This is a genomic window from Plantibacter sp. MMLR14_011 (genome assembly GCF_001865025.1).
GTDB lineage: Bacteria > Actinomycetota > Actinomycetes > Actinomycetales > Microbacteriaceae > Plantibacter > Plantibacter flavus_A.
In genome coordinates this window covers 111,487-169,157 of sequence record NZ_MJGW01000050.1, presented here as the reverse complement: position 1 = coordinate 169,157, position 57,671 = coordinate 111,487, and the positions used below count along the sequence as shown (strand labels likewise).

At 67.2% G+C, this 57,671-nt stretch carries 54 protein-coding genes and 3 tRNA genes (1 of these 57 running past the window's edge); 37 read left to right on the top strand and 20 right to left on the bottom strand.

Annotated elements, in window-relative coordinates; all coding sequences use genetic code 11:
* A protein-coding gene (locus tag BIU99_RS15170; protein ID WP_071262009.1) for an APC family permease crosses the window boundary here: on the bottom strand, positions 1–268 show its beginning. 1,211 nt of this gene lie to the left of the window's left edge; 268 of the gene's 1,479 nt are visible here — the first part of the coding sequence; it begins with the start codon at positions 266–268; the stop codon falls past the left edge of the window.
* A gap of 212 nt (positions 269–480) precedes the next feature.
* On the opposite strand from BIU99_RS15170, the gene BIU99_RS15165 reads away from it, so the two are divergent.
* From BIU99_RS15165 to trxA, 7 genes are all read left to right on the top strand, one after another.
* On the top strand, positions 481–1,971 hold the full coding sequence (locus tag BIU99_RS15165) for an APC family permease (RefSeq protein WP_071262007.1): 1,491 nt from the start codon (positions 481–483) through the stop codon (positions 1,969–1,971).
* Positions 1,968–2,693, top strand: a complete 726-nt coding sequence (locus BIU99_RS15160; protein WP_071262006.1) for an IclR family transcriptional regulator — start codon at positions 1,968–1,970, stop codon at positions 2,691–2,693. Before BIU99_RS15165 ends, BIU99_RS15160 begins: the two co-directional genes overlap by 4 nt.
* Before the next feature lie 76 nt (positions 2,694–2,769).
* Positions 2,770–4,449: a DHA2 family efflux MFS transporter permease subunit gene (locus BIU99_RS15155; protein WP_071262005.1), complete on the top strand. Its 1,680-nt coding sequence runs from the start codon at positions 2,770–2,772 to the stop codon at positions 4,447–4,449.
* Positions 4,450–4,583: 134 nt separating this feature from the next.
* Positions 4,584–6,923 (top strand): DUF6049 family protein, encoded by a 2,340-nt coding sequence (locus BIU99_RS15150; RefSeq protein WP_071262004.1) that lies wholly within the window; start codon positions 4,584–4,586, stop codon positions 6,921–6,923.
* Positions 6,916–8,532 (top strand): murein biosynthesis integral membrane protein MurJ, encoded by a 1,617-nt coding sequence (gene murJ / locus BIU99_RS15145; protein ID WP_071262003.1) that lies wholly within the window; start codon positions 6,916–6,918, stop codon positions 8,530–8,532. The genes BIU99_RS15150 and murJ overlap by 8 nt, the downstream gene beginning before the upstream one ends.
* Positions 8,533–8,682: 150 nt before the next feature.
* Complete coding sequence (gene trxB / locus BIU99_RS15140) at positions 8,683–9,693, top strand: thioredoxin-disulfide reductase (protein ID WP_064294046.1); 1,011 nt, start codon at positions 8,683–8,685, stop codon at positions 9,691–9,693.
* 45 nt (positions 9,694–9,738) lie between these two features.
* Positions 9,739–10,059: a thioredoxin gene (trxA, locus tag BIU99_RS15135; RefSeq protein WP_064294045.1), complete on the top strand. Its 321-nt coding sequence runs from the start codon at positions 9,739–9,741 to the stop codon at positions 10,057–10,059.
* 269 nt (positions 10,060–10,328) lie between these two features.
* Here trxA and BIU99_RS15130 read toward each other — a convergent pair whose 3' ends face one another.
* The 8 genes from BIU99_RS15130 to rpmH all read right to left on the bottom strand — a co-directional run bounded on the left by BIU99_RS15130 (position 10,329) and on the right by rpmH (position 17,480).
* The gene (locus tag BIU99_RS15130) at positions 10,329–11,387 is read right to left on the bottom strand and encodes a ParB/RepB/Spo0J family partition protein (RefSeq protein WP_071262002.1); all 1,059 of its coding nucleotides are present in this window, start codon (positions 11,385–11,387) and stop codon (positions 10,329–10,331) included.
* Complete coding sequence (locus tag BIU99_RS15125; protein ID WP_276207400.1) at positions 11,387–12,289, bottom strand: ParA family protein; 903 nt, start codon at positions 12,287–12,289, stop codon at positions 11,387–11,389. The genes BIU99_RS15130 and BIU99_RS15125 overlap by 1 nt, the downstream gene beginning before the upstream one ends.
* A gap of 2,198 nt (positions 12,290–14,487) precedes the next feature.
* Positions 14,488–15,129, bottom strand: a complete 642-nt coding sequence (gene rsmG, locus BIU99_RS15120) for a 16S rRNA (guanine(527)-N(7))-methyltransferase RsmG (RefSeq protein WP_071262001.1) — start codon at positions 15,127–15,129, stop codon at positions 14,488–14,490.
* A 30-nt stretch (positions 15,130–15,159) separates the two neighbouring features.
* Positions 15,160–15,663 (bottom strand): R3H domain-containing nucleic acid-binding protein, encoded by a 504-nt coding sequence (locus BIU99_RS15115; RefSeq protein WP_064294041.1) that lies wholly within the window; start codon positions 15,661–15,663, stop codon positions 15,160–15,162.
* An 8-nt stretch (positions 15,664–15,671) separates the two neighbouring features.
* Entirely contained in the window at positions 15,672–16,655 is a 984-nt protein-coding gene (yidC, locus tag BIU99_RS15110) for a membrane protein insertase YidC (RefSeq protein WP_064294040.1), read from the bottom strand.
* A gap of 9 nt (positions 16,656–16,664) precedes the next feature.
* Positions 16,665–16,976 (bottom strand): membrane protein insertion efficiency factor YidD, encoded by a 312-nt coding sequence (gene yidD, locus BIU99_RS19485; protein ID WP_079003764.1) that lies wholly within the window; start codon positions 16,974–16,976, stop codon positions 16,665–16,667.
* Complete coding sequence (gene rnpA / locus BIU99_RS15105; RefSeq protein WP_071262000.1) at positions 16,973–17,335, bottom strand: ribonuclease P protein component; 363 nt, start codon at positions 17,333–17,335, stop codon at positions 16,973–16,975. The genes yidD and rnpA overlap by 4 nt, the downstream gene beginning before the upstream one ends.
* A gap of 7 nt (positions 17,336–17,342) precedes the next feature.
* Entirely contained in the window at positions 17,343–17,480 is a 138-nt protein-coding gene (gene rpmH / locus BIU99_RS15100) for a 50S ribosomal protein L34 (protein WP_056010217.1), read from the bottom strand.
* A gap of 327 nt (positions 17,481–17,807) precedes the next feature.
* On the opposite strand from rpmH, the gene dnaA reads away from it, so the two are divergent.
* The 11 genes from dnaA to BIU99_RS15045 all read left to right on the top strand — a co-directional run bounded on the left by dnaA (position 17,808) and on the right by BIU99_RS15045 (position 29,712).
* The gene (gene dnaA / locus BIU99_RS15095) at positions 17,808–19,229 is read left to right on the top strand and encodes a chromosomal replication initiator protein DnaA (protein ID WP_064294038.1); all 1,422 of its coding nucleotides are present in this window, start codon (positions 17,808–17,810) and stop codon (positions 19,227–19,229) included.
* 468 nt (positions 19,230–19,697) lie between these two features.
* Positions 19,698–20,849, top strand: coding sequence for a DNA polymerase III subunit beta (gene dnaN / locus BIU99_RS15090; protein WP_064294037.1), 1,152 nt, complete (start codon positions 19,698–19,700; stop codon positions 20,847–20,849).
* A gap of 17 nt (positions 20,850–20,866) precedes the next feature.
* On the top strand, positions 20,867–21,757 hold the full coding sequence (gene gnd / locus BIU99_RS15085; RefSeq protein ID WP_064294036.1) for a phosphogluconate dehydrogenase (NAD(+)-dependent, decarboxylating): 891 nt from the start codon (positions 20,867–20,869) through the stop codon (positions 21,755–21,757).
* Between the two features lie 160 nt (positions 21,758–21,917).
* A complete protein-coding gene (recF, locus tag BIU99_RS15080) occupies positions 21,918–23,147 on the top strand; it encodes a DNA replication/repair protein RecF (protein ID WP_064294135.1) in 1,230 nt (409 codons plus the stop codon).
* Complete coding sequence (locus BIU99_RS15075) at positions 23,140–23,664, top strand: DUF721 domain-containing protein (RefSeq protein ID WP_064294035.1); 525 nt, start codon at positions 23,140–23,142, stop codon at positions 23,662–23,664. The genes recF and BIU99_RS15075 overlap by 8 nt, the downstream gene beginning before the upstream one ends.
* A 123-nt stretch (positions 23,665–23,787) precedes the next feature.
* Positions 23,788–25,797 (top strand): DNA topoisomerase (ATP-hydrolyzing) subunit B, encoded by a 2,010-nt coding sequence (gyrB, locus tag BIU99_RS15070; protein ID WP_064294034.1) that lies wholly within the window; start codon positions 23,788–23,790, stop codon positions 25,795–25,797.
* A 107-nt stretch (positions 25,798–25,904) separates the two neighbouring features.
* Positions 25,905–28,529: a DNA gyrase subunit A gene (gene gyrA, locus BIU99_RS15065; RefSeq protein ID WP_071261999.1), complete on the top strand. Its 2,625-nt coding sequence runs from the start codon at positions 25,905–25,907 to the stop codon at positions 28,527–28,529.
* Positions 28,519–28,926, top strand: coding sequence for a DUF3566 domain-containing protein (locus BIU99_RS15060; RefSeq protein ID WP_056010202.1), 408 nt, complete (start codon positions 28,519–28,521; stop codon positions 28,924–28,926). The genes gyrA and BIU99_RS15060 overlap by 11 nt, the downstream gene beginning before the upstream one ends.
* Before the next feature lie 87 nt (positions 28,927–29,013).
* Positions 29,014–29,087, top strand: a tRNA-Ile gene (locus BIU99_RS15055).
* 55 nt (positions 29,088–29,142) lie between these two features.
* A tRNA-Ala gene (locus BIU99_RS15050) sits at positions 29,143–29,215 on the top strand.
* 74 nt (positions 29,216–29,289) lie between these two features.
* Complete coding sequence (locus BIU99_RS15045; protein WP_071261998.1) at positions 29,290–29,712, top strand: NUDIX hydrolase; 423 nt, start codon at positions 29,290–29,292, stop codon at positions 29,710–29,712.
* 70 nt (positions 29,713–29,782) lie between these two features.
* On the opposite strand, the gene BIU99_RS15040 is transcribed toward BIU99_RS15045, so the two are convergent.
* A complete protein-coding gene (locus tag BIU99_RS15040) occupies positions 29,783–30,307 on the bottom strand; it encodes a hypothetical protein (protein WP_064294029.1) in 525 nt (174 codons plus the stop codon).
* Between the two features lie 104 nt (positions 30,308–30,411).
* On the opposite strand from BIU99_RS15040, the gene BIU99_RS15035 reads away from it, so the two are divergent.
* Positions 30,412–30,969, top strand: coding sequence for a peptidylprolyl isomerase (locus BIU99_RS15035; RefSeq protein WP_064294028.1), 558 nt, complete (start codon positions 30,412–30,414; stop codon positions 30,967–30,969).
* A 165-nt stretch (positions 30,970–31,134) separates the two neighbouring features.
* Positions 31,135–31,827, top strand: a complete 693-nt coding sequence (locus BIU99_RS15030; RefSeq protein ID WP_254773628.1) for a rhomboid family intramembrane serine protease — start codon at positions 31,135–31,137, stop codon at positions 31,825–31,827.
* Between the two features lie 361 nt (positions 31,828–32,188).
* Here the strand turns inward: BIU99_RS15030 and BIU99_RS15025 are convergent, their stop codons facing one another.
* Positions 32,189–32,434, bottom strand: a complete 246-nt coding sequence (locus BIU99_RS15025; RefSeq protein WP_064294026.1) for a cell division protein CrgA — start codon at positions 32,432–32,434, stop codon at positions 32,189–32,191.
* 77 nt (positions 32,435–32,511) lie between these two features.
* Here BIU99_RS15025 and BIU99_RS15020 point away from each other — a divergent pair, with 77 nt between their 5' ends.
* From BIU99_RS15020 to BIU99_RS15015, 3 genes are read left to right on the top strand one after another with little or no spacing between them, the layout of a single operon-like run.
* Positions 32,512–33,318: a class E sortase gene (locus BIU99_RS15020; protein WP_139205471.1), complete on the top strand. Its 807-nt coding sequence runs from the start codon at positions 32,512–32,514 to the stop codon at positions 33,316–33,318.
* 2 nt (positions 33,319–33,320) lie between these two features.
* On the top strand, positions 33,321–33,482 hold the full coding sequence (locus BIU99_RS20040; RefSeq protein ID WP_162852296.1) for a hypothetical protein: 162 nt from the start codon (positions 33,321–33,323) through the stop codon (positions 33,480–33,482).
* Entirely contained in the window at positions 33,479–34,114 is a 636-nt protein-coding gene (locus tag BIU99_RS15015; protein ID WP_071261995.1) for an aminodeoxychorismate/anthranilate synthase component II, read from the top strand. Before BIU99_RS20040 ends, BIU99_RS15015 begins: the two co-directional genes overlap by 4 nt.
* Before the next feature lie 48 nt (positions 34,115–34,162).
* Here BIU99_RS15015 and pknB read toward each other — a convergent pair whose 3' ends face one another.
* From pknB to BIU99_RS14980, 7 genes are all read right to left on the bottom strand, one after another.
* The gene (gene pknB, locus BIU99_RS15010) at positions 34,163–35,854 is read right to left on the bottom strand and encodes a Stk1 family PASTA domain-containing Ser/Thr kinase (RefSeq protein ID WP_064294024.1); all 1,692 of its coding nucleotides are present in this window, start codon (positions 35,852–35,854) and stop codon (positions 34,163–34,165) included.
* A 102-nt stretch (positions 35,855–35,956) separates the two neighbouring features.
* Positions 35,957–37,708, bottom strand: a complete 1,752-nt coding sequence (locus BIU99_RS15005; RefSeq protein ID WP_071261993.1) for a serine/threonine-protein kinase — start codon at positions 37,706–37,708, stop codon at positions 35,957–35,959.
* A complete protein-coding gene (locus BIU99_RS15000) occupies positions 37,705–39,180 on the bottom strand; it encodes a penicillin-binding protein 2 (protein WP_071261991.1) in 1,476 nt (491 codons plus the stop codon). The genes BIU99_RS15005 and BIU99_RS15000 overlap by 4 nt, the downstream gene beginning before the upstream one ends.
* A complete protein-coding gene (locus tag BIU99_RS14995; protein WP_064294021.1) occupies positions 39,177–40,574 on the bottom strand; it encodes an FtsW/RodA/SpoVE family cell cycle protein in 1,398 nt (465 codons plus the stop codon). The genes BIU99_RS15000 and BIU99_RS14995 overlap by 4 nt, the downstream gene beginning before the upstream one ends.
* On the bottom strand, positions 40,564–41,808 hold the full coding sequence (locus BIU99_RS14990) for a Stp1/IreP family PP2C-type Ser/Thr phosphatase (protein ID WP_064294020.1): 1,245 nt from the start codon (positions 41,806–41,808) through the stop codon (positions 40,564–40,566). The genes BIU99_RS14995 and BIU99_RS14990 overlap by 11 nt, the downstream gene beginning before the upstream one ends.
* A gap of 4 nt (positions 41,809–41,812) precedes the next feature.
* The gene (locus BIU99_RS14985) at positions 41,813–42,349 is read right to left on the bottom strand and encodes an FHA domain-containing protein (RefSeq protein WP_064294019.1); all 537 of its coding nucleotides are present in this window, start codon (positions 42,347–42,349) and stop codon (positions 41,813–41,815) included.
* Positions 42,346–43,092, bottom strand: a complete 747-nt coding sequence (locus BIU99_RS14980; protein ID WP_064294018.1) for a DUF3662 and FHA domain-containing protein — start codon at positions 43,090–43,092, stop codon at positions 42,346–42,348. The genes BIU99_RS14985 and BIU99_RS14980 overlap by 4 nt, the downstream gene beginning before the upstream one ends.
* Before the next feature lie 238 nt (positions 43,093–43,330).
* On the opposite strand from BIU99_RS14980, the gene BIU99_RS14975 reads away from it, so the two are divergent.
* From BIU99_RS14975 to BIU99_RS14950, 6 genes are all read left to right on the top strand, one after another.
* Positions 43,331–43,417 (top strand) — tRNA-Leu (locus tag BIU99_RS14975).
* Positions 43,418–43,623: 206 nt separating this feature from the next.
* Positions 43,624–44,700 (top strand): ABC transporter permease, encoded by a 1,077-nt coding sequence (locus tag BIU99_RS14970; protein ID WP_071261989.1) that lies wholly within the window; start codon positions 43,624–43,626, stop codon positions 44,698–44,700.
* On the top strand, positions 44,697–45,119 hold the full coding sequence (locus BIU99_RS14965; RefSeq protein WP_139205470.1) for a hypothetical protein: 423 nt from the start codon (positions 44,697–44,699) through the stop codon (positions 45,117–45,119). The genes BIU99_RS14970 and BIU99_RS14965 overlap by 4 nt, the downstream gene beginning before the upstream one ends.
* Positions 45,116–45,340, top strand: a complete 225-nt coding sequence (locus tag BIU99_RS14960; RefSeq protein ID WP_064294015.1) for a helix-turn-helix transcriptional regulator — start codon at positions 45,116–45,118, stop codon at positions 45,338–45,340. Before BIU99_RS14965 ends, BIU99_RS14960 begins: the two co-directional genes overlap by 4 nt.
* Positions 45,337–46,296 carry an ABC transporter ATP-binding protein gene (locus BIU99_RS14955; protein ID WP_071261987.1) on the top strand — a complete coding sequence of 320 codons (960 nt, stop codon included), beginning with the start codon at positions 45,337–45,339 and terminating at the stop codon, positions 46,294–46,296. The genes BIU99_RS14960 and BIU99_RS14955 overlap by 4 nt, the downstream gene beginning before the upstream one ends.
* Positions 46,293–47,066, top strand: a complete 774-nt coding sequence (locus BIU99_RS14950) for an ABC transporter permease (protein ID WP_071261985.1) — start codon at positions 46,293–46,295, stop codon at positions 47,064–47,066. The genes BIU99_RS14955 and BIU99_RS14950 overlap by 4 nt, the downstream gene beginning before the upstream one ends.
* Before the next feature lie 24 nt (positions 47,067–47,090).
* Here BIU99_RS14950 and BIU99_RS14945 read toward each other — a convergent pair whose 3' ends face one another.
* Positions 47,091–48,056, bottom strand: a complete 966-nt coding sequence (locus BIU99_RS14945; RefSeq protein WP_071261983.1) for a LacI family DNA-binding transcriptional regulator — start codon at positions 48,054–48,056, stop codon at positions 47,091–47,093.
* A 154-nt stretch (positions 48,057–48,210) separates the two neighbouring features.
* On the opposite strand from BIU99_RS14945, the gene BIU99_RS14940 reads away from it, so the two are divergent.
* From BIU99_RS14940 to BIU99_RS14905, 8 genes are all read left to right on the top strand, one after another.
* Positions 48,211–49,728: a mannitol dehydrogenase family protein gene (locus tag BIU99_RS14940; RefSeq protein WP_071261981.1), complete on the top strand. Its 1,518-nt coding sequence runs from the start codon at positions 48,211–48,213 to the stop codon at positions 49,726–49,728.
* Positions 49,725–50,729, top strand: coding sequence for an L-idonate 5-dehydrogenase (locus BIU99_RS14935; RefSeq protein ID WP_071261979.1), 1,005 nt, complete (start codon positions 49,725–49,727; stop codon positions 50,727–50,729). The genes BIU99_RS14940 and BIU99_RS14935 overlap by 4 nt, the downstream gene beginning before the upstream one ends.
* Positions 50,730–50,792: 63 nt before the next feature.
* The gene (locus BIU99_RS14930) at positions 50,793–52,184 is read left to right on the top strand and encodes an MFS transporter (protein WP_071261978.1); all 1,392 of its coding nucleotides are present in this window, start codon (positions 50,793–50,795) and stop codon (positions 52,182–52,184) included.
* Positions 52,185–52,215: 31 nt separating this feature from the next.
* Positions 52,216–53,457, top strand: coding sequence for a D-mannonate dehydratase ManD (manD, locus tag BIU99_RS14925; RefSeq protein ID WP_071261976.1), 1,242 nt, complete (start codon positions 52,216–52,218; stop codon positions 53,455–53,457).
* A gap of 163 nt (positions 53,458–53,620) precedes the next feature.
* On the top strand, positions 53,621–54,706 hold the full coding sequence (locus BIU99_RS14920) for a hypothetical protein (RefSeq protein WP_071261974.1): 1,086 nt from the start codon (positions 53,621–53,623) through the stop codon (positions 54,704–54,706).
* 40 nt (positions 54,707–54,746) lie between these two features.
* Positions 54,747–55,259: a hypothetical protein gene (locus BIU99_RS14915; RefSeq protein WP_071261972.1), complete on the top strand. Its 513-nt coding sequence runs from the start codon at positions 54,747–54,749 to the stop codon at positions 55,257–55,259.
* A 30-nt stretch (positions 55,260–55,289) separates the two neighbouring features.
* Entirely contained in the window at positions 55,290–56,195 is a 906-nt protein-coding gene (gene rarD / locus BIU99_RS14910) for an EamA family transporter RarD (protein ID WP_071261971.1), read from the top strand.
* An 86-nt stretch (positions 56,196–56,281) separates the two neighbouring features.
* On the top strand, positions 56,282–56,563 hold the full coding sequence (locus tag BIU99_RS14905) for a hypothetical protein (protein ID WP_139205469.1): 282 nt from the start codon (positions 56,282–56,284) through the stop codon (positions 56,561–56,563).
* Positions 56,564–56,641: 78 nt separating this feature from the next.
* Here the strand turns inward: BIU99_RS14905 and BIU99_RS14900 are convergent, their stop codons facing one another.
* A complete protein-coding gene (locus BIU99_RS14900) occupies positions 56,642–57,664 on the bottom strand; it encodes a LacI family DNA-binding transcriptional regulator (RefSeq protein WP_071261969.1) in 1,023 nt (340 codons plus the stop codon).
* Positions 57,665–57,671: the final 7 nt, after the last annotated feature.

The following is a 57,671-nucleotide window of genomic DNA, read 5'->3' as shown; positions in this document are numbered from 1 at the left end:
TGAAGAAGGCACCCGGCTTGGGCACATGCCGGGTCATGGCCGAGAGTCCGACGGCGAACAGCAGGAGGATCACGGCGGACACGACGTACATGCTCGGGAAGCCGATCCCGTTACCGAGCAGGATGCCGAGCGGTGCGGCTCCACCGACGACCGTCAACGGCGACGCCGCGGCGACGACCATGAAGACGATGGCGGTGACGCCGAGCGATCCCTTCAGGGACCGGGTGGGCTGTCCGGCATCGGTGGCCGGACCTTTCGTGACGGTCATGGACACTCCTCGAGCAATGCGGCGGTATCGGGACGAGGCCAGCATCCCGGTCTCCTGTTGCCGCCTCGTCTCGTCGCCGTAACACCTGCTCGGCACCGAATGAGACCGGTCGACACCGCTGTCTCATTTGACGGTCATGAAGCCGAAACACGCCCGCCACGCCGGTGCAATGGGACGCGCCTAGCCTGAACGACGAGGAGGAGGTGAGGGACGTGACGGCTCTGGAACGCGCGATCAGCAATCCTCCGAGCGTCCGTGGTCTCGAGTCCCGGTCACCGGTCGACGGCCTCCAGCGGCGCAGTGTCGGGTTCATCGACGTGTTCGCCCAGTCCGTCTCGGCGGTGGCGCCGTCCGCCGCTGCGACGACGATCCCGTTGATCGTCACCGTGACCGCGGGCGGGGCGACCATGTGGTCGCTCGCCATCGCGATGCTGCTGTCGTTGCTCGTCGCCGCCACCGTGAACGTGTTCGCGAAGCGCATCGCAGCAACCGGCTCGCTGTACACCTTCGTCTCCAAGGGGCTCGGAACGGGTGCAGCCTTCGTCACGGGCGTCGCGCTGCTCATCGGGTACGGCTTCATCGCCATGTTCGCCCTGGCCGGTGCCGGGTACTACCTGTCGATCCTGCTGCACCGGTTCTGGCCCGGCATGCCGAGTTCGACGGGTGTCGTGTCCGCACTCCTCGTGTGCATGGCCGTCGTCTGCGTCGTCGTGCTCGTCCGCGGGATCCATCTGTCCACCCGGGTGACCCTGATCGTGGAGAGCGCCTCGGTCGCGACCATCCTCATCCTCGTGGGCGTGCTCCTGTCGCAGCTCGGACCGACGCCCGATTGGGCCGTGCTCGGGCTGGACGCCTCCCCGGAGCACCTCGCGGTCGGATCGGTCCTCGCCGTCACCGCCTTCGTCGGATTCGAGAGCTCCTCGACGCTCGGCGTCGAAGCCCGGCGGCCGTTCGCGAGCATCCCACGGTCGCTGGTCTGGACCGTCGTCGGTGCGGGTCTCCTCTTCCTCGTCACCTCGTACAGTCAGCTGGCGGGCTTCGCGGCGTTGGGGGAGGACATCACCGCGACCCGGACACCCATCAACGATCTGGCGCTGGCCTTCGGCGTCGAATGGATGGGGCTGCTGCTCGACCTGTCCGTCGCGGCGTCGTTCCTCGCCTGTGCGATCGCCTCCATCACGGCGTTCTCGCGGGTCGTGTTCTCGATGGGTCGAGAGGGCGTCCTCCCGTCGCGCCTCGGGACCACGCACGGCCGGTTCCGTACGCCCCATGTGGCGATCATCGCGGCTCTGGCGATCGTCACGCCCGTCTCGGTGCTCGCGCTCGTGCTGACCGGAGGAGCCTGGGCGGCGATGCAGGTCCTCATCGTCGTGGCCGCGGCCGGGTACATCACCGCCTACGTCCTCGTCTGCATCGCAGCCCCGGCCTTCCTCTGGCGGATCGGAGAACTGACGCTCTGGCCGCTCCTGCGAGCGGTGGTGGCCGGGGTGTTGCTGTCCGTCGCGCTCGTCGTCTACCTGGTCGTCGAGAGCGCCGGCGAGCGGGGCGTCGGCGTCTGGGTGTTCCTCGTCACGATGGCGCTCGGCATCTCGATCTGGGCGATCCGGCATCGACGCCGACCGTGGCTGAGTTCGACCGTGGGGGTCTACGACGAGACGGTGAGCGCCGACGTGCTCGGCGGACCGTCCGCGGAGCACCGGTGAGCGGCGCGGGCGAGCTCCGCGCCCGACAACCGAAGGCCGTGCACAGCGCGCTCACGGTACTCGAAGAGGTCGCGCGATGCGGTGCCGGTGTGACGGCGCAGGAGGTCTCGGCCGGACTCGACATGCCGAGGGCGACCACCTACCGGCTCCTCAACCTCCTCGTCCAGGACGAATACCTCGTCCGCATGCCCGACCTGCGTGGATTCGCGCTCGGGCGGAAGGTCGTCGAGCTCGCCCACCTCGTCGCTCCGGCACCACCCCCGCTCGCTGCGCGCGAGGTGATCGGACGATTGCGGTCGAGCGTGCGAGGCGGGGTGCACCTCGTGCGGTACGAGGGCGAACGCATCAGGATCGCGGATGCGGATCCCGACTTCCCGTTGAGTGACGAGCAGCGGATCGTCAGGCGCCTCGACACCTCCGCGATCGGGCGTCTGCTCCTGCACGAGCTCGCTCACGGTGGATACGACTGGTCAGGACTCGTCCAGCGGCCGTTCCGAGACGCCGAGCCCTTGATCCACGACGTCGAACGACTCGGGTACGCACGACAGGTGGGTGAGGTGACGCCAGGTCACGGTTGCCTCGTGGTCCCGATCCGGGACGACCGCGGCGGTCTCGTCGCGGGGCTGTCGCTCTCGGCACCGAGTGAGCGGATCGAGCGCCCCGCCGCACTCCTCGACCTCTTGATCGACGGCTCGCGCCAGCTGCAGCCGCTCCTGGTCTGACCGCCGGACGTCCGTGTGACATCAGCCTCGAGAAGGCGCATAATCAGAATATGCAGCCAGCTGATCGTTTCCGCGCATGACGGAGTCCACGCCCTCCGCGAAGCCTGAGCGCTCGCCGTCGGACCGTCGCAAATGGTTCGGCCTCGTCGTCATCAGCATCGCCGTGGCCCTCATCATCGTCGACTCGACGATCGTCAACGTGGCGATCCCGTCGATCGTCGACGACCTCGGGATCTCCTCGACCCAGGTGCAGTGGGTCCAGGAGTCCTACACGCTCGTCTTCGCCGCGCTGCTCATCGTCTTCGGCACGCTCGCCGACCGGTTCGGCCGTCGTCGCATGCTGCTCGTCGGCGTCGTCGTCTTCGGCGGCGCCTCCGTCTTCGCCGCCGTCGCGCCGACGGGCGACCTCCTGATCCTGTCCCGGGTCATCCAGGGCGTCGGCGGCGCGATGATCCTGCCGACGACCCTCTCGATCATCAACGCGACCTTCCGAGGCCGCGACCGTGCGATCGCCTTCGCTGTCTGGGGCTCCACGATCGGCGGCATGGTGGCGGTCGGGCCCCTCCTCGGTGGCTGGCTCACCACCGACTTCTCCTGGCGCTGGGCGTTCGGGATCAACGTGCCGCTCGGCGTCCTGATCATCGTCGGACTCCTGCTGTTCGTGGGGGAGTCGCGAGAACCCGCGACCGACCGCATCGACGTGGTCGGTGCCGTCCTGTCCATCCTGACGAGCGCGTCCCTCGTCTACGGACTCATCGAGGGCCGGAGTCTCGGGTGGTGGCTCACGGAGAACCCGCTCGTCATCGGCGACTGGACCTGGCCGTTCAGGCTCTCCCCGGTACCCGTGGCCCTCATGGTCACGGTCGTCGCAGGCGTCGCGTTCGTCCTCTGGGGACGCCACCGGATGCGGCAGGGGCGCAGCACGATCATCGCGTTCTCCCTGTTCTCGCTGCCGTCGTTCCGGAACGGCAACGTCGCCGCCCTCATCGTCTCGCTGGGGGAGTTCGGCATCATCCTCTCACTGCCGATCTGGCTTCAGTTCGTCCTCGGCTACAGCGCACTGCAGACCGGTCTGATCCTCCTGGCCCTCGCGATCGGCTCCTTCGTCGCGAGCGGGTTCGCCGGCGCGTTCGGCAACCGGGTCGCACCCGTCCTCATCGTCCGCGTCGGCATCGTCGCGGAGATCATCGGTGTCGCGGGCATCGGGCTGGTCGTCGGGCCGGCGACCGAATGGTTCGCGATCGTGCCGTTCCTGTTCGTCTACGGCTTCGGCGTCGGTCTCGCCACCGCACAGCTGACGGGCGTCGTCCTGAAGGACGTACCCGTCGAGCAGAGCGGCCAGGGCTCCGGGACGCAGAGCACGGCGAGGCAGATCGGCTCGGCCCTCGGTATCGCCGTCCTCGGGACCATCCTCTTCGTGAGTACGGCGTCGGTCCTCGACGGACGACTCGAGGACGCCGGTGTACCGACCGAACAGCGCGACGCCCTCGTGACGAGCGTCGTCGACAGCTCGGGCGCCGCCATCGCCGGTCTCGACGCGAACCCGGCGACCGCGACGGTGGCCGAGGACGCCAGGATCGCCCTGTCGGACGGCACCCGCTCCGCGGCGTTCGCCGCCGCAGGATTCCTGGCGGTCGGCTTCCTCGCCACCCTGTCGCTCGGGTCCGGGCGCCGAGAGGATCGACCGGGCGACGCCGAAGCACGAGCAGGCGGGACGGACTCGTCCGAGACGTCCGACCCGGCCCCGCGGGCGTAGGGCGCGAGGCCACCTCACACCTCCGCCGGCGGCGCAACGGCGTCTCCCAGGACACCAGCACCCAGGTTCGACTGGGAGGCCCCCGTACAATCGTCACCGGACGGCTCCGCCCGAGCGGACCGTCCCCACCGCCCATGACACGCCACCGCCACCGCCCACGCCTCCTCAGCGCCCTCGCAGCAGCCGCGCTGTCGTTCGCCGTGGTGTCCGCCGGCGGTTGGTCCACGGGTTCCAGTGCGATCGCCTCGCCCGAGCTGAGCGCGAACACGGCATCGACTCCCGACGGCCTCGTGTCCGTCGAGGTGAGCCCGAGCGACGGGGGAGCGGTCGAACCCTCGTCCCTCACCTCGTTCGGCATCACGCTCACGAACGGCACCGACGCCGATCTCCCCGCCGGCTCCGTGTCCGTGGCGGTCACCACGGCGAGGATCACCGGCACGGCGGCGCTCGATGCGTGGCTCGACACGACCGGGGCGGACGCGGCCGCGACCCCCGCCGGCACCACCGTGGTGCGGACGATCGACATCCCCGAGCTCATCGCCGGACAGCAGTACGTCGTCAGCGGGCTCGACTTCACTCCTCCGGCGCTGGGCTTCGACGACACCGACGCGTGGGGCTCCTACGGCGTCTCAGCCGGCTACGTCGCGGGCGACACGGCGGCCGGAGGTCGGACGGCGCTCGTCTGGCGGGCGCAGGGCCAGCCCACGTCCGCCACCGTCGCGCTCGTGGCCCCGCTCACCGTGCCGCTCAGCTACGGCGGACTCCTCGATGCGGACGAACTCACCGAGCTCACGGCCGACGACGGTGCGCTCACGACGCAGCTCGACGCACTCTTCGGCGAGCAGATCGCGCTCGGGATCGACCCTCGCATCATCGCGTCCGTCCGCGCGCTCGGCACGCGCGCTCCGGAGAGCGCCGTCGCCTGGCTCGCCCGCCTCGAGGCCGCACCCAACGAGACCTTCGCGCTCCAGTACGGCGACGCCGAACCCGCCGTGCAGGCCGAGGCCGGCCTCGATCGACTGCTGACCCCGAGCTCGTTCTCCTTCGCCTTGAACGTCGCCGACTTCCCCGTCGTGCAGCCGACCGAGACGCCCACCCCGACCGGGTCGCCGACCACCGGGCCCGACGACGTCCAGCCGACGCCGCAGGCCGGCTCCTCGACGGCCACGTCCTCCGACCCATCGGCGGCAGCCACTCCCTCGGAGGAACCGACACCCACACCGAGCCCCTCCGAGACGCCCGGCCAGGCGGTGCCGACCGTTCCGACGATGGACGAACTCCTCAGGTGGAGTTACTCGCTCCCCAGCATCGTGTGGGCGGGAGGCGCGGTGACCGATGCGGATCTCGCCGTCTTCGCCGCATCGGGCGGAACGGTCACGATGCTCGACTCCGCGAACACGACCGACACCGGACAGACCGTGCGCGCCTCGGCGACGATCGGCACGGCGCGGACGCTGCTGGCCGACCACGGCCTCGCCGAGTCGCTGGGCGACGCCGCCGCCGCCACGACGGACGCCGCGTTCGAGAGCGCCATCGCCGACGTGAACGCCCGGGCGGCCGCCATCGGCACGGAGGGGTCGTCCGGCGGAACGGTCGTCGCCGTGCTTCCTCGGGGAGTGGATGCGACCCTGCCGGCCCTCGCCGACACCGTGAACGCGCTCCGCTCCCTGCCGGCCACGGCGCAGACCGCCCTGGCGGCGACGCTCGCCGAGCCCCAGGCCGCGGCGACGCTCGGGGCGATGGCACCCGACAGCGAACGCGTGTCCGACGTGCAGGTCCTCCTCGACGAGGAACAGGACGTCACCGCCTTCTCCTCGGTGCTCGACGAACCCGAGCTGCTGACCGGACGGGAGCGCGCCACCCTGCTCTCCAGCCTCGCGGCCGGCTGGCTGCGTGCGGAGGGCGACTGGGGATCGGCGGTCACCGCGCAGCAGGAACGGACGGACACGGTCCTCGCGTCGGTGCGCGTCACCGACAGCAGTCGCATCAACATGGTCGGCGGCGAGGTGTCCCTGCCGTTCGCCGTTCGCAACGACCTGCCCTATCCCGTCACCGTGGTCATGGAGGCCTCACCGAGCAACGGTCGGTTGAGCATCTCCGGTTCCGTGACGCAGGAGATCGCCGCGGACTCGCGCGCCACCGTGCTCGTCCCCGTGCAGTCGCAGATCGGCAACGGCGACGTCACCCTCCGGCTGCAACTCTTCAGCACCAGCGGGCAGGCGATCGGTGACCAGTCCTTCGTGGGCGTGAACGTCCGCGCCGACTGGGAGGGCATCGGTGCCGTCGTCCTCGCCCTGCTCGTCGCCCTGCTGTTCGTCAGCGGTGTGGTCCGCATGGTCCTCAGTCGACGAGCCAAGCGACGCGCGTCGGGCGCCACTTCCGCCGCCTCCGCAGCTGCTCCGGACAGCGGTCAGCCGCCAGGCGATGAGCCCCCGGTAGAGTCGTCACCCGGACGACAGGAGACGAATGGCTGACGGCATCGGCAGGGCGAGCGCGCTCCTCGCCTCGGGAACCCTCGTCTCCCGACTGCTCGGCTTCGTCAAAGCCGCCCTCGTCGCGAACATCATCGGTCTGGGTATCGTCGGCAACGCATTCGGCGTCGCGAACCAGCTGCCTAACACGATCTATGTGATCATCGGGGGCGGTGTTTTGAGCGCAGTCCTCGTCCCGCAGATCGTCAGGGCGAGCATCCATGTCGATGGCGGAAACGCCTACATCAACAAGCTCGTGACGATCACTCTCGTCTTCATCGGAGGGGCCACTGTGCTGGCCACCGCGATAGCCCCGGTGTTCGTGTTCGCGGCAGCAGCGACACTTCCGGCCGATCAATTCGCTCTTGCAACCGCGTTCGCGTACTGGTGCCTTCCCCAGATCCTGTTCTACGCGCTCTACACCGTCCTCGGCGAGGTGCTCAACGCGCGAAAGATGTTCGGACCCTTCACCTGGGCACCCGTCCTCAACAATGTCGTGGCGATAGCCGGACTGGTCCTCTTCGTCGTGCTGTTCGGTGCTGATACGCCGAAGTTCAGCGAGTGGACACCGACCATGACTGCGATAATCGGTGGATCTGCCACGCTCGGCGTCATCGTCCAGGCGTTCTTCCTGATGTTCTTCTGGCGTCGGGCCGGCCTTCGCTTCCGGCCGGACTTCCACTGGCGTGGCGTTGGGCTCCGCGCCACCGGCAAAATCGCCAGTTGGACCTTCGGAATGCTCATTCTGACGACCGCGGCCGGTCTGATCGAGACACAGGCCGTGGCCTCCGCATCCGGACAGGGGCCGTCGATCATCGCCCTGCAGAACGCATGGCTCATCTTCATGCTGCCGCACTCGATCATCACGGTTTCGGTCGCCACGGCGTACTTCACGAGAATGAGCGAGCACGGCCAAGGAACGCGCGCGGGAGGACCGGACTTCACGAGTCTGCGCTCGGACGTCTCTGCTGCGATCCGCGTCGTGAGTCTGCTGATCGTCTTGGCATCCGCCGTGATCATGGTGGTCGCCGTACCCTTCGCCAGCGTCTTCGCGAAGTCGACGGGCGAGAGCATCGATCTCGGAATCGTGATCATCGCGTTCGTCATAGGGCTCGTGCCGTTCTGTATCCTGTTCATCCTGCAGCGCGCGTTCTACGCCCTCGGAGACACGAAGACTCCGTTCTTCTACACCCTGTTCCAGACACTGTTGTTCACCCTCCTCGCGCTCATCGTCGTCATGACGATGCCCAAGGAGTACCTCGGTGCCGGCGTGGCGCTCTCCATCACCATCGCCGGAATTGCGCAGGCTTGCGTCGCCGCTTGGCTCCTCAGAAGACGGTTGCGGTCGCTCGACCTCGGCACGATCATTCCGAGTCTCCTGCGATACATCGCCGCTGCCGTGCCCGCCGCCGTGGTCGGCGTCGTCGTGCTGCTGCTGCTCGGCGGTGTCAGCGAGGAGGGGTTCCCGACCGCCACGATCCCCGGCGCCATCGTCACCATGGCCGTCGTCGGGGCGGCGATGGCCGCCGTGTACCTGGCGGTGCTCGCCCTTCTCCGCACGCCGGAACTCAAGGCGGCCTTGGCGCCCGTCCTCGCCCGGTTCGGGCGCTGACGCGCACGCGTCGACACCACCTGACACACACCGGCTGGGAGCTGCCCGAGGCCCCGGTGGAGCGGAATAGCGGCCGGTTAGGATGTGTTACACCACTCGGAACCCCGGAACCCACCTGGTCCGGGAGCCCACGAACCACTGAGGAGCATCGTGCGTCAGGTCATCATCATCGGATCAGGACCCGCCGGCTACACGGCGGCGATCTACGCTGCCCGCGCCTCGCTGCAGCCGCTGCTCGTCGCATCATCGGTCGAGGCCGGCGGCGAGCTCATGAACACCACCGAGATCGAGAACTTCCCCGGCTTCCCCGAGGGCATCCAGGGCCCCGAGCTCATGATGAAGCTCCAGGAGCAGGCGGAGCGGTTCGGCACCGAGGTGCTCTACGACGACGTCACCGAGCTGAAGCTCGACGGCGACGTCAAGACGGTCACCCTGGGCAACGGACAGGTGCACGAGGCACACACCGTGATCTTCGCCACCGGCTCCGCCTACCGCAAGCTCGGTCTGCACGACGAAGAGCGACTCTCCGGCCACGGTGTGTCCTGGTGCGCCACCTGCGACGGCTTCTTCTTCAAGGAGAAGACGATCGCTGTCATCGGTGGCGGCGACAGCGCCATGGAGGAGGCCACCTTCCTCACGCGGTTCGCGTCGAAGGTCTACGTGATCCACCGCAAGGACACCCTCCGCGCGTCGAAGATCATGCAGGACCGAGCCTTCGCGAACGAGAAGATCGAGTTCATCTGGAACAGCGAAGTCGTCGGCATCACCGGTGCCGACGCGGTCGACGGCGTGACGCTGCGCTCGACGACCGACGGCACGGAGACCCACCTGCCGCTCGGTGGCCTGTTCATCGCGATCGGCAACGACCCGCGGACGCACCTCATCCACGGCCAGCTGGAGCTGGCCCCCGAGGGCACGATCGCCGTCAAGGGCCGCTCGTCGAAGACCAACCTGCCCGGCGTCTTCGCCGCGGGCGACGTCATCGACCCCACGTACCGACAGGCCATCACCGCCGCCGGCAGCGGCACCATCGCCGCCCTCGACGCGGAGCACTACCTCGCAGACCTCGAGCAGGCTGCTGGGGAAGCGTCGGCCATCGGCGAAGCACAGACGGCCGGTCGTCCGCAGCCGGCCGACCCCGTGCTCACCACCACCGTTTGATCGACGGTCAGGCTGTTGGCCTGGCCACCACGAAGGAGAACACTCATGTCAGATGCAGTCACCGAGGCCACGTTCGACGAACTGGTCATCAACAGCGACAAGCCCGTCCTCGTCGACTTCTGGGCCGCCTGGTGCGGTCCGTGTCGCGCGGTCGGCCCGATCCTCGACACGATCGGCTCCGAGAACAGCGACAAGATCACCGTTCTCAAGCTGAACGTCGACGAGAACCCGAACCTCGCCATGAAGTACCAGATCACCTCCATCCCCGCGATGAAGGTCTTCAAGGGCGGCGAAGTCGTGCAGACCGTCATCGGCGCCAAGCCGAAGGCCGCACTCGAGAAGGATCTCGCAGCTTTCCTCGCCTGATCAGGTCATTCTGAACCACTGAACCGCCCGGCTCATCAGAGTCGGGCGGTTCTTCGTTATCGGGGTGTTCCACGTGAAACACGGTGAATTGTGCCCTGACCAGGGCTTCTTGAATCACCTGGAGTCTGTCTGTGGCACTTCGACAAGCTCAATGACCGCGATGGCGCGACCGCCAGTCAACCTCGAGAACCCACCTTCTTGGTCCCTGAGCTTGTCGAAGGGTGCGGGGAACTCAGAGCCGAGCAGGCCGTGTTTCACGTGAAACAGTGTCAGGATGACTGACCGAAGCCGGACTCGCCAAGCTCGCTCAGGATGCGGTTGAGATCGGCGATGGTGGCGAACTCCACCACCATCTGACCCTTCTTCGCTCCGAGCGTCACCTTCACGCGGGTGTTCAAACGGTCGCCGAGACGGTCTGCGATCTCATCGAGTTGGCCGCGTCGCGATCCGGCGATCGGACGCGGCTTCTTCGCCTGAACGCCCTGAGCCGCAGCAGCCTCGGCCGCGCGGACGGACAGGTCCTCGTTCACGATCTTGTCGGCCAGGCGCTGCTGTGACTCAGGATCGGTCAGCGACAGGATGGCTCGGGCGTGTCCGGCGCTCAGCACACCGGCAGCAACGCGCTGCTGCACGGCCGCCGGCAGCTTGAGCAGGCGGATGGTGTTGCTGATCTGGGGGCGGGACCGCCCGATGCGGTTGGCAAGCTCGTCCTGGGTGATTCCGAAGTCGGCCAGGAGCTGCTGGTAGGCAGAAGCCTCCTCGAGCGGATTCAGTTCTGAGCGGTGGAGGTTCTCGAGCAGCGCGTCGCGCAGCATGTCCTCGTCGGCGGTGTCCTTGATGATCGCGGGGATGCGGTCGAGACCCACCTCCTTCGAGGCTCGAAGACGCCGCTCACCCATGATGAGTTCGTATCGTTCGTCGTCGCCAGGGATCGGACGGACAACGATCGGCTGCAGGACGCCGACCTCACGGATGCTCGTGACGAGTTCCGCGAGGTGGTCTTCATCGAAGACCGTGCGCGGCTGGTTGGCGTTCGGCACGATGAGTTCGGGGGAGAGGTACGCCAGACGGGCACCGGGAACGGCCACGAGCTGCGGTCCATCTGCCGTCGTAGCAGCGGCGTCCGGGCCAGTGGGGGCGTCGGCTGCCGCGGCCTCTGCTGCGGCGGCGTCCGCGGCTGCTGTCGCAGCATCCTTCGCCGCCTTGCGGGCAGTGCCCTGGTTGTCGGGGAAGAAGACATCGACGGGACGGTTCGCCTGCGAGTCTGAACTCGTCGTCGGAATGAGTGCACCGATCCCGCGACCGAGTCCAGTTCGTTTCGTTGCCATCAGTGACTGACTCCCTCAGGGTGGTTCGTATCGGGTGTATCGGAGGAGCCTGCGGCCCATCGGTTGGCGATCTCCGCCGCTGCTTCGAGATAGGACACCGCGCCGAGCGACGTGGGGTCGTAGCTGATGACGCTCTGTCCGAAGCTGGGCGCCTCGGAGATACGCACCGCTCGTGGGATGACGGACTCGAGGACCTGCCCGGTGAAATGGTCTCGGACGTCCTGAGCCACCTGCTGCGCAAGGTTGGTGCGCCCGTCGTACATCGTCAGGAGGATGGTGCTGACGGCGAGCCCCGGGTTCAGGTGCCGCTGGATCAGCTGGATGCTGCTGAGGAGCTGACTCAATCCCTCGAGCGCGTAGTACTCGCACTGGATGGGGATGAGCACCTCCTTGGCCGCAACGAAGGCATTGATCGTCAGGAGTCCGAGAGACGGTGGGCAATCGATCAAGACGTAGTGGAACGGCTCATCGGCATCCTGGATGAACTGTTCGAGGGCCGTCCGGAGTCTATGCTCACGGGCTACCTGTGAAACGAGTTCGATCTCCGCACCGGCGAGATGGATCGTCGAGGGAGCGCAGAACAGCGTGGGGAACTCGGGGCTCTGCTGGACGACATCGGCCAGGGGGAAGTCGTCGATCAGGACGTCGTAGACACTCGGGACGTCGGAGTGGTGCTCGACGCCGAGTGCGGTGGACGCGTTCCCCTGGGGATCCAGATCGATCACGAGGACACGAGCGCCCGAACGGGCGAGGGCGGCGCCGATGTTGACAGTGGTCGTCGTCTTGCCGACCCCACCCTTCTGGTTGGAGACCGTGAAGACCCGAGTGTGGTCGGGCGTCGGCAGGGTTGCGTGAGCCAAGGCCTTACGCCTCTCAGTCAGATGATGGAGCTCGCGAGCCAACGGCGTGGACGCGTCGAAGGCGCTACCAACGGAGTCGCGCTCGGGAGCCGCGGAATGCGTTGGTTCGGGTTGTTTCACGTGAAACCTTCTCGCTCGAAACGTGTACTTCAACCGTACCAGCGTGGGCTGACGCCGGGGGAGCGATCTCCGAGCGTGCTCGGGGGAAGTGCGTACGCATGCCGGCCTCAGAGCGCCGTTTCGCGACACCCGCATCTCATCGAACGCCTCGAATGGTGCCCAGCAGGGACACCCCGCCCTCCATCTTCCACAGGGTTATCCACAGGGCAACTGTATGTGCAATATCGCGCAACCGGGTGCGTTTCGCGCGTGGAGGGGGATGCTGGTCCGATCGACCCGAGACGACTCCAGCGGACGTGTGTTGACAACCATGGGGGAGTTCCCTCCGCGATCAGGCAGAGATCCGCGTCTTTCCGCGGAAGTTCGGACCCGAACGCCGCACTCCGGTCCCGGCAGGTCTGGGCTCCTGCCCCAGCGCGCGTTGGCCGCAGCGTGGTGGTGTACGGATTGGAGCCCGCGTCTTTCCGAGAGACCACAAATTTCTGCGGTTGCACTCGAGAACTGTCCACAGAGTTATCCACAGGCGTCATCCCCACTCCCTTGCATAGATGAGCTCCGTGCGACTGGCACGAGTCCGCGCCAGCGTTTCACGTGAAACCAAGGTGTGGCGCACGCCGAGTCACCCGACGGCTCGCATCGATGGGCACCCCTGCGGCCTCTGGCCACAGCCCGCACTCGCCTCACCGGCCTGATACGACACGAGGGGGAGCGATAGCGGCGCGACCTCACACAACCGTTCCAGCCCCGCACTCGAAACGCCGCACTCGACCGCTGTTTCACGTGAAACACTCTCGACAGGATCAACACAACGGGTAAGTGTGACCTTGAGTGCAAGCCAGCCGGCGACCGCGCGTGGTGCTCGTCGAACTCCACTGATGGCCACCACCGCGATGCAGCAACGCAGGAAACGCTTGCAACTCATGTTCCACGTGAAACACCGAACACGAAGCCGATCCAACCACGACGGCCTGCCTCGGGAGGGTACCTACTAAGGGAACTGAGTACACGACTTCCAGTCCGATATGAACCACTTCTGAGAACGAGGAACCCCAGCGAGTGGGATCCTTCCACGTTCCACGTGAAACGTCGTGCAATCTCAACCGTCAGGCACCGAGCACCCTCTACCGAAGCCGACTCGGCGCGCAAAGTGATGCATCGTCAATCGGTAGCACGCCTACTCCGTCCAGGCCGACAGGAGTCACGAGCACGACCTCCGAAGTGCCGGCGTACTTCGACACCTCGTCACGCCAACTGGCCTCTGCGCAGCGCACGTCACCGCCCGGCCAAGTACAGCACCGGGGGGAGCAGCAGGTTGCTCGGATCTGACCGCGTCGCTCGACGCCAAAACCTCCGAGAGCGGGGCGCCTCCGACGCAGGCGATAGCACCAGCCCGACCATCCCCGACCTCCCGTGCGGCGGTTCTCCCAGCACTTCAGCCAACACCAACCCGCCGGCGGACGTGAGTCTGCCGGCGGCCGGGCACCAGTCAGCCCGCAAGCACCTGAGGAACTGGCGGAATGCGCACCTCGCCGCAGGGGCCCGACGGCACCATCCGCCACGCGATGAACCACCGCGAGTCAGTCAAACGTGCGGGATGGGGCGACGCATCTTCCCTGCAACCAAGGACGAACTCGGGCCTACCCGGACTTCGAACGAAGGCCGCAGATCCCTGACCAGCACGCCCGGATCACCAACCTGGGAGGTTCACCTTTGCCACCCACACTCGGCCGTCATCTCCGAAGGGGCGGTCGGACGGTCGGCCACCGCGTCAAGTATCGACGTCTGGGTGGGACGATCGGCGGAGCGTAGAGCATCGCCGCCCGCCAGTGGCCGTGCCGACCCCGCGTCACAGGAACGGGATGACCGGCCAAAGAAGGAAATATATGAAATACCAGATACCCCAGGGCTGACAAACGTCAGAAAACACTCGAATCCAGCCCGCCCAGCGCGCCGGATTCGTGTCCGAATGGACCGGAGAATCGTTCCTGACGAACTCAGGACCGTTAAACTGGCCGCATATTCCGGGCCGGTTCGTCAGGAGCCATTCTCCCGAGGGCTCACAAGCCGACCGACACCGTCTGCGGCGCCCCTCACGGAGGCCCGGGCGCTCCCGACCGACCTCAGGCGCGAACGGTTCCCACGATGACTCGGGTCGGCTCCGCGAGAACACCCTCACCAAGCGTTCGAACCTCGACGCCGGAGACCCGGTACTTGCGAAGCTCCTTGGTCGACGCGTCGACCTCCGCCTGCGCGCCGGCGCCCTTCATGAGGACCAGCTCTCCGCCATCCCGAAGCAGGGGAGCGGTGAGGGGGAGCAACTTGCGCAGCGCACTGACCGCGCGCGCGGTCACCTGGTCGAGGGGCTCATCGAGGCGAACCTCCTCAGCGCGCGCTCGCACGACGGTGACGTTCTCGAGCCCGAGGACGCGGACCTGGTCGTTGAGCCAGGCGACCCGACGTTCCATCGGTTCGATGAGGACGAACTCGACATCTGGCCGCGCAATCGCGAGCACCAGTCCAGGCAGCCCCGCGCCTGTGCCGACGTCGCCGACTCGCCCGGCACGAAGGAGCGGTGCCACGATCACGCTGTTGAGGATGTGGCGCGTCCACAGACGCGGAAGTTCCAGGGGCCCGATCAGCCCGAGAGGCTCACCGAACTCCGCCAGGTTCGCGGCGAAGGCACGACCGACATCGATCCGGTCGCCGAACAACTCGACTGCTTCCGCCGGTTCCGGTTCGAGTCCTGCAGGCACGTCAGTCATCGCAGTTTCACGTGAAACGATCAGGCCGCGTCAGCCGCGCGTGATGACGGTGTGACGGTCGCGGCCTTCGCCGTGCGACTCGGACACGAAGCCGCGAGCCGACACGATGTCGTGGACGAGCTTGCGCTCGTAGCTCGACATCGGGGGGAGTGCCGCCTCGGTGGAACCGGCCTCGATGCGCTCGACCGCCCGCTCCACGAGGGCGCCGAGCTCCTGCTGACGCGCTTCACGGGATCCGCCGATGTCGAGGATGAGCCGGGAGAAGCCACCGGTACGGTTCTGAACAGCCAGGCGCGTCAGCTCCTGCAGCGCGTTGACCGTGTCGGGACGCGACAGGAGACGCAGGTTGCTCTCCGTGGGGGAGTCGATCGACACGTACGCACGACCATTGCGGGCATCGATGTCGATGTCGCCATCGATGTCGCAGATGTCGAGGAACTCCTCGATGTAGTCCGCTGCGACGTCGCCCTCTTCTTCGAGCTGCGTGATGGTGGGTGCTTCGTCCTGGGCCGGGGCCAGTTCCTGGTCAGTCACCGATACTCCTACTTGTCTCGTCCGTCGGTCTGCTGCTTCTTCGCACGCGCCTTGCCCATAGGCTGCTGGCGCTGCGTCGGGGTCTTCTTCTCGGGTACCGGCGCCTCGGAGATCGAGATGACGTCGCCGTTCGGCGTCATGAGCTTGCCCTTCCGTGCGAGACGCTCCTCACGAGCCTTCGCAGCGTCGGAACCAGGGGTGGGCATGTTCCGGATGACGAGGAACTGCTGCACCATCGTCCATGCGTTGGACGTCAGCCAGTAGAACATGACGCCGAGCGGGAAGGCGAAGCCGGAGAAGAGGAACACGAAGGGCAGGATGTACAGGAGGATCCGCTGCTGCTTGAACTGCGGGCTGGCCTTCGTCTCGGCCGACATGTTCTTCGACACGATCTGCAGCTGCGTGATGAACTGCGAGGCGCACATGAGGATGACCATGACGGCGGCGATGATGACGACCGCCCAGTTGACCGGGTTGCCGGCGAGTGCCGCCTGCATGCTCGTGTGCAGCGGAGCGATCCCGAACAGGTTCGCGTCGCCGAACTGCACGGCGAGGGTCTCGTTCAGGGGGCCGACCCCGGCCTTGCTCTTCTGGGCGTCGTTGAGCACGGAGAACAGGGCGAAGAAGATCGGCATCTGGACGAGCAGCGGCAGACATCCGCTGACGGGGGAGGTGCCGTGCTTCTTGTACAGCTCCATCGTCTCGCGGGACATCGCCTCACGGCTGGCCTGGTCGCGCTTGCCCTTGTACTTCTCCTGCACCTTCTTCATCTGCGGCGCGATCTCGAGCATCTTGCGCTGGCTCTTGATCTGCTTGATGAACAGCGGGATGAGGGCGGCGCGGACGACGAGGACGAGCCCGACGATCGAGAGGACCCAGGTGAGACCGGCCGCGGGGTCGAGTCCGATGGCCGTCCACAGCAGGTGCCAGCCCACGAGGAGCAGCTCGACCGCCCACTTGAGCGGCCAGAGAATTGTGCCGATGATGTCCATAGGTGCGGGTCAGCCCTTTCCGTGGCTCGGTTGCACGACAAATCCGTGAGAAGTGACGCTGTACCGGAAGTTCTTCTTGGGCGGTACCTCGTCGAAACGAGGTGCTGCCCAGGGGTGGCATCTCGCGATGCGCGCCGCTGCCATCGCCGAACCGACGACGACACCGTGTTGCTGCACCGCTCCCAGAGCGTACGCGGAGCAGCTGGGGTAATACCGGCAGACGTCGCCGTACAACGGGGAGATCGCGGCGCGATACCCGCGAAGCGCCAGCACCGCAGCATTGCGGGGCGCGAGGCAGGTTGCAGCGAGGACGCCGTTCATCGGTGCGCGTCCGCAGTCTCGGCGGTGACACCGCGTTTGGCGAAGGCTCGATCGACCTCGGCATGGAGCGACGCGAACGGCGCCGTCGCTGCAGACGGCAGCGCACGGATGACCACGTCAGCGCCGCGGGCAGCGTGAACGACGCTGTCGTGGCAGATGGCCTTCAAGCGACGTCTGACGAGATTGCGGGTCACTGCGTTTCCGACCGTTTTCGCAACGATGAACCCGAAGCGCGGCTGTCCGCCCTTCGGGTTCATGCGTACGTACGTGACCGTGTGCTCGCCGACGAACCGGGACCCGCGACGAACTACCCCTCGGTAGTCGTCGCCGGACGTGATCCGGCTCGCACGCTCGAGCACGACGGCTCTACGCGGAGAGTTCGGTGCGGCCCTTGGCGCGACGAGCCGACAGGATGCCGCGGCCGGCACGCGTGCGCATGCGCAGACGGAAGCCGTGCTTCTTGGCGCGACGACGGTTGTTCGGCTGGAAGGTTCTCTTGCTCATAATTACGATCTCCGGATCATGACCCACCACTGCACAGGTGGCAGCAGGGTACGGAAGGGTGCCCGTGGGCAGAAGTCAACTGATTAAACCTACGGTCTACTCGCGCGAAGGTCAAACCAGCGGCGCCCAAACGAATGATTATCCACAGGATTCTCAGAAATTGTAGCAGTGACACGCAGGGCGGCCGTACAGTGATTTGGGACTGGGGCGACGTCTTGTTAGCGTAAGCCCTCGGGTTATGCACAGCGTGTGGATAGCACCGCGCTCAGCCCCGAATACTCAGGGGAGAGCCTGTGGATGAACCTGTGAGTATGTGTGGGGAGAACTATGTCGGACGCCGACGATGCGATCGCTGAGACCTGGCAATCGGTGCTCGAGATCCTCTCCGTCGACGACCGCATCACCCCGCCGCTCCGCGGGTTCCTCAACCTCATCGTCCCCAAGGGCATCATGGGCGGCACCTTCTACCTGGAGGTGCCCAACGAGTTCACGATGGGCATGCTCAACCAGCGCATGCGGGCACCGATCCTCGCTGCACTCGCTTCCATCGTCGACGGCGGTCCCGTCGGCAATTACGCGATCGTCGTCAACCCCGACATCGTCGAGGAACGGTACGAGCAGACCGGCTTCCAGCACATCGACCCGGCACCGCTCGAGTCACCGCAGCCGCAGCTGACCCCGACGCCCACGCTTCCGGCTCGCGAGAACGACACCCGACTCAACCCGAAGTACAGCTTCGACAACTTCGTCATCGGTCAGTCCAACCGGTTCGCGCACGCGGCCGCGGTCGCCGTGGCCGAAGCGCCGGCCAAGGCCTACAACCCGCTGTTCGTGTACGGCGACTCCGGGCTCGGCAAGACCCACCTCCTCCACGCCATCGGCCACTACGCGATGAACCTCTACGCGGGGATCCGCGTCCGGTACGTGTCCAGCGAGGAGTTCACGAACGACTTCATCAACTCGATCGCCAACAACCGCGGCTCGTTCTTCCAGTCGCGGTACCGCGACATCGACATCCTGCTGATCGACGACATCCAGTTCCTCCAGGGCAAGGCGGAGACGCAGGAGGCCTTCTTCCACACCTTCAACACCCTGCACGATCACAACAAGCAGGTGGTCATCACCAGCGACCTGCCGCCGAAGGCCCTCACCGGCTTCGAAGAGCGGATGCGTTCCCGCTTCGAGTGGGGACTCATCACCGACGTCCAGGCTCCCGACCTCGAGACGCGCATCGCGATCCTGCGCAAGAAGGCGCAGAACGAGAAGCTGCACATCCCGGACGAGGTCCTGGAGTTCATCGCCACCAAGGTGTCGAGCAACATCCGTGAGCTGGAGGGCACGCTCATCCGGGTCGTCGCGTTCGCGAGCCTGAACCGGACCGCTGTCGACATGACCTTGGCCCAGACGGTGCTGAAGGACGTCATCAGCCTCGACGACGACAACGTCATCTCGCCGATCGACATCATCAACACGACGGCCGACTACTTCAAGCTCTCTGTCGACGACCTGTACGGCTCGAGCCGGTCGCAGGCCGTGGCGACGGCGCGTCAGATCGCGATGTACCTCTGTCGCGAGCTCACGAACCTCTCACTCCCGAAGATCGGTCAGCTGTTCGGCAACCGGGACCACACGACGGTCATGTACGCCAACCGGAAGATCACCGACCTCATGCAGGAGAAGCGCTCGATCTACAACCAGGTGACCGAGCTCACGAGCCGCATCAAGCAGAACCTCCGCTACGGCGCCTGACGCGTCCCGGTGAACGTTTCCGGCCCCTCGACGCACTCGGTGCGCTCGAGGGGCCGATTTCGTTCATCAGGCGACGACGAGCGCTCATTCGACGACATGATGCGCGACCGATCTCTCCACATTCCGCCGTCGCAGCCCTGTGGATAACCTGTGGAGAGATGTGGAAGCTCCGTGCGGGCTTGTGAGTGAACACCGTTCACCGACCTTCGCGTCCCACACCCTCGTGTCGCTCTCTCCACAGGCCACCACCAAGTTACACACATGTAGTTCCCTGTGTTCGAGCGGGTTCGGTGGACTTATCCACAGTTTCCACACCGGTTAAGACTGTTAACCGTTAATTCAATGATCTCTCCGCCAAACAACCTTTCCCCAGGCTCGCTTCTCCACAGCACCTCGTCCCACTCGACCCCGGAAGCAGACCCACTAGCATTGGTGACGTCATCGAGAGCCAGAGACAGGGGACTTGTCGTGCGATTCAGCGTCAACCGGGATGTATTCAGCGAAGCCGTCTCGTTCGCAGTGAAGCTGCTCCCGCAGCGCCCGACGCTGCCGATCCTGAACGGCATCCTCATCGAAGCCGGTGACGACGGTCTCATCCTGTCCTCCTTCGACTACGAGGTCTCCAGCCAGACCGGCATCGCGGCCGAGGTCGAGGAGGCCGGCACGGCACTCGTCAACGGCCGGCTGCTCTCGGAGATCGCCAGCCGCCTTCCGAACGCGCCCGTCCGGTTCAGCAAGGTCGAGAACCGCATCGAGGTCACCTGTGGTTCTGCCCGGTTCACGCTCGGATCGATGCCCGTCGAGGAGTACCCGACGATCCCGCAGGTCGACGCCGACTTCGGCCTCGTGCCCGCCGATGAGTTCGCCACCGCAGTGAGCCAGGTCGCTGTCGCCGCGAGCCGCGACGACGTGACCCCGGTCATCACCGGCGTGCAGCTCGAGGTCTCCAAGACGAGCCTCAGCCTCGTCGCGACCGACCGCTACCGCGTCGCGGTCCGCGAGATCGACTGGGACTCGGGCCAGGGCGACGGTTCCAGCGAGACGATCACGGCCCTCGTGCCGGCCCGCACCCTCCAGGAGGTCGGCAAGACCTTCGGCCACAGCGGCAACATCAACGTCGCGATCACGAATCGCGACGACCGCGAGCTCATCGCGTTCCGGGCCGACCGCAAGACGGTCACCTCGCTGCTGATCAAGGGCAACTTCCCGCCGGTCAAGCGGCTCTTCCCCGAGACGACCGACAACTACGCGATCATCAACACCGCGGAACTCATCGAGGCGACCAGGCGTATGTCGCTCGTCCTCGAGCGCGAAGCGGCCCTCCGCTTCACCTTCACCATCGACGGCCTCACGCTCGAGGCCGTCGGATCCGAGCAGGCGCAGGCATCCGAGGGCATCGACGCCCTCCTCACCGGCGACGACATCGTGCTCTCCCTCAAGCCGCAGTTCCTGATCGACGGTCTGACCGCGGTCCGGAGCGAGTACGTGCGGTTCTCGTTCACGAAGACGGAGAACACGAACAAGCCGGGACCCATGCTCATCACGAGCCAATCCTCCAAGGATCAGCCGGGTGCCGACAGTTACAAGTACCTGCTGCAGCCGAACCTGCTGCTGCGCTGACACGCAAAGGATCCTCCATGCACATCGGTCTCGTCGGTCTCGGCAAGATGGGCAACAACATGCGCACGCGTCTGCGTGCGAACGGCATCGAGGTCACCGGTTTCGACCGGAACCCCGATGTCACCGACGTCGCGACGATCAGCGACCTCGTCGCTGCGCTCCCGGCACCTCGCACGGTCTGGGTCATGGTCCCCGCCGGGGCCATCACCGACTCGGTCGTCGAGGAGCTGAACGGCTTGCTCGAGGCCGGCGACCTGATCATCGACGGCGGCAACAGCCGCTTCACGGACGACTTCAAGCACGCTGAACTGCTGTCGGCGAAGGGCATCGACTACATCGATGCCGGCGTCTCCGGCGGTGTCTGGGGTGTCGACAACGGCTACGGCCTCATGGTCGGCGGTTCCAAGGAGCAGGTGGAGCGGGTCATGCCCGTCTTCGACGCCCTGCGCCCCGAGGGCCCTCGCGATGAGGGCTTCGTCCACGTCGGAGAGGTCGGCGCCGGCCACTACGCGAAGATGGTGCACAACGGCATCGAGTACGCGCTCATGCAGGCGTACGCCGAGGGCTTCGAGCTCCTCGACAAGCGCGAGGACATCATCAAGGACGTCCCCGGCACGTTCAAGGCCTGGCAGCGCGGCACCGTCGTGCGGTCCTGGCTGCTCGAGCTCCTCGTCCGCGCCCTCGAGGAGGACCCGGACTTCGAGCAGATCGAGGGCTACGTCGAGGATTCGGGTGAAGGCCGCTGGACGATCGAGGAGGCCATCGCGAACGCGGTGCCCGTCCCGACCATCTCGGCATCGATCTTCGCCCGCTTCGTGTCGCGCCAGGAGGACTCGCCGGCCATGAAGGCGGTCGCCGCACTCCGCAACCAGTTCGGCGGACACGCGGTCAAGAAGGCCGACGACTGACGACACGACGTCTCCTGACGAACGAAATCGACCCTCCCGGAGCATTCCGCTTCGCTGGAGGGTCGATTTCGTTCACCCTGCGTCGTCGTGACGGGCGCGCTCGGACGTCCGACGGCGCCCCGACCCGCTCGGCGTCAGGGCGACGCGGTAGGGTGACGTGGTGATCGTGCGGCACTTGAATCTCACCGACTACCGCAACTACGCGGTGGTCGACGTGGCGCTCGAACCCGGACCCAACCTGTTCGTGGGTCGCAACGGCCAGGGCAAGACCAACCTCGTCGAGGCGATCGGATACCTCAGCAGCCTCGGGTCCCATCGGGTCTCCTCCGAACAGGCACTCATCCGACACGGTGCAGACGCGGCGATCATCAGGGCGCGCATCGTGCACGACGGTCGTGAGCTGCTCGCCGAGGTGCAGCTCAACCGGGGTTCGGCCAACCGCGCCCAGGTGAACCGGTCCCAGATCAAGCCGCGCGAACTGCCGCGGTACGTGTCCACCGTGCTGTTCGCCCCGGAGGACCTCCTGATCGTCCGAGGCGACCCGTCGGCGCGCCGGCGGTTCATCGACCAGCTCCTCGTGCAGCGGATCCCTCGCCTGGCCGGCGTGATGGCCGACTACGACCGCTCCCTGAAGCAGCGGAACTCCCTCCTCAAGTCGGCGAGGGCGCGTGGGCTGAAATCCGGTCCCCTGGCGACGCTCGACCTCTGGGACGACCGACTCGTGCAGTACGGCACGGAGATCATCGCCGAACGTCTGCAGCTCCTGGCCATGCTCGGTGGGCCACTGCGTGCCGCGTACGAGGCCGTGGCCGGCGACGATCACCGACCGGTCCTCCTGCCCGTGCTCAGTATCGCCGGCACCGACGCCGAGGACGAGTCGGCAGCGGCTGATCCGACGGAGGGTGTCGAACCTGGCGCACCCGTCGATCTTGCGCGCATCGCGGAACGGTTCCGTGCGGCGCTCGCGCAGCGTCGGTCGGCCGAACTCGAGCGCGGCCTGACGCTCGTCGGACCGCATCGCGACGACGTGTTCTTCGGTCTCAACGGGCTGCCGGTCAAGGGCTACGCGAGCCACGGTGAATCGTGGTCGTTCGCGCTCGCCGCAAAACTCGCCTCTGCCGAACTCCTCCGGGCCGACTCGTCCCTCGGCGATCCGGTGCTCATCCTCGACGACGTCTTCGCCGAGCTCGATGCACGTCGCCGGGAACGCCTCGCGGCCGCGGTCGCGGAGTACGACCAGGTCATCATCACCGCGGCCGTGTTCGACGACGTCCCCGAACGGTTCACCGCGCACGTCGTGCGCATCGAAGCCGGACGGATCGTGGACGGTCCGGACGAGGCGGCCGGCCCAGTGAACGAGCCGCTCACCACGGAGTCGACGCATGACTGAGCCGCGGCGACTCGGACGGGACGCCGACCCTGCGGGGGAACTGTCCGCCACGGTGTACCTCCGGTTCAAGGAGATCTTCGGCGGCGAACGGGTCTCCCGTGATCGCAAGCGCCGGGAACGCTCGGCCGAGGGGCCGCAGGACTCGGTGCCGTACGGAGTCGGACGCGACCCCAAGGGCCTCGGGACGGTCATCGATTCGCTGACCGCCGGACTCGGGTGGAACTCGCCACTCGCCCAACACGAGGTCCTCGGGAACTGGGCGGAGTTGTGCGGCGAGGACACCGCCAGGTACTCCGAACCGGTGTCGATCGCGGACGGCGTCCTGCTCGTCCAATGCCAGTCGACGGCCTGGGCGACACAGTTGCGACACATGCGCCACGAGATCCTCGTCCGCATCGCCGAACGCTATCCCGACGCCGGCGTCGACACGATCCGTTTCCAGGGCCCCGGAGCACCCTCCTGGAAAAGAGGCCCCAGGTCGATCCCAGGGCGTGGTCCACGCGATACTTACGGCTAGGGAGGCAAATACGGCCTCCGGGCATGGAAAAGTGCCTCAAACGGGCGTTTTCTCGCGGCTTCACGGGGTCTGTTTGGTAGGATGGAATGGTCGAATCTCGACGGTTTGGAGCCCTCTTTTCCTATGACATCAGAACCCAACACGCACGCCCAAGACTCTGATTACGGCGCAAGTGCCATCCAGGTTCTCGAAGGTCTCGAAGCCGTCCGGAAGCGGCCCGGTATGTACATCGGGTCCACCGGTCCACGTGGTCTGCATCACCTGGTCTACGAGATCGTCGACAACTCCGTGGACGAGGCCCTCGCCGGCTACTGCGACACGATCCTCGTGACCATCCTGGAGGACGGCGGCGTCCGCGTCATCGACAACGGTCGAGGCATCCCGGTCGACATCCACCCGGTGGAGAAGAAGTCGACCGTCGAGGTCGTCCTGACCATCCTGCACGCCGGCGGCAAGTTCGGCGGCGGCGGGTACGCGGTCTCCGGTGGGCTCCACGGCGTCGGTTCGTCCGTCGTCAACGCACTGTCCACACGCCTCTCCGTCGAGGTCCGTCGTCAGGGTTCGGTCTGGCGCCAGAGCTTCCAGCACGGTGTCCCCGACGCCCCGCTCCACGAGGACGAGCCGTCCTCCGAGACGGGCACCACGATCACCTTCTGGCCGAGCGCCGAGACGTTCGAGACGACGGAGTTCGACTACGAGACGCTCCGGACCCGCTTCCAGCAGATGGCCTTCCTCAACAAGGGCCTCCGCATCGAGCTCGCCGACGAGCGTCCGTTGCGCGACGCCATCGAGGCCGACGACGTCGACGACAACTCGGCGGCACACTCGCAGCGCAAGGACGTCTTCTTCTACGAGCGCGGTCTCGAGGACTACGTCGAGTACCTGAACAAGGCCAAGCGGGCCGAGCTCGTCCACGACGAGATCATCTCCTTCGAGTCGGAGAACACCGAGCGCAAGATCGCGCTCGAGGTCGCGATGCAGTGGACCACGGCGTACAACGAGAGCGTCCACACCTACGCGAACACGATCAACACGCACGAGGGCGGCACCCACGAAGAAGGGTTCCGTGCCGCGCTCACCACGCTCGTGAACCGTTACGCACGTGAGAAGGGCATCCTCAAGGAGAAGGACGACAACCTCTCCGGCGACGACGTCCGCGAGGGCCTCACGGCCGTCATCTCCGTCAAGCTCTCCGAGCCGCAGTTCGAGGGCCAGACGAAGACCAAGCTCGGCAACACCGAGGCGAAGGCGTTCGTGCAGAAGGTCGTCAGCGAGCAGCTCAACGACTGGTTCGACCGCAACCCCAACCAGGCCAAGGAGATCATCCGGAAGGCGCTGCAGGCCGCGACCGCTCGACTCGCCGCCCGCAAGGCGCGCGAGACGGCCCGCCGCAAGGGCCTCCTCGAGGGTGGCGGCATGCCCGGCAAGCTCAAGGACTGCCAGTCGAAGGACCCGTCACTGTCCGAGATCTTCATCGTCGAGGGTGACTCCGCAGGCGGCTCCGCCGTGCAGGGTCGCAACCCGGAGACCCAGGCGATCCTCCCGCTCCGTGGCAAGATCCTCAACGTCGAGAAGGCACGCCTCGACCGCGCCCTCGCGAACAACGAGGTCCAGGCCATGATCACGGCCTTCGGTGCCGGCATCGGTGAGGACTTCAACCCCGACAAGGTGCGGTACCACAAGATCGTGCTGATGGCCGACGCCGACGTCGACGGCCAGCACATCACGACGCTGCTGCTGACCCTCCTGTTCCGCTACATGCGCCCGCTCGTCGACCTCGGATACGTGTACCTCGCGCAGCCGCCGCTCTACCGCCTGAAGTGGTCGAACGCCGACCACCAGTACGTGTACAGCGACCGCGAACGCGACGCCCTCCTCACCGACGGTGTCGCCTCGGGCAAGCGCATCCCGAAGGAGAACGGGATCCAGCGCTACAAGGGTCTCGGCGAGATGAACTACAAGGAGCTGTGGGAGACCACGATGGACCCGCAGACGCGGACGCTCCTCCAGGTCACCCTCGACGACGCCGCGGCTGCCGATGAGATCTTCTCCACGCTCATGGGCGAAGACGTGGAGTCCCGCCGGACCTTCATCCAGAAGAACGCGAAAGACGTCCGCTTCCTCGACATCTGAGTGGCACGAACCACCCTCATCCACCGGTCACTGAGCTTGTCGAAGTGATCCACCTCGCACCAAACAGGCCCTTCGACAAGCTCAGGGACCAGGAGAAGTAAGAGAACATGGCAGACGAAACCAACGACGAGATCACGGTCCCGGACGAGGACCACGGCGTGCACGGACGGATCGACCAGGTCGACCTGCAGCTCGAGATGCAGCGCAGCTACCTCGACTACGCGATGAGTGTCATCGTCGGCCGTGCCCTGCCCGACGTCCGCGACGGCCTGAAGCCCGTCCACCGCCGCGTGATCTACGCGATGTACGACGGCGGCTACCGCCCCGACCGCTCGTTCTCCAAGTGCGCGCGCGTCGTCGGCGACGTCATGGGTCAGTTCCACCCGCACGGTGACACCGCCATCTACGACGCGCTCGTGCGCCTCGTCCAGCCGTGGAGCATGCGGTACCCTTTGGCGCTCGGCCAGGGCAACTTCGGCTCACCGGGCAACGACGGCGCGGCAGCCCCTCGATACACCGAGACGAAGATGGCCCCGCTCGCCATGGAGATGGTGCGCGACATCGACGAGGAGACCGTCGACTTCCAGCCCAACTACGACGGTGAGTCCCAGGAGCCGGTCGTCCTGCCGGCGCGCTTCCCGAACCTCCTCGTCAACGGGTCCGTCGGCATCGCGGTCGGCATGGCGACGAACATCCCGCCGCACAACCTCCGCGAGGTCGCCGACGGTGCCCTCTGGCACCTGGCGAACCCCGAGGCCAGCCGGGAAGAGCTCCTCGAGGCGCTCATGCAGCGCATCAAGGGGCCGGACTTCCCGACCGGCGCGCAGATCCTCGGTGTCAAGGGCATCCAGGACGCCTACCGCACGGGTCGCGGTTCCATCACGATGCGGGCCGTCGTGAACGTCGAGGAGATCCAGGGTCGGACCTGCCTCGTCGTCACCGAGCTCCCGTACCAGGTGAACCCCGACAACCTCGCGCTGAAGATCGCCGACCTCGTCAAGGAGGGTCGTCTCGGCGGCGTCGCCGACATCCGCGACGAGACCTCCGGTCGCACCGGCCAGCGGCTCGTCATCGTGCTGAAGCGCGATGCGGTCGCGAAGGTCGTCCTCAACAACCTCTACAAGCACACGCAGCTGCAGGACAACTTCGGCGCGAACATGCTCGCGATCGTCGACGGCATCCCGCGGACGCTGCCGCTCGACGGGTTCATCACCAACTGGGTGACGCACCAGGTCGAGGTCATCGTCCGCCGCACCGTGTTCCGACTCCGCAAGAAGGAGGAGCGCGCACACATCCTCCGCGGCTACCTGAAGGCGCTCGACGCCCTCGACGAGGTCATCGCGCTCATCCGTCGTTCGCCGTCCGCCGACGAGGCGCGCACGGGCCTCATGGACCTCCTCGAGATCGACGAGCTCCAGGCCAGCGCGATCCTCGACATGCAGCTGCGTCGTCTCGCCGCCCTCGAGCGTCAGAAGATCATCGACGAGGCAGCCGAGATCGAAGCGCAGATCGCCGACCTCAAGGACATCCTCGCGAAGCCGGTCCGCCAGCGCGAGATCGTCAGCGAGGAACTGACCGCGATCGTCGACAAGTACGGCGACGACCGCCGCACCGAGATCATGTTCGGTTTCGACGGCGACATGAACATGGAAGACCTGATCCCCGAAGAGGAGATGGTCATCACCGTCACCCGCGGCGGGTACATCAAGCGCACGCGGAGCGACAACTACCGTCAGCAGCACCGCGGTGGCAAGGGCGTCAAGGGTGCCCAGCTGCGCGCGGACGACGTGGTCGACCACTTCTTCGTGACGACGACGCACCACTGGCTCCTCTTCTTCACCACGAAGGGCCGCGTGTACCGCGCGAAGGCCTACGAGCTGCAGGAGGCCGGCCGCGACGCCAAGGGCCAGCACGTCGCCAACCTGCTCGCCATGCAGCCGGATGAGGAGATCGCCGAGATCCTCGACATCCGCGACTACGAGGCCGCGACGTACCTGGTCCTCGCGACACACGACGGCCTCGTCAAGAAGACGGCGCTCTCGGAGTACGACACCAACCGTTCGGGCGGCATCATCGCGATCAACCTGCGCGAGGGCGACGAGCTCACCTCCGCGTTGCTCGTGGAGAACGACAGCGACGTCCTGCTGGTGTCGCGCAAGGGCATGTCGATCCGCTTCACGGCGAGCGACGAGACCCTGCGGCCGATGGGACGCGCGACGAGCGGCGTCATCGGCATGCACTTCCGCGACGACGACAAGCTGCTCTCGGCGTCGGTGCTGCCGTCCGTCGAGGGTGAGGAACGCGAGGCGTTCGTCTTCGTCGTGACCGAGGGCGGCTACGCGAAGCGCACCAACATCGACCAGTATCGCGGCCAGAACCGCGGCGGTCTGGGCATCAAGGTGGCCAAGCTGAACGACGATCGAGGCACCCTCGCGGGCGCCCTGATCGTCGACGAGAGCGACGAGGTCCTTGTGGTTCTTGCCAGTGGCAAGGTGGTAAGGTCTGCCGTGGCCGAAGTTCCAGCGAAGGGGCGCGACACGATGGGCGTCGTCTTCGCGCGTTTCGCGGAGAGCGACCGAATCATCGCGCTGGCCAAGAACAGTGACCGAAACCTTGAGACCCAGGATGTTCCGGAGACGGTTGCAGACGCAGCCGCCACGGAGGGTGCAGAACCCGAGGCATCCGTGCCGGACGAGACTCCGGCGATGAAGGAAGAAGTAGATGAGCAGTAGCGTCGCAGAGAAGTTGGCCAAGAAGTCGACCAAACGCACCAGCACCAAGCAGGTGCGCCTGAAGCTGGTGTACATCGACTTCTGGTCGGCGGTGAAGCTGTCGTTCCTGGCGGCGATCGCGGTCGCCGTGGTCATCGTGGTGTTCTTCTTCCTCGTCTACACCGTGCTGAACACCACCGGTGTCTTCACGAAGGTCGGTGGCCTGTTCACCGACATCGCGGGCCCGGGGAACAACATCCTGCAGTACGTCAACCTGCCGCAGGTCATGGCCTTCGCGGGCATCGTGGCGCTGCTCAACCTCATCGTCATCACGCTGATGGGAGCCCTCCTCGCGGGGCTCTACAACCTCAGCGTGAAGATCACGGGTGGCCTGCTCGTCGGGTTCACCAACAACTGAAGCTCGGTCGGGTCGGCGCCGCGCCGTGCGGCGCCGCCCGATTATGAGTTGCGGCGGGAATCGGGTAGTCTCAACAAGGTTCAAAACGGGGCTATAGCTCAGGCGGTTAGAGCGCTTCGCTGATAACGAAGAGGTCCCAGGTTCAAGTCCTGGTAGCCCCACCCTGCATGACCAGTAACACACCGATTGGATCGGATCCCCGGATCTGTTCCATCCGGGGCCTTAGCTCAGTTGGTAGAGCGCCTGCTTTGCAAGCAGGATGTCGGGAGTTCGATTCTCCCAGGCTCCACAGTCCAGAAACGCCCTCGGCAGACGCCGGGGGCGTTCTCCGTTGTCGCGGGGCCCGGCGGTTAGGCTGGCGGCATGGATATCCGCGTCGCTGCATATGCCGTCATCGTCGACGAACGGGGCATGCTGCTCTCCCACTGGAACGAGAGCGGACACAGCGGATGGACGCTCCCCGGCGGCGGGATCGACCCCGGTGAGGACCCGGCCGACGCGGCCGTCCGCGAAGTGTTCGAGGAGACCGGCTACCACGCCGAGCTCGACGAGCTGATCGGCGTCGACTCGCAGGTCGTGCCGGCGGAGCGCCGGCTCAGCACGACGGCCACCGGACCGCTCCACACGCTGCGCATCGTCTACCGGGCGCACCTCACCGGCGGCACCCTGACCTACGAGGCCGACGGCAGCACCGACTACGCCGCGTGGTACCCGCTCGAGGAGGTCGGCTCACTCGACCGTGTCAGTCTGGTCGACGTCGGACGACGCTTCGCCGGCCTCATCTGAGCACAGCCGTCACAACACGAAGCCCCTCCCCGGTCGGAACCGGCGAGGGGCTGCGTCGTGCGATGCGGGATCAGGAAGCGGCAGGCTCCTCGTCGGAGACCCACAGCTCGTCGTCTGCGCGGAACGTCTGCCAGACGGCGTAGGCGACACCGGCAGCGGCGAGGACGCCGAGGCCGATCGCGATGACGGTACCGGCGCTCGCGCCCTTCTTGGCGGGCAGCACCTGCTCGGGGACGTGAAGGCGGCGGAGGGCTGCCTGCACGCGGGTGTCCTTGGCGATGTCGCCGATGCTCAGCACCGTGCCGACGACGCCACCGACTGCGGGGACGACGCCATCCGAGATGCCCTTCTTCACGCCGTCGACGGCGTTGCGGGAGACCTTGATCCCCCGGTCGACCGTCGGGACGACGCGGTGCTCATAGGTGTCGCGCACGACGGGCACCACCTGCTCCTTCGAGAAGTTCCCGAGCTGACGGCTCACCTCACGAGCGACTTCGTTGGCGTGGTTCAGGACATCCTGCTGGGAGTCCCAGAGGTCGGCAGCGGAACCCTTGAGCTTCTTGAGCTCTTTCCGGCGCTTGCGTGACAGGCTCATGTGGTCATCTCCAATGATCGCGGCAACAACGTAACCTCCATCTTGCCACTTAGACCCCTGGATACCATCCGAGAGTCCCGAACCCTTGTGCAAGAATTGGGAGTATGTCAAAGCACACCGCAGTCGCCACGTTGCACACCAACCACGGTGAGATCAAGGTCAACCTCTTCGGGGACCACGCTCCCAAGACGGTCAAGAACTTCACCGACCTGGCGACCGGCGGGCGCGAGTGGACGGACTCGAAGACGGGCCAGACGCGGAACGACGCGCTGTACAGCGACCTCATCTTCCACCGCATCATCCCCGCGTTCATGATCCAGGGCGGCGACCCGCTCGGAACCGGCACCGGTGGTCCGGGTTACAACTTCGACGACGAGATCCACCCGGAGCTCAACTTCGACGAGCCCTACATCCTCGCCATGGCGAACGCCGGCAAGCGCCGCAACGCCATCACGGGCGCCGTCGAGGGCACGAACGGCTCGCAGTTCTTCATCACCACTGTTCCCACTCAGTGGCTCCAGGGCAAGCACACCATCTTCGGTGAGGTCGCCGACGCCGAGTCCCGCGCGGTCGTCGATGCGATCCAGGCCGTCCCGACCGGTGCCGGCGACAAGCCGATCGAGCCCGTCGTCCTCGAGAGCGTCACCATCTCCGAGGCCTAGACCCCGCTCGGAGGACAGACCGTGACCCTGCCCCGGGATCCGTCGGCCAACTTCTGCTATCGCCACCCCGACCGACAGAGCTTCGTGCTCTGCCAGCGTTGCGGCCGGACGATCTGTGGAGAGTGCCAGACGCCCGGGGCAGTCGGTTTCATCTGTCCGGAGGACATGAAGGCGCAACGACAGAGCGCCCCTCGCAACCGCCTCGGCGCGAGGATCAGCAACTCCTCCCCCATCGTCACGTACGCGATCATCGCCGTGACGGCATTCGTGTTCCTGCTGCAGTGGATACCCGGGCTCGGCGTCACGAACGCGCTGCTCTATGCCGGCGTGTACTCCGATCCGTCGTACGGTGCCTTCCAGCCCTGGCGGATGCTGACCGCCGTGTTCGTGCACTCGCAGGGCTTCATCTTCCACATCCTGCTGAACATGTACACGCTCTGGATCTTCGGCCGGATCCTCGAGACCATGCTCGGTCACTGGCGGTTCCTCGCCCTCTACCTGGTCGCCGGGTTCGCCGGTTCGGTCGGTGTCCTGTTCCTCGCCGACCCGACGACGGCCGTGGTCGGCGCCTCGGGCGCGATCTTCGGTCTGCTCGGCGCGTTCCTCGTCATCCAACGACGCATGGGTGCCGACACCCGCGGGCTGCTGGTGCTCCTGGGCATCAACCTCGTCATCGGTTTCATCCCCGGCGTGAACATCGCCTGGCAGGCCCACCTGGGCGGGCTCGTCGGCGGAGCCCTCGTCGGCCTCATCCTCGTCAACACCCGTAAGCGCACCCAGCAGCCGCTCCAGGCGGTTCTGATCGGCGCCTTGAGCGTCGTCCTCGTGGGAGCCAGCCTGCTGCCCGCCCTGCTCTGAACGGGACCGCACTTCGACAGGCTCAGTGACCGGGTTCGGCTCAGTGACCGGGGTCGGCTCAGTGACCGGGTACCGCCGGGTGACCAGCGTCGACCAGTCGGCGCCCGGCGGCGAGCCACAACCGTGCAGCAGACGTTGAAGGTTGCGCGAGTTATCCACAGAGTTATGAACAGTGGGGATAATTACACCGGTGTGGTTCCCCGTGTTTCCGGGAGTCTCTGATGTTCTCCACACCGGTATGTGGATAACTCGGAAGTTCTCCACATTCCTGTGGAGAACTCGCGTCACTGGATCCCGAGTACAACGAAACAGCGGGCCGTCCGAGAGGACGACCCGCTGTGCACGCGTGAAGTGAGGGAGGCTAGCGCCACCTGGTGGTCATGAGGAAGCCGATGAAGGCGATGCCGAAGCCGACGAGGATGTTCCACGGGCCGAGCGACTGAATCGGGAGCAGCGTGCCGCTCAGGTAGTAGACGACGATCCAGGCGAGGCCGAGGAGCATGAAGCCGAACATGACCGGCTTGAACCAGACCGCGTTCGGTGCGGGCTCGCCGCTCGTCTGCTCGGGTTCGCGGGACGGTTTGCTTCGTGACTTCGTGCGTGCCATGCCGACATTCTACCTGTTCACCCCAATCGGTGCCTTGGGATCAGCCGATCCGGAGCTCTTCTCGGTAGAATCCATGCGTGACCGACGACCTACCCTCGCGAGCGAGCGCACGCGCCGCTGAGCGCAGAGCGCCGTCGAAGCACCGCATCAGCGTCTTCGGGGTCGCCGGCGAGTTGCTCATCACAGCTGGCATGGTCGTCCTGCTGTTCCTCGCCTGGCAGCTCTGGTGGAACGACATGATCATGGCCGGCAGCCAGGCGAACGCGGCATCGAGCCAGTCGCAGGAGTGGATCAAGAACGCCGAGACCGCTCCCGCACCCGAACCGACCGTCGACGCCAGCGGCACGCCGAACTACGGTGAACCGCCCGTGACCGCCCGCCCCGCGCCGGGCGACCCGTTCGCGGTGCTCTACGTGCCGCGATACGGCGCCGACTACCGCCGGGTGGTCGCCGAGGGTGTCGACACCGCGACCGTCCTCAACAGTTTCGACCTCGGCGTCGGTCACTACCCGAGCACCCAGATGCCCGGAGAGGTCGGCAACTTCGTGGTCGCCGGTCACCGCAAGGCCTACGGCGGCGCGATGACCCTGATCAGCGACCTGCAGATCGGCGACAAGGTCTACGTCCAGACGGCGGACGGCTACTACACCTACGTGTTCCGGAACATCACCTACGTGCTGCCCACGCAGGTGGACGTCCTCAACCCCGTCCCGCAGGTGGACGGCGTCGCACCGACACAGCGCATCCTCACCCTGACCACCTGCAACCCGCTCTATTCGACGGCGGAACGCAGTATCGCTTACGCGGTGTACGAGTCCTGGCAGCCGCTGTCCGCCGGGCCGCCCGCCGAGATCGCCGCGTCCGTCGCGGCCGCTGGAGGCTGACGATGTACGGCGCACTCTGGAGGGTCCTGCCCGGACCCGTCTGGCTGAGGATCATCATCCTCGTCGTCCTCTTCGTGGCGGTCGTGGCCGCGCTCTTCACCTGGGTGTTCCCCTACGTGGACTCGTTCATCGTCGATCAGAATGTGACCGTCGGCGACGAATGACCCGCGTCCTGGTCATCGACAACTACGACAGCTTCGTCTACACGCTGAACGGGTACGTCGAACAACTGGGTGCAGAGACCGTCGTCGTCCAGAACGACGGCGTAGCACTCGACGACCTTGAGCAGCGGATCCGTGGGTTCGACGGCGTACTCGTCTCACCCGGACCAGGTCGACCCTCTGACGCCGGGATCTCGCTGGCCACCGTGCACGCGGCGTACCGCACCGGTACACCACTCCTCGGGGTGTGCCTCGGCCACCAGGCGATCGCGGAGGCGTTCGGAGCGACCGTGCAGACCGCCGACGAGCTCATGCACGGGCAGAGTTCGATCGTGGAACACGACGGCAGTGTCCTCTACCGGGGCATCCCGCAGCTGTTCAACGCCACGAGGTACCACTCGCTCGCCGTCGTCGACGGCACCGTGCCCGAGGAGCTCGTCGTGACGAGCCGGACGACCGGCGGCGTGATCATGGGGCTCCGCCACCGTCACGCCCCCATCCACGGCGTGCAGTTCCATCCGGAGTCGGTGCTCTCCGAGGGCGGCTATCAGCTCCTGGCCAACTGGCTTGAGACGACCGGGCTCAGCGGCGCGCATGAGCGGGCACGGGGGCTCAGTCCGCTCGTGACCCCGTAGGCCCTTCGACAGGCTCAGGCACCAGCGCCGCCCGCGGACCGGTGCAGCCTACGGACCGGTGCAGTAGGTGAGTGTGATGACGGACTTCTGCGGGATGTCGCCTGGTGCGGGCGACATGGCCGTGACCGGGTCGCCGGCGACAGCCTTGCACGTCGCGTCGGCCTGCGGCTGCACGGTGAACTGCCTCGTCGCGTCCTGGAGGTAGTTCGTCGCGTCGAGGAGCGGCTGCCCGACGACGTCCGTCAGCGTGACGTTCCCGCTGGAGACGACGAGGTTCACCGTGGACCCCTGGTCGACGGAGGTACCCGCCTCGGGATCCATCCGCAACACGACACCTGCCGGCACAGTCGGTGAGTTCTCGCGAGTCACGGAGCCTTGTGTGAGGCCGGCAGCGGCGACCGCAGCCCACGCCGCCTCGGAGGACTGGTTGATGACGTCGGGAACCTCGACCTGAGCTCGACCGGTCGACACGTAGACCTTGATCTGTGTGTTCTTCGTGACCGTGGTTCCGCCTGGCGGATCCGTTCGGATGACGTGCCCGGCATCGTAGTCGCTGCTGGCTTCGTCGAACTTGGTCGGGACGAGTTCGAGCTGCTCGATCGTGCTGTTCGCGCTCTCCCACGTGGCATCGACGAGATCCGGTACTTCTCGGGAGTCCGTGGAGATACTCGTCGCGGGCGGGAGCTGGACCACCCAGAACACGAGGGAGAAGAGGATGACGGCGATTCCGGCGATAGCAGCCCAGATCCACACGACAGGCGGGCGGCGCTGGGTGCGCGTGACGGTGTCGTCCGAGGTGAGCTGACGGATCGCCTGCTCGGTACTGGAGGCCGCGGTCGGTGATGGGCCGAACAGTGAATCGTGGTCATCGCGTCGGACCGGCACATGGCCGGCCCCGGCTTCGTCGAGATCCTCACGGAACTCGACGGCGCTCTGATACCGCTCGAAGCGGTCCTTCGCGAGGGCTCGGAGGACGACCTGGTCGAGCGCCGGCGACACCTTCGGGTTGATCGAGCTCGGCTTCACCGGGCGCTCGCTCACGTGCTGGTACGCGACGGCGACGGCGGTGTCGCCGCGGAAGGGCGCCTTGCCCGTCAGCATCTCGAAGAGGACGACGCCGGTCGAGTAGAGGTCGGTCCGTGCGTCGACCGTCTCGCCCTTGGCCTGCTCGGGAGAGAAGTATGCGGCGGTGCCGAGGATGGCGGTCGTCTGGGCGACCGTCGTGGACGAATCCGAGACGGCGCGCGCGATACCGAAGTCGGTGACTTTGACGTCGCCGGCCGTGGTGATCATGACGTTTCCCGGCTTGATGTCGCGGTGCACGACGCCGGCTCGGTGGGAGTACTCCAGCGCGGTGAGGATGCTGTGCGCGATGCGCACCGCCTCGTCGGACTCGACGGGACCCTCGGCGATGAGGTCCTTGAGCATGCGCCCTTCGACGTACTCCATGACGATGAAGGGCTCGATGAGGTCGTGACCGGAGCCGTCCTTGACCCGCTCCTCGCCGGCGTCGTACACGCGGACGATCGTCGGGTGCGCCATCCGCGAGGCGGCCTGTGCCTCCTGACGGAAGCGGGAGCGGAACGCGGGGTCGGTGGCGAGTGTGGACTTGAGGACCTTGATGGCGACGGTGCGACCGAGCTTGGTGTCCACGCCACGGAAGACGTTGGACATGCCCCCGCGACCGATGAGGTCGCCGACGACGTATCGACCTGCGAGCAGGCGTTGATCGTCAGCCACGTACCACCCCTGAATTCGCTTGGAGGACAAACACTAACAGCTTACCCGGGCACCCTTCGTGTGCTCTCAGGGATGCCCCTGAGAGCACACGACGAGATGTGACTACTCGGTAGCCTTGACCACGTCGATCGGCGTCGATGCCGGTGATGCCGCCGACGTGCCGGTGCTGCACCGGACCGCGTAGGACACGGTCAGCTGACCGGCGGCGTCGACCGTGATCGTGCCGCTCGTCGTGTTGGCGTCGAACTGACCCGATGCGTTGTTCTGGAAGAAACCGCCGCCGACCGTCACGGTGTAGCCGAGGAAGTCCGTGCCGGTCGGACAGGCGTTCTGCACGGTAGCCCAGTCGACGGCGATGGTCGTCGACGTCGCGTCCTTCGGGATCTCGAGCTGACCGGCGTCGTTCAACTTGGACTGATCGACCTTCGGCGCTTCCGTGGGTGGATCGATGACGGCGATCTCGCCGTACACGGTGAGGGTGATGGCTGAACCCGTCTTCACGTTACCCGTCGGGTTGACGTCGTAGACCGTGTCGACCTGCTCCGGCGACGTCGCTGCGTTGCCGACGTTCTTCGACACGCTGAAGTTGTACGGCGCCGCACTGAAGATGGCGTTGAGCTCTTCGAAGGACCGTCCCTGGAGATCGCTCAGGTTGATCGGGAACACCGTGGGCACCGGCGTGGGCGTCGGGGTCGGGGTCTTCGACGGGGTCGGCGAGGCCGAGGTCGATGTCGCCGACGGCGTCTTGCCCCCTGCGTCGTTGCCCTGGTTCGCGAACACGGCGATCAGCGAACCGACCAGCACGATGACGAGCAGGGCGACGAGACCGATGAGCGGCCAGGTCCACTTGCTGCGCTGCTTCTTCTCGCCCTCGCCCTCGACGTCGTCCTCGAGCTGGTCCGCCTCGGCGGCGGACAGCAACTGCGTCGTCGCGTCGTCGGCTGCGGGCATCCGGCGGGTCTGGTCCATCACGGTGGTCGCGGCGTCGCCGGCCCCACCGAGGATCATCGGCACGGCTGCGGCCGCGGCGTTGAGATCGCCCCGACGGAGCGCCTGGGCGGCGCGCGCGACGTGGGCGGACGATGCCGGACGGTCGACCGGGTTCTTCGCGATCATCGACATGACGAACCGGCGGACCGGCTCGGCGATCGTGACGGGGAGCTCCGGCGGCTGCTCGTTGATCTGCGCCATCGCGATGGCGACCTGCGACTCGCCCGTGAACGGACGGCGTCCGGCGAGGCACTCGTACGCGACGATGCCGAGCGAGTAGATGTCCGTCGACGGTGAGGCGGGGTGCCCGCTCGCCTGCTCGGGCGAGAGGTACTGCACGGTGCCCATGACCTGACCGGTAGCCGTGAGCGGCACCTGGTCGGCGATGCGGGCGATGCCGAAGTCGGTGATCTTGACGCGGCCGTCCGGCGTGATGAGCAGGTTGCCCGGCTTGATGTCACGGTGGACGAGGCCCGCGGCGTGTGCGGCCTGGAGTGCCGACGAGGTCTGCGCGACGATGTCGAGCACCTTGTCGGTGGGCAGGACACGCTCGCGCTCGAGCACGGTGGACAGGGCCTCACCGGGCACGAGTTCCATGACGAGGAACGCGCTGCCGTCCTCCTCGCCGTAGTCGAAGACGTTGGCGATGCCCTCGTGGTTCACGAGTGCGGCGTGCCGCGCTTCGGCACGGAACCGCTCGAGGAACCCGGGGTCCCCCATGTACTCGTCCTTGAGGATCTTGATGGCGATGGTCCGGCCGATGACCAGGTCAGTGGCCTGCCACACCTCGCCCATGCCACCGATCGCAATGCGAGATTGCAGTTCGTAGCGACCTCCGAAGGTCAGCCCGGCTGTCGGTCTCATTTGTTCAGCACCGCCTCTAGTACTTTCTTCGCGATCGGCGCGGCCACGAGGTTGCCGTAACCGTCCTGTCCGAGTCCACCGCCATCTTCAACAACGACCGCCACGGCGACCTTCGGGTCGTCCGCAGGCGCGAAACCGGTGAACCACAGCGTGTACGGATCGTCGGAACCGTTCTGCGCAGTGCCTGTCTTTCCAGCCACATCGACCCCATCTATTCTTGCATTAGTCGCAGCACCGCTCTGGACGCCCTGGACCATGATGTCCGTGATCTCCTTGGCCACCGAACTCGAGATCGGCTGCGACAGCTGCGCCGGTTCGAACTCCTTGAGGACGCTCAGATCGGGGTTCACGACGCGGTTCACCAGCTGCGGGTTGCAGACGATGCCACCGTTCGCGATGCCGGCCGAGACCATGGCCATCTGGAGTGCCGAGGCCCGCACGGTGTACTGCCCGAAGGCGGCCATCGCGGTCTGGTCGTCGCTCAGCGCGTTCGGGAAGGTGCTCGGCTGCATCGGCATGGGGTTGAGTCCCGTCCCGGTGATGTTGACGTCCATGTTGAAGCCGAAGCTCTGCGCCATGTCACGGATCTTCTCGTAGCCGAGCTCGACGCCGAGTTCCGCGAGCGGGATGTTGCAGCTGAGCTCGACGGCCGTCGCGATGGACACCGTCGCCCCGCCGCCGCAGCTTCCACCTTCGGAGTTGCGGATGACGGTGCTCGTCCCGGGGAGCGTGTAGGTGGACGGGTTGGGGAACTCCGACTCCGGCGTGTAATCGCCCGACGCGAACGCCGCGGCCGCCGTGACGAGCTTGAACGTGGAACCGGGCGGATCGAGGTCGCCGTCGACGCCCTTGTTGAGGAGCGGCTGGCGGTCGTCGTCGTCGAGGGTCCGGTAGGCGTCGAGCACCGCCGCGTTGTCGTGGCTGGCCAGGACGTTCGGATCGTAGCCGGGGCTCGAGACCGAGGCGAGGATCTTGCCCGTCTTCGGTTCGATGGCGACGATCGCGCCCTCCTGGTCGCCAAGCGCGTCGAAGGCGGCCTGCTGAACGACGGGGTCGAGGGTGACCTCCACCGCCGCGCCCTTCGGCGCCTGTCCGGAGATGAGCCGGTTGATGGAGTCGAGGAACTGCGAGTTCGAGGTACCGCTGAGGAGGTCGTTCGTCGCGAGTTCGAGACCGGACGAGCCCTGGGTGGGCGAGAAGTAACCGGTGACGGGCGCGTACAGCGGGCCGTTCGCGTAGACGCGCTGGTACTTGTACTCGTCGTCACTCGCGACGGACGAGGCGATGGCGGTTCCGTCCGTGAGCAGGATGGGACCCCGCTCCGTCCGGTAGCTGTCGTAGAGCGTCCGGGTGTTGCGACCGTCCGCGTTGAGGGTGTCGGCCTGGAACATCTGGATGATCGTGGTCGACCCGAAGAGCGCCAGGAACATCGCCAGGACGACGATGCTCACCCGCTTGAGTTCGCGGTTCATGAGACCACCGCCTTGGGTTGGGTTCGGACCGTGTCGGAGATGCGGAGCAGGACGGCGATGATGATCCAGTTCGCGACGAGCGAGGACCCGCCGGCCGCCAAGAAGGGCGTGGTGAGCCCCGTGAGCGGGATGATGCGGGTCACGCCGCCGACGACGACGAAGACCTGCAGCGCGACGGTGAACGCCAGGCCGACCGAGAGGAGCTTGCCGAAGTCGTCGGTACCGGCGTAGCCGACCCGGAAGCCCCGCGAGACGAGCAGCAGGTAGAGCGCGAAGATCGCGAAGAGACCGGCGAGACCGAGCTCCTCACCGAGGCTGGCGATGATGTAGTCGCTCTGCGGGACGGGGGTGATCTCGGGCATGCCCTGGCCGAGCCCGGTGCCGAGCAGTCCGCCGTGGGCGAGGCCGAAGATGCCCTGCACGAGCTGGTAGCTGCCGCCGTCGCGGTCGAAGACCTCCGGGTTGAAGGCGTCCCACCAGTTGTGGAAACGGCCGGCGACGTAGGAGAGGGTCTGACCGGCGATGAACGCACCGGCGAAGAACATCGTCAGGCCGATGATGATCCAGCTGGCACGGCTCGTCGCGACGTACAGCATCACGAGGAACATGCCGAAGTAGAGCAGACCGGTTCCGAGGTCGCGCTGGAAGACGATCACGCCCATCGCCATCGCCCACACCACGAGGATCGGGCCGAGGTCGCGCAGGCGGGGGAACTGGATCCCGAGGAACTTCTTGCCGACCATCGAGAGGCTGTCGCGCGTGCGCACGAGATAACCGGCGAAGAAGACCGCGAGAGCGATCTTCGCGATCTCACCGGGCTGGAAGGTGACCGCGTCGCCGATGCCGATCCAGACGCGGGCGCCGTTGACCTCGCGACCGATGCCCGGCAGCAGGGGCAGCAGGAGCAGGACGAAGGCGAAGAGGCCGGCGATGTATGTGTACTTGAAGAGGACGCGGTGGTTGCGGATGATCAGGACCACGGCGATGGCTCCGGCGATCGCGATCGCACTCCACACCATCTGTCGGACCGCGGCGCTCGCCCAACCGGAGTCGCCGAGGGCGATGTCGATCCGGTAGATCTCGGCGATGCCGACGCCGCCGAGCACGGTGGCGATCGGCAGCAGGAAGGGGTCGGCCTCCGCCGCGGTGTAGCGCAGCACGATGTGGAAGGCGAGGACCAGGAGCGACAGGCCCGAGCCGAAGGTGATCAGAGCGAAATCGAGGTGTCCGAGCGCGCCCAGCTGCACGAGCATGACCGCGACCGCGTTGATGGCGAACGCGAAGATGAGGAGCGCGAGCTCGAGGTTGCGGAGCTTCTTCGGCAGCCGGAGTCGGCGCATCGTCTTGATGACGCCGGTGTCGGCTTGGATGGGGGCAGCGACGTCACTGGTCATCGGTCACCCGCAGACGTTTCACGATGTCGAGGGCCTCGGTGAAGGAGGAGGCGCTGATGGTCTGGTCCACGGCCTGGCGATCGAAATCGGAGAGCGAGCCGAGCGGGATGCCGGTGTCCTCCTTGACGCTCGACAGCTGGATGGGGCCGATGTCCTGCTGGATGCCCTGGTAGATGACGACGGTGTCGTCGTCGCCGCCGACGAAGTAGCGGGTCTGGGTCCAGGCGTACCCGAGCACGACCCCGCCGACGATCGCGACGATGACCACGATGAGGCCGACGAGCCAGGTGATGCGCCGCCGTCTCGCACGACGCTCGTCCTCTTCGATGAGCTCGTCGAGGTAGTCCTCGGAGGCGGGCTCGAAGTGGGAGTTGCCGAGCGAGGTGACCCGACCGGGGTGCAGCCAGCTGTTGGGGATGAGCGAGGGCTTCTTCACCGACGGGGTGAGCGCGAAGGCAACGGGCTTCGAGGCCGAACCGACGACGACGGGCTCGCCGTCACCCACCGGCTCGTCGACGATGTCGACGACCACGACGGTGACGTTGTCCGGTGCACCGCGGTCCAGGCTCTGCCGGACGAGCTTCTCGGCAGTGCGCTGCGCGGACAGCTTCTCGGTGAGGGTCGCGGTGATGTGCGTCTCGTCGACCACGCCCGAGAGACCGTCCGAGCAGAGGATCCAGCGGTCACCCGGTTGCGTCCCGAGCGTCATCGTGTCGATCTCGGGGGAGGCGTCGACGTCGCCGAGGACGCGCATCAGCACCGATCGGCGGGGATGGACCATCGCTTCCTCGGCCGTGATCCGGCCGGAGTCCACGAGGCGCTGGACGAACGTGTGGTCGACCGTGATCTGGCTGAGCTCGCCCTCACGGAAGAGGTAGATCCGGGAGTCACCGATGTGGGCGATGGCGACCTCGTTGCCGATGACCGCGAGCGCGGAGACCGTGGTGCCCATGCCCGTCAGCTCGCGGTGCTTCGAGACCGTGTCGCCCAGGATGGAGTTCGCCGCGAGGATCGCGGACTGGAGCGTCGCCTCCGCGGCTTCGGACGACGGGTACGGCTCGTCGGCTTCGATGATCCGGTTGAGTGCCATCGCCGAGGCGACGTCACCGCCGGCGTGGCCGCCCATGCCGTCGGCGACGACGAACAGGTGGTGCCCGGAGTAGCCGGAATCCTGGTTGTTTGAGCGCACTTTACCCACGTGGGAGAGCGCTGCGCCGGCGCCGCTGGTCGTCACCGGGTTACCGCCGCAACTCGAAACTGGTCTGGCCGACCTTGACGGGGGTGTCGAGTGGGATCTGCGTCGGGACGCTCACGCGCTTGCCCGCGAGGAAGGTGCCGTTGGTGGAGTCGAGGTCCTGGACCATCCACTCGTCGTTCCAGAGCATGAGGCGCGCGTGATGCGTGGACGTGTAGTCGTCGCGGATGATGAGGCCGGAGTCCGCTGAACGGCCGATGGTGATCGGCTCGCGGCCGAGCGGGAGCTCGGTGCCCTGCTTGGGGCCGGACACGATGACGAGGCGCGAGGTGTTGTCGACCGTGGCGCGCGGAGGCGTGCCGCTCGATCCTCCGGCAGCGGGCCGACTGGGTGCCGGGGCGGTCGCGGCGCGCATCGGCTGCGGCGGGGTGGCCGGAGCTCCGTTCGACGACTGCTGCTGCGGCTTCCGGACACGTGGTCCGAAGAGGTCGGTGCGGAGGGCGTAGACGATGCCGAAGACGAACGTCCAGAGCAGGAGCAGGAAGCCGATGCGGAGGACCAGCAGGGTCAGTTCGCTCACGCGCCGTCCCCCCAGGAGTCGCCGAAGGACGACACATCGTGACGTCGGGTCGCATCGCTCATCTGGCGATCGGATCCGCCGGCCTTGGCGACCACCCGGAACACGATCCTGGTGCGGCCGATCTCGATGACGGAGTCGGGGGAGAGGGCCGCCTGGCGGAAGGGCTGGCCGTTGAGCTTCGAACCGTTCGTCGAGCCGAGGTCGCGCGCCTGACCGGCGTTGCCGTCCCAGAGGATCTCGACGTGCTTCCGTGAAGTGCCGGTGTCGGGGATCGTGATGTCGGCCTCGGCACCACGGCCGATGACCGTGCGGGCCTGCGTGATCGGATAGCGCTTGCCGCCGATGTCGAGCACGGGTGCCCAGGTCACGGAGCCCTTGAGGTTGACGCTGTCGATCTGGACGAGGCCGTCGGGGAGGGAGCGGTCGCCGGAGAGCTTGATGGTCACGGCACCCGGAAAGGAGTACCCCTGGCTCTTGGCGTGCTTCTGGACGAGCGAACCGAGCTCGTCGATGAGGGAGGGGCCGATGGCGTCCATGCGCTCGAAGTCGGTGGGCGACATGCGGACGGTGAACTTGTTCGGCACGAGGATGCGGTCGCGGGAGACGACGGCAGCCTTAGTGTCGAGCTCGCGTCGGAGCGCGCTCGTGATCTCGACCGGCTGGAGTCCGGACTTGAAGGTCTTCGCGAAGGCGCCGTTGACGGCGCGCTCGAGTCCCTTCTCGAAGTTGTCCAGAATGCCCACGGTCTCTCGATTCGTGTCGGTGTCCAGGCAATGTTAGACGGTTTGCCTGCACACGAGGCCAATCGACGCGGGCGCCGACGCCAGGTGTTCACCCGCTCGGCAGCAGGAGATCAGCATCGGCACCGGACCGTCGGGGCCGTTTCGTCCTGCTCTGGCGCGGATCTCCGGTGTTCTGCCACCCGGGCTCCGCGTGCTATCCTCGATAAGTTGCCGCGAGAGCGGTGACGTCTGGTGTCTCGCGCGAGTGGCGGAATTGGCAGACGCGCTGGCTTCAGGTGCCAGTGCTCGAAAGGGCGTGCGGGTTCAAGTCCCGCCTCGCGCACCAGTGGATGTGACATGAAGGCCCCCGAGGAATCGGGGGCCTTCGTCGTTGTCGGCGTCGATCGACGAGTCGACTCTCGGTGTTCGTGGAGCCAGGGGCGTCCGTCGCGCGCTGACAAGGTCACTTGACACGTCATCGTGTGACAAGCATGCTTGACCTATGTCAGGTTTCCTTGTCACCGCGGATCGCGGACCCGAGGTGTGCGGCTGATGGCGGCGCTCACCGAGCGCGCGGGGCGCGGTGGCGCCGCGTTCCGGCGGCTGGCGTCGATGAGCGCTCGCGACGTGCTCAGGAACCCGCTCACCGGGATCTCGATGTGGTTCATGACCGGCATCGTCCTCGTGATCTACGTCTCCATGTGGCTCGCGTTCGTCGTCCTGGGCCCCGCTCCGGTCGTCGTGCTGGACACGGACGACCCGGCAGTCCCGTCGGCTCTGGAGCGCGCCGGTGTACGACTGGTCACCGACGACGCCCCCGATCGGAACACGCGGGTGACCGTGCACGAGGGGAGCGCCCTGGTCGTGCTCGCCGCTGCCGACCAGGCCGCGTGGGACCCGATCTGGCGAGGCCTGCGCGACGCAGGCGTCCCTGCGCACGACGTGACGGTGACGGATGACGAGGGCGACGTGAAGATCGACCCCCTCCAGGAGAACCTCGGGATCGTGGTCCTGGTCGGGGTCGCGAGCCTGGCGTTCGTCGGGACGACCGTCCCGCTCGTGGCGATGCGGGAGCGCGGGCTGCTCCGGCTGCTCGGTGTGACGCCGCTCCGACGGTCGACGTTCCTCCTCGCGCAGCTCCCCTTGCGTGCGCTGGTGGCGGTGGGGATCCTGGTGCTGACGACCGGGATCGCGGTCTGGCGCAGGTACGTCGACGGTGTGGACCTCCTCGCCCTGGGGGTCTCGTTCCTCCTCGGGGCGGCGATGCTGTTCGCTCTGGCGTTGGTGTTCGCCGCCCGATCGCGGAACGCCGAGGCGACACAACAGACGATGGTGATGGTGACGATCGGGCTCGTGTTCGCGTCGGGTGGGCTCCTGCCGCAGTCCATCCTCCCTGCCGCCGTGCAGGTCGCCATGGACTGCCTGCCGACCACCTGGTTCGCCGCCGCCGCGAGTGCCTCACTGACCGGGGCCGAACCGTTCCTCCCCGTCCCCGCGCTCTGGGGGCTCATGTCGCTCGTCACCGTCGCAGCAGGCGTGCTCGCCGTGCGGTGGTTCGAGTGGGATCAGTCCGAGCGCGACGGGGGGACGACCACGACGTCCGATACACAACGAGAGGTGGCTGCATGAACAAGCACACGACACGAAGATCGACGCCACAGGAGCGTCGTGCGTCCCGCAGATACATGTGGGAGATCGCGGCCGGTACCGTCGGGTTCCTCGTGACGTTCCTCTTCTTGCCGGAACTGTTCCCCACCGAGCCGGGATCGCCCGCAGCCGTCGTGGTGGCGCTCGTCCCGCTCGTGCCGGTGGTGTGGATCGCGATCGCACTCATCCGGCACGTGCGTCGTGTCGACGAACTGCAGCGCGGAGTGATCGTGCTGAGTCTCGCCATCGGGTTCGGTGCGGCGATGCTGATCAGTCTCGCGGTCGTGTTCCTGTCGACCGCCGGTGTCGTCGTCCCCCAGCCGGAATGGTGGGTGTTCATCGGCGGGATGGCGGTCTGGGGCGTGTCCATCGGTGTCGTCTCCTTCCGGGCCACCCGATGAAGAACGACGTCCGCGTCCTGCGCACCGAACGCGGGTGGACCCAGGTCCAGTTCGCCGAAGCCCTCGGCGTCTCCAGGCAGACGGTGAACGCACTCGAGACCGGGCGCTACGACCCGTCCCTGCCGTTGGCGTTCCGCGTCTCCGCACTGCTCTCCCGCCCGATCGAGGAGATCTTCTTCCCGGGTGAACACGATGCCCCGCCGTCTGGAGGACGACGATGAACGGACCGGACCGAGTGGTCGTCACCGTCGACCGGCTCAGCAAGCGCTACGGCGACCGCAGCGTCCTGCGTGACGTCTCTCTCCGGGTCCGCGCGGGCGAGGTGTTCGGACTGCTGGGACCGAACGGTGCCGGGAAGACCACCACACTCGAGACCATCGTCGGTCTCCGCCGTCCCACCGACGGAACCGTGCGGGTGCTCGGACGAGACCCGGCGATCGACCGCCGGTACGTGACCGAGCGGATGGCGGTGCAGCCGCAGGCCGCCACCCTGTTCCCGACGCTCACGGTCGCGGAGACGCTCGACCTCTTCGCGTCGTTCTACCGCGACGCGCGGCGCCCCGAGGAGGTCTTGGACGAGCTCGATCTGCGCGAGGCGCGGCGCGTGCGCGTGAAGCACCTCTCGGGCGGCCAGGAGCGGCGCCTGCTGATCGCCATCGCGTTGATCGGCGATCCCGAGATCGTCGTCCTCGACGAGCCGTCGGCCGGACTCGACCCGCAGGCCCGACGGAACCTCTGGGGCATCATCCGGCGCCAGCAGGAACGCGGGACCACGATCCTGCTCTCGACGCACCACATGGACGAGGCCACCCAGGTCTGCGACCGGATCGCCGTCCTCGTGAACGGCTCGATCGCCGCTTCGGGGGAGCCTGAGACCCTGGTCAGGGAACACGCTTCCACGGCCACGGTGACCTTCGAGATCCCCGGCCCGACCACCGCGGACGAGCTGCGTTCCCACGACCTCCCCGGCGAGATCACCGTGACGGCGAAGGGCGACGTCAGCCTGGTCGGGATCGTGACCGACGACCCTGACGCCGTGCTGCGTCGACTCACCTTCTCCACCGGTCTCAGACCGCGCGGGTTCCGAGTGGCGCACGGATCACTCGAGGACCTCTTCATCGATCTCGCGAACCGGCCGACGTCAGCAACCACGGGCGACCCGGCCCACAGCCCATGAGCACGACGCATGCGTTCCCGGCGCAGGTGCGGAGCTTCGCCGCGGCCCACGCGCGTGACCTCGTCCGGGACCCGCGCTCGGTCATCGCACTCGTGGCGAGTTTCCTGGCCTTGATAGCACTGCTCTGGGGTGTGGACGCCGTCGTGGCGACGGCGTCCGGCGCTCCTGCCGGTGTGCTGGAGCGTGGCCTCCCGCTCGTTTCGAGCACGGGATCGATGGCGATCGCGTTCATGCTCACCACGGTGCCGCTGGTCCGGCATCGCAGCACCGGCCTGCTGCGGGCGCTGTCGACCTCGCCGGCCCGTCGCGACGCCTACCTGTTCGGACATCTGCCGATCCGCGTGGGGTTGGTCGTCGTGGAGGCCGCGGTGATCATCGCCCTGGCCGCCTGGACGGTGCCGACCCGTCCTCTGTCCGACCTCGTCGCGATCGCCGGCACGATCCTGCTCGGTGGCGCGATGCTGCTCGGCTTCGGCTACCTCCTCGCGGCGCGGTTGTCGAACCCGGACATCGCCATGCAACTCGCGTACCTGCTGCCGATGCTCGCTCTCGCCACATCCGGGGCGCTCTTCCCGCTCGCGGCCCTTCCGGAGTGGGTCGCCGGTCTCTTCCGGCTCCTGCCCACGACCTGGATCGTCGGCGCACTCGAGGCGATCATCTCCCAGGGCCCTCAGCCCGTGCCGCTCGCGGTGGTCTGGAGTCTGATGGCGGCGTGCGCGGTCGTGTCGGGTCTCGCGGCCGCTCGTCTCCACCGATGGAACGCCGGCTGATCGGGGGAGCTGCGGTCCGCCGCGTCAGTTCCGACGCGGGGGTGCCGTCGAATCGCGCACGATGAGCTGCGAGTCGAGACTCGCGACCGAACGGGGCGACCCTCCGGCCATGGCCTGGAGGAGCACCTCGACCGCCAGCGACCCGCACCGGTTGATCGCGAGCCGCACGGTGGTGAGACCGGGCTGGCGGATGGACGCCATCTCGATGTCGTCGGTGCCGATGATGCTGAGGTCCTCGGGGCAGCGCTTGCCCATCGAGGTGATGCCGGCGTCGATACCGAGGGCGACCAGGTCGTTGTAGGCGATGACCGCCGTCGCACCGCTCGCCACGATCGTGGCCGCTGCGGCGAGACCGCCCTGGATCGAGGCCGCCTGGTGGCCGAGGCGGGTGAACTCGATGTCGAGCTGTGCACAGGCCGCCGCGACCGCGTCGCCACGGCGGAGGTCCGCCCAGGAGTGCCTCGGACCGGCCGCGTAGGCGAGGTGTCGGTGACCCAGTGCGGCGAGGTGCTCGACCGCCTGTCGTGGCCCGCTCTCGGTGTCCATCACGACGTAGGGCAGTCCGTCGATGATGCGGTTGACCACCACGACCGGGGTGTCGCCCACGAGCGCGCGGATCTCGTCGTCGGGGAGGCGTGGTGAGCAGAGGAGCATCCCGTTGAGCTTGCGCGCCAGTTCGAGCTGCTCGTGCTCCCGATGCAGGTCCTCATCGGTGTCGAACAACACCGGGCGGTGGCGTCCCTGCCAGGCCTGTGCGTGGACGCCCTTCAGGAGCGTCGCGTAGACCGGGCTGGCGATGTCGGGGACGATGACGCCGAAGGTCTTCTCCGCCGTCGAGCCGTTCGGGTTCGAATACCCGAGGTCCGCCGCCGCCGTGAGGACGCGCTCGAGCGTCGCGTTCGCAAGCCGATCCGGCTCGCCGAACGCCCGCGACGCGGTGGCGATGGAGACGCCCGCGTGACGGGCGACATCGGTGAGGGTGGCGGTCACGGTTGATCCTTCGCGGGGTCGGGTGTACTCATGATGCGGCATCGTGCTGCCATGAAACTACTTGACAAACTTTGTACAAACCATTCAGAATCGCTTTCATGATGATCGACGCGGATCTCCTCCAGCCGACGACGCAGTGCCCCGAGGGTCGGCGATGACGGCCCTGCCGACGCGACTGGGCGCTGGTTCGGGCCCGCGTCCGGAGCACCCGGCACCGTCCGCCGCCGGCATCCTGCACCTCGGCCTCGGCAACTTCCACCGAGCGCACCAGGCCGTCTACACGGCGGCTGCGCTCAGCGCGGGCAGCGATGAATGGGGCATCATCGGTGTCGCATCCCGGTCCCGAGCGGTCGTCGACGCCATGCAGGCGCAGGATCTCCGCTACACGGTCGCCGAGATCTCACCCACCGGGACCTCGTTCTCCGTGCCTGCCGTGCACACCGACGCGTTCGTCGCGGCGGAGGATCCGGAGCGCGTGGTCGGCACCCTCGCGGACGACCGCATCCGGGTCGTCACGCTGACCGTGACCGAGCACGGCTACAGCGCCTCGCCGTCGACCGGCCTCCTCGACCTGAACGACCCGCTGATCGCAGCCGACCTCCGGGGAGGTGCGCCGCAGACGACCATCGGCCAGCTCGCTCGCGGCCTGCAGCGGCGGGCTTCCGGCAGCGGCGCCCCGATCACGATCCTGAGCTGTGACAACCTGAGCGAGAACGGCGCTCGCACGGAGGCGCTTGTCCGGGCCTTCCTCACCGAACTGCGCGGCACCGAGGGCACGGAAGCGCTCGCCTACCTCGACGGCGCGGTCGCCTTCCCGTCCAGCATGGTCGACCGCATCGTCCCGGCGACGACCCCGCGACTGCGCGAGCTCGTGGCCGCCCGCCTCGCCGTCCGGGACGACGCGCCCGTCTCCGCCGAACCGTTCACGATGTGGGCGATCGAGGACCGCTTCGCCGCCGCCCGCCCAGCCTGGGAGGTAGGAGGCGCCGTGTTCACCGACGAGGTGGGGGCGTACGAGCAGATGAAGGTGCGGCTCCTCAACGGGACGCACTCGCTCATCGCCTACCTCGGTGCGCTCCGCGGGGTGGCCACGATCTCGGAGTCGATCGCCGACACCACCGTCGAATCCGCCGCACTGGCGATCCTCCGCGGCGAGTACGAGCCGTCGGTGCGGTTCCCCTCCGGCGTCGACGTCCGCACGTACGAGGGGCAGCTCTTCGAACGCTGGGCGAACCACGCCCTCGGGCACCGTACGGCGCAGGTGGGCACCGACGGATCGGTGAAGCTCCGGCAGCGTATCCCGGAACCCGCCCTCCGTCTGCTCGAGGCCGGATCCGTTCCGCACCTCATCGCCCTCACGGTCGCGGCCTACCTGTCCTGCATCGCCCCGATGCCGGGGTTCGACCCTGGTCCGCACGCGTGCGCCATGGTCGATCCCGCCCGCGAGGAGCTCGCCCGGCTGGCGGACACGTCGACGGACGGCCGGCATCTCGCGCAGCGGGTGATCGCCGAGCTGCACCTCTTCGGGCAGGACCTCGCCGAGCAGCCGACCTTCATCTCGCGGGTCGGCGAACTGATCGACACCATCCGCCGACACGGCGTCGACGCGGCCATCCGCGACAGCATCGCCGCCTCGCAGGCACCCATGACCACGACAGGAGCCCACCGATGAAGACGCTCGCGATCCACGGCGCGGAGGACATCCGCTGGGAGGACGCCGTCACCCCGGAACCACGCGCCGGCGAGGTCCGCCTCCGGGTGCGGTACGTCGGTGTCTGCGGCTCCGACCTGCACTACTACTTCCACGGAGCGAACGGCGAGTACGTCATCCGTGAGCCGCTCACCCCCGGCCACGAGCTCTCGGCCGTCGTCGACGTGGACCCCTCCGGTCGGCTCGCCCCCGGCACCCGGGTCACCGTGCATCCGGCGCGTTACGGCCCGAGCCTGCCGGGGCTCGAGGACCGCCCACACCTGCGGCCCGGCGGCGACTACCTCGGGAGCGCCGCGGCGGACCCGCACCGACAGGGTGGGGCCTCGGAGTACCTGATCGTCGAGCACTCGATGGTGCGCGTCCTGCCCGACGGACTCCCGCTCGAGCGGGCGGCGCTCGCCGAACCCCTCGCGGTCGCCATGCACGCGGTCGGGCTGGCCGGCGACGTGCGCGGTTCGCGGGTCCTCGTCATCGGTGCCGGGCCCATCGGTCTGCTCGTGATCGCCGCGGCCGGCCGGGCCGGTGCAGCGACGATCGCGGCGAGCGACATGCGCGAACAGGCACTGGAACGCGCCGCGACCGTCGGAGCCGGTGAGCTCCTGCTCGTGGGTCGCGACGCCGTCGCCGACGAGTCCTACGACGTCGTCTTCGAATGCTCCGGCGCACCGGTCGCACTGACCCAGGCGGTCCGGGCCGCGAGACGAGGCGGGTCGATCGTCCAGGTCGGCATGCTCCCCGACGCCGACAGCCCGATCAACCTCGCCCCCATGCTTGCCAAGGAGCTCACCATCCGCGGCGCGTTCCGCTTCTCCACCGAGATCGACGACGCGATCGCGTTCCTCACCGAGGGTGATCTCCTCGACGCCGTCGTGACCCAGGTCATCCCAGCCGAGGAGGCGGTCGACGCCTTCGCCGTCGCTCGGGACTCATCCCGCTCGGCGAAGGTGCTCCTCGCCTTCTGAGCCACCCACCGCACACTCCCACCCCCACTTCCGCTGCATCCCGTAGGTCCGAAGGAGTACCTCATGTCAGAACCCAGATCGTCCGTCGCCACCGGCGACCCCACCGAGAACCGATCCGTCCGCGACCTCGTCCGCGCCGCGATCTCCGGGTGGCTCGGCACCGCGCTCGAGTTCATGGACTACCAGCTCTACTCGCTGGCCGCCGCGCTCGTGTTCGCCGACCTCTTCTTCTCCAACGAGGACCCGGCCATGGCCGTCGTCGCCGCGATGGCGACGTACGGGGTCGGCTACGTCGCCCGTCCGGTCGGCGCGTTCTTCTTCGCCCGGCTCGGCGACAAGACGGGCCGGACCAAGGTCCTCTTCTACACGATCCTGCTCATGGGGTTGTCGACGACGCTCATCGGCTTCCTGCCGACCTACTCGCAGGTGGGCCTCCTCGCGCCGATCCTGCTGGTCCTCCTGCGGATCGCGCAGGGCTTCGGAGCCGGTGCCGAGATCTCGGGCGCCGGCGTCATGCTCGCCGAGTACGCCCCGGCCAAACGCCGCGGCATCATCGCGTCGCTCGTGGCGCTCGGGACCAACTGCGGCACCCTGCTCGCGTCCGCGCTGTGGGCCGGTCTGCTCCTGGCGTTCAGCGAGGACGAGGTCATCGCCTGGGCCTGGCGCATCCCGTTCATCGGCAGCGTCGTGATCATGCTCTTCGCGGTCTGGGTCCGTTTCAACCTCAAGGAGAGCCCGGTCTTCGAGGAGCGCGACGACGTCGTCGACGGCAAAGCGCTCACCAAGCAGGAGACGATCGCCCTCGCGACCGAGACCGGCAACCTCCGCACGCTCGAGGCCATGAACCGCAAGCCGATCAAGGCGTTCAGCATCGCGCTCCTGCTGCGGTTCGGTCAGGCCGGCAACTCGGGACTCGTCCAGACGTACCTCATCAGCTACATCACCGTCGTCCTGCTGCTGGACCGGTCGATCGGGGTGAACGCCGTCATCGTCTCCTCGCTCGTCGCCTTCATCACCGTGCCGCTCTCCGGCTGGCTCGGTGACCGGTACGGCCGGAAGCGCATGTACATGGTCTGGGCGATCATCGCGCTCATCATCATCGTCCCGACCATGCTCATGATCCACAGCAAGGACACCGCCTTGGTGTTCGTCGGCTACGTCGTCCTGCACAACCTGGCGGTGATGAGCTTCGCATCGCTCGAGAACCTGACGCTGCCGGAACTCTTCGGCGCTCGGAACCGCTACACCTACACCGCGATGGCCCGGGAGATCGCCGCGATCGTCGCGACCGGCGCTGGCCCCGTCATCGCCGCCGCCTGGGTGTCCGCCGCCACCGGCTCCTTCATCCCGATCATCATCATGCTCGGCGTCTTCACCCTCTGCGCCCTGGTCGCGTCCATCTGGATGCCGGAGGTCGCCGGTCGGGACCTCACCGACCCGCGCGATGCCATCTGACCGGCACCCGACCTCCTCGAAAGGAACCCCCATGAGCATCGAACTCGCGGACGTCATCGTCACGAGTCCCGGCCGGAACTTCGTCACCCTGAAGATCACCACCAGCGACGGTGTCGTGGGCTGGGGTGACGCGACCCTCAACGGACGCGAGCTCGCCGTCGCGTCGTACCTCGGCGACCACGTCGCGTCGATGCTGATCGGCCGCGATGAGGACCGCATCGAGGACACCTGGCAGTACCTGTACCGCGGACCCTACTGGCGGCGCGGCCCCGTCACGATGGCGGCCATCGCCGCGGTGGACATGGCGCTCTGGGACATCAAGGCCAAGAAGGCCGGGGTGCCGTTGTACCAGCTGCTCGGCGGTGCGAGCCGATCGGGTATCCGGGCGTACGCGCACGCCTCGGGGACGGACTACCAGGCGCTCGCCAACGCGATCACCGGGTACCAGGAGCTCGGGTTCACCGCGGTGCGCGTCCAGACCGGTGTGCCGGGGCTCGGGCAGGTGTACGGGGTGTCCGCCTCAGGGCCCGGCGTCCGCTACGACTACGAGCCGGCGAAGCGAGCGGCGGACGGCTCGGCTGCCACGGCACCGACCGAGGAGTCCTGGGACACCGCCGGCTACCTCGCGCACATGCCGGGCGTCTTCGAACGGATCCGCGAGGACTTCGGGACGGGCCTCCGGATCCTGCATGACGGACACCACCGCATGTCGCCCATCGAGGCCGCCCGGTTCGCGAAGGACATCGAGCCGTACAAGCTCTTCTGGCTCGAGGACTGCACACCGGGGGAGGACCAGACCGCCCTGCGACTCGTCCGCCAGCACTCGACCACGCCGCTGGCGATCGGCGAGGTCTCCAACTCGGTGTACGACTATCAGACCCTCATCACCGAGCGCCTCATCGACTACGTCCGTTCGGCGGTGACGCACACCGGTGGCATCACGGCGATGAAGAAACTGCTCGACTTCGCGGCCATCTACGGGATCCGTTCCGGCATCCACGGCCCCACCGACATCTCGCCGATCGGGATGGCCGCAGCGTTGCACCTCGACCTCGCGATCCACAACTTCGGGATCCAGGAGTACATGCCGCACAACGAACAGACCCTCGAGGTCTTCCAGACCTCCTTCACCTTCGACGACGGCTTCCTGCACCCCGGCGAGCAGCCCGGCCTCGGCGTCGAACTCGACGAGGACGCGGCTGCGGCGTTCGAGTACACGAAGGCGTACCTGCCGGTGAACCGGCTGACGGACGGCACCGTCCACGACTGGTGAGCGGCGTCGGTTGTGGCATCTGGTGCTCGGCGGCTGTGAGGTGAGATGATGCGGTGCTGCCTCGAACGCGTGCGGTCCTCCGCCACGTCCGTCCCGATGCGCGAGGCGCTGCGGGTTCCGGGACGGCAGCTCCTCCCTGCGACCCGGAATCGAAGGATGCCCGGTGCACGAGGACCCGACCGTCGGCGCGGCCGATACCGCTGAACCAGTCACCCGAGGCGGCAGAGTCGCCCCCGTCGTTTCGCCGTCGCACCGACTGCGTCCGGTCGCGTTCGGCGGTGTCATCGCCGCCACGGTCGTCGTCGCCGCGGCCTGGGTGGTCGGCGCGTCGGTGTCGCTGACGGCTGCCACGGCACCGTCGGTGATGCTGCAGCCGTATCTCGACGCACTGGAGGACGGGCACCTCGAACGGGCGGTCGCGATGGACGGGACCGCCGCCGCCGCCCAACTCGGCTACAGTGCCGACCTCCTGACCGATGAGCGGTACGCGCTCGCGACCGACCGCCCGACGGCTTATCGCGTCGGAGCGACCCGGACCGAGAACGGGGTCGCCACGGTCGACGTGGCGTTCGAGCGCGGCGGTGAAGGGCAGACCACGGCGTTCACGCTGCGCGCACAGCCGTCCGGCTTCCTGTGGTTCAGCGCGTGGCGCATCGAACCGGCGAGCCTGCCGACCATCACGGTGCCCACGGTCAGGTTCGGTGCGCTGGACCTCTCCGTCGGAGGCGAGCACGTGGGCACGGTGGACGAGACGACGGTCTACGTCGTCGGACCGGGGAAGTACGACATCGCGGCCGACTCGACCACCGGCTTCTTCGACTTCGAGGTGCCCAGCGTGGAGGCCGAATGGGACGGCAGGCCGACGGCGTATCTGTACCCGACACTGACGGCGCTCGGGCAGGAAGGGGCGACCGCTGCGGTCCGCGCGTACGTGGACGCCTGCATCGCATCGACGTCCTCTGAACCCGCGGGCTGCTCCATCGCGATCGACAATTCGGAGGGCGACGAGATGTCGGGCGTCACCTGGCTGTTGACCCGTGGTCCCGAGTTCGAGTTCTCGGAGTACTCCGCGACGGCGGGGTTCCTCGTGACCACCACCCGTCGGGGCAGTGCCGACTTCCTCGCCGCGTTCGCCTCGGCCTCGGGCGAATACGGCATCGTGACCGCGGAGGACTGCGAGGTGTGGGTGGACGGTGCCGTCGTGTTGTCGACCGACGGCACGTGGACCTTCGACCCGTACACCTGGTGAGGATGGGCGACATGATGCATCTGACGACGGAAGGCGACGCATGAAGTACGTTCCCGCATTCGGCCTGAAGGCGCAGGTGTTCATGCTCTGTGTGGCGCCGATCTTCCTCTTCCTGGTGATCCCGAAGGACAAACTGGTGTCTGCGTTACCGGTCTTGGTCGGCATGGGCGTCATCCTCGCACTCAACACCTGGATGACGTTGGTCTGGACGACGCACCGGATCGTCGTGCTCGACGGGCACCTCGTCGCGTACGCGGCGTTTCGATCTCGGGTGGTCAGTCTCGACGACGTCCGCTCCGTCGGACCGAGCGCGGCCGGGGGGATGTTCCGGATCGCCGTGCGCGATCAACCGAGCATTCGAGGCTTCCGGCGGAACGGTTACGGCGCGTTCGCGGAAGACCTGACGACCAGGCGGTCCTCGATCGAGTTCCTGTACTCGCTGCGGAAACCGAAGACGGACCGGTTCATGGAATCGGGCTACTCGGAGCTGACGGAGGACGAACGTCGCGAAGCCGAGTCCCTCGTCCTGGCCGCCCAGTCAGCCGCGAGCTGAGCTGCCCGCGCGACGATAGGGTGAGGACCCGTGACGGCCGCCCTTCCCCCTGAGCAGCGCGAGACGACGCCCCGCGGAGTCCTCGTCTCCGTCGTCGCCTCATTCCTGTTCGCGGCGCTGTTCTTCCTGCCACCCCTGCTGGAGCCGTTCGGGGCGAACGAGATCTTCGCCTGGCGCGTGATCGCGACGGTGCCGGTGCTGGCGACGCTCATCGCGGTGTTCGGGTGGCGGCGGGAGGTCCGGGACATCGCGGTCCGTCTCGCGCGTCGTCCGATCCTCGTCCTCGTGGTCGTGCTCGACGGGCTCCTGTTGTCCCTGCAGCTGTGGCTCTTCGGTTGGGCACCGCAGACGGGGCACGGGCTCGAACTCGCACTCGGCTACCTCCTGATGCCGCTGGCGATGGTCGTGGTCGGCGTCGTCCTGCATCGGGAGCGACTCGCGCCGCTCCGGATCGCGGCTGTGGCCGCAGCCGCCCTCGGCGTCACCGCCGCGATCGTCGTGGCCGGTGGGCTGTCCTGGGCGACCATCGCGGTCGCGGTCGGCTACCCGGTGTACTTCGCGATCCGGCGCCGAGCCGGGCTCGACTCCATCGGTGCGTTCTGCTTCGAGCTGGCGGTCCTCGTCCCCGTCGCGATCGTGCTGGCGTTGCAACCGTCCTCACTCGCCGTCCTCGCCGCGCACCCGCAGCTGGGCTGGGGGATCGTGCTCCTCGGGGTGATCGGTGGTGTCGCCCTCGTGCTGTACCTCGTCGCGAGTCGCCTGCTGTCGTTCGGCGTCTTCGGGCTGCTCAGCTACCTGGAACCGGTGCTGCTCGTCCTCGTGGCGGTCCTGCTCCTCGGCGAATCGCTGACGGTCGCCGACGGGTTCGTCTACGGCCCGATCGTGGTGGCCCTGATGCTCCTGGGGCTCGAGACCGTGCGACGCCCGTCGCGCTGATCGTTCACCTGCAGCCCGGCGCGTCGCCGCGAACCTGTGAAGTCAAGCCTCGAGACGCGTTCCGCGAGCGCGCCTAGCCTGATGGCATGGTTACGAAGCATGCTCCAGCAGTGTCGCTCGAGTCGCCGTTTCCTCCAGCGCGAGACTCGTCCGAACGGCACCACGTCGTCCCGATCGGTGCCCGGCAATGGCGGATCTCGAACGACGCCGATCCCTCCTCACCCGAATGTTGTCTCGCGTACGTCGAGGCACAGGGCACCGGCTACGACGTCCTCATCGTCGCGCCCAGCCCGCCCGAATGGCTGCATGTGGACACCTTCGACGAGGCCAAGCGCGCCGCGATCCGACGGCCGTCGCCGCAGCTCTGAGTCGCTCCGTCGGCGTTCATTCGCCCATGTTCGGGCGACGGAATGCCGGTTCGCCCAAGCATGGGCGAACGAACGGGTTCAGACGCTCCCGCGACGCACGATCGACGTGGGGACGAACGAGCCGACAGGCGAGATCGTCTCACCCCTGAGCTGCGCGAGGAGCACCTCCGCCGCGCGCTGACCGACGGCCGCCGCCGGCTGGTGGACGGTCGTGAGGGGCGGGTGGCAGCGGAGCGCCCACGCCGAATCGTCGAAGCCGACGACCGACACGTCCTCCGGCACACTCCGCCCCGCCGCACGGAGGGCTTCGAGCGCTCCGGCCGCGACGGCGTCCGAGGCCGCGAACACGCCGTCGACGGCCGGCTCACGGCGGAGCAGCTCCGCCATCCCGGCGAAGCCGTCCTGGTGCGAGTAGAGCGGGACCTCCACGACGAGTCGTTCGTCGAAGCGGTCGCCGAGCGCATCGCGGAATCCGGCCAGTCGGTCGGAGCCGGAGTCCCGGTCGAGGGCTGCGGCGATCATGCCGATGTGCCGTCGACCGGCGCCGATCAGCTCACCGGTGATGTCGACCGATGCCGCCCGGTTGTCGATCCCGACGAACGGGAGCTCACGGAGGTCGGGCGGGTGGCCGACGAAGGTCGCGGGGAGACCGAGGCGCTCGATGACGCGCGTGATCGGGTCGTTCTGGCGGGCGGAGACCATGATCACCCCGTCGACGAAGCCGCCCGAGAGGTACCGGGTGATGCGGTCGGTGTCGCGCTCGGAGTCGACGACCAGGCAGACGAGCTGGTGGTCGGCCTGTGACAGGGCCTCGTTCGCCCCGAGCAGGATGTTGCCGATGTTGGGGTCGTCGACGAACAGGCTGTGCGGCTCGTGGACGACGAATCCGACGGCCTGGGTGCGCTGCATGACGAGGTTCCGGGCGGCCGTGTTCGGCACGTAGCCGACCTTCTCGATGGCGGCCTCGATGGCCTCGCGCGCTTCGGCCGACACGTAGCGCTCGCCGTTGACGACCCGGCTGACCGTGCCTCGGGAGACGCCGGCCTCGACGGCGACATCGTGCACCGTCGCTCGTTTGCGTCGGGTCGGCGGAGGGGTCACGGCTCCA

Bases quoted from the DNA above. Each gene is read 5' to 3' on its own strand.
- manD (WP_071261976.1), top strand. From the start codon at position 52,216: ATGAGCATCGAACTCGCGGACGTCATCGTCACGAGTCCCGGCCGGAAC.
- gyrB (WP_064294034.1), top strand. From the start codon at position 23,788: ATGACATCAGAACCCAACACGCACGCCCAAGACTCTGATTACGGCGCA.
- murJ (WP_071262003.1), top strand. From the start codon at position 6,916: ATGGCTGACGGCATCGGCAGGGCGAGCGCGCTCCTCGCCTCGGGAACC.
- BIU99_RS15025 (WP_064294026.1), bottom strand. From the start codon at position 32,434: ATGGCACGCACGAAGTCACGAAGCAAACCGTCCCGCGAACCCGAGCAG.
- BIU99_RS15130 (WP_071262002.1), bottom strand. From the start codon at position 11,387: ATGGCAACGAAACGAACTGGACTCGGTCGCGGGATCGGTGCACTCATT.
- BIU99_RS15075 (WP_064294035.1), top strand. From the start codon at position 23,140: ATGACTGAGCCGCGGCGACTCGGACGGGACGCCGACCCTGCGGGGGAA.
- BIU99_RS20040 (WP_162852296.1), top strand. From the start codon at position 33,321: ATGTACGGCGCACTCTGGAGGGTCCTGCCCGGACCCGTCTGGCTGAGG.
- BIU99_RS15155 (WP_071262005.1), top strand. From the start codon at position 2,770: ATGACGGAGTCCACGCCCTCCGCGAAGCCTGAGCGCTCGCCGTCGGAC.
- BIU99_RS14970 (WP_071261989.1), top strand. From the start codon at position 43,624: ATGGCGGCGCTCACCGAGCGCGCGGGGCGCGGTGGCGCCGCGTTCCGG.
- BIU99_RS15150 (WP_071262004.1), top strand. From the start codon at position 4,584: ATGACACGCCACCGCCACCGCCCACGCCTCCTCAGCGCCCTCGCAGCA.
- rsmG (WP_071262001.1), bottom strand. From the start codon at position 15,129: ATGACTGACGTGCCTGCAGGACTCGAACCGGAACCGGCGGAAGCAGTC.
- yidC (WP_064294040.1), bottom strand. From the start codon at position 16,655: ATGGACATCATCGGCACAATTCTCTGGCCGCTCAAGTGGGCGGTCGAG.
- BIU99_RS14930 (WP_071261978.1), top strand. From the start codon at position 50,793: ATGTCAGAACCCAGATCGTCCGTCGCCACCGGCGACCCCACCGAGAAC.
- BIU99_RS14955 (WP_071261987.1), top strand. From the start codon at position 45,337: ATGAACGGACCGGACCGAGTGGTCGTCACCGTCGACCGGCTCAGCAAG.
- BIU99_RS15015 (WP_071261995.1), top strand. From the start codon at position 33,479: ATGACCCGCGTCCTGGTCATCGACAACTACGACAGCTTCGTCTACACG.
- trxA (WP_064294045.1), top strand. From the start codon at position 9,739: ATGTCAGATGCAGTCACCGAGGCCACGTTCGACGAACTGGTCATCAAC.
- BIU99_RS14950 (WP_071261985.1), top strand. From the start codon at position 46,293: ATGAGCACGACGCATGCGTTCCCGGCGCAGGTGCGGAGCTTCGCCGCG.
- rpmH (WP_056010217.1), bottom strand. From the start codon at position 17,480: ATGAGCAAGAGAACCTTCCAGCCGAACAACCGTCGTCGCGCCAAGAAG.
- BIU99_RS15045 (WP_071261998.1), top strand. From the start codon at position 29,290: ATGGATATCCGCGTCGCTGCATATGCCGTCATCGTCGACGAACGGGGC.
- dnaA (WP_064294038.1), top strand. From the start codon at position 17,808: ATGTCGGACGCCGACGATGCGATCGCTGAGACCTGGCAATCGGTGCTC.
- yidD (WP_079003764.1), bottom strand. From the start codon at position 16,976: ATGAACGGCGTCCTCGCTGCAACCTGCCTCGCGCCCCGCAATGCTGCG.
- BIU99_RS14905 (WP_139205469.1), top strand. From the start codon at position 56,282: ATGGTTACGAAGCATGCTCCAGCAGTGTCGCTCGAGTCGCCGTTTCCT.
- BIU99_RS14960 (WP_064294015.1), top strand. From the start codon at position 45,116: ATGAAGAACGACGTCCGCGTCCTGCGCACCGAACGCGGGTGGACCCAG.
- BIU99_RS15005 (WP_071261993.1), bottom strand. From the start codon at position 37,708: ATGAGACCGACAGCCGGGCTGACCTTCGGAGGTCGCTACGAACTGCAA.
- BIU99_RS15040 (WP_064294029.1), bottom strand. From the start codon at position 30,307: ATGAGCCTGTCACGCAAGCGCCGGAAAGAGCTCAAGAAGCTCAAGGGT.
- BIU99_RS14915 (WP_071261972.1), top strand. From the start codon at position 54,747: ATGAAGTACGTTCCCGCATTCGGCCTGAAGGCGCAGGTGTTCATGCTC.
- BIU99_RS15030 (WP_254773628.1), top strand. From the start codon at position 31,135: ATGAAGGCGCAACGACAGAGCGCCCCTCGCAACCGCCTCGGCGCGAGG.
- BIU99_RS15060 (WP_056010202.1), top strand. From the start codon at position 28,519: ATGAGCAGTAGCGTCGCAGAGAAGTTGGCCAAGAAGTCGACCAAACGC.
- BIU99_RS15035 (WP_064294028.1), top strand. From the start codon at position 30,412: ATGTCAAAGCACACCGCAGTCGCCACGTTGCACACCAACCACGGTGAG.
- BIU99_RS15000 (WP_071261991.1), bottom strand. From the start codon at position 39,180: ATGAACCGCGAACTCAAGCGGGTGAGCATCGTCGTCCTGGCGATGTTC.
- BIU99_RS14995 (WP_064294021.1), bottom strand. From the start codon at position 40,574: ATGACCAGTGACGTCGCTGCCCCCATCCAAGCCGACACCGGCGTCATC.
- BIU99_RS14965 (WP_139205470.1), top strand. From the start codon at position 44,697: ATGAACAAGCACACGACACGAAGATCGACGCCACAGGAGCGTCGTGCG.
- gnd (WP_064294036.1), top strand. From the start codon at position 20,867: ATGCACATCGGTCTCGTCGGTCTCGGCAAGATGGGCAACAACATGCGC.
- BIU99_RS14940 (WP_071261981.1), top strand. From the start codon at position 48,211: ATGACGGCCCTGCCGACGCGACTGGGCGCTGGTTCGGGCCCGCGTCCG.
- BIU99_RS14935 (WP_071261979.1), top strand. From the start codon at position 49,725: ATGAAGACGCTCGCGATCCACGGCGCGGAGGACATCCGCTGGGAGGAC.
- gyrA (WP_071261999.1), top strand. From the start codon at position 25,905: ATGGCAGACGAAACCAACGACGAGATCACGGTCCCGGACGAGGACCAC.